The following is a 57671-nucleotide window of genomic DNA, read 5'->3' on the forward strand; positions in this document are numbered from 1 at the left end:
GTTTTTCGTGCCATAAGGCAGATCAAAAAGTTATTGGTCCAAGTGTGGTGGAAATTGCAAAGATATACAAAGAGAAAAATGCCGATATGGTTCAGTTTCTTAAAGGCGAAGGCGAACCTTTAGTTGACCCGGAACAATATGAAGTGATGAAAACGAATTTTGTTATCACCAGGAATTTCACCGATGAAGAATTAAAAGGACTTGAAGATTATTTTTACAGCCACCTTGCTAAGTAATTCTTTTTGCCACGAATCCTACAAATCTCACTAATTTAATTTGTGGTAATTTGTAGCTTTTTTATATACTGAACACTGAACACTGAACACTGAACACTGAACACTGAACACTGAACACTGAACACTGAACACTGAACACTGAACACTGAACACTGAACACTGAACACTGAACACTGAACACTGAACACTGAACTAAGGTGCTACAAGCTTAAAACCAATCCTCGGAATATTTTCTATGCGAATACTTTCGTCTTCTTTAAATATTTTTCGAAGTCGGGAGATAAAAACATCCATACTGCGCCCCATAAAATAATCATCAGTGCCCCAAAGGGCTGTAAGAATGTTTTCGCGTTTAAGTATGGTATTTTTATTATCTATAAAAAGTTTTAGCAGTGCCGATTCCCTTTCGGTAAGGCTGGTACGTTCATCACCTTTTATTACAACGTAATTTTCAGGATCAAAAGTAAAAGAGCCTATAGTGCAGGTTGTATCTTTAACGGGAGCAACCTTATGGCTTCGTTGCAGGAAAACTTCAATTTTAAGTATTAGTTCTTCTATACTGTAAGGCTTAACAAGATAATCATCAGCACCAAGCTTAAGTCCTTTTATGCGGTCTTCTTTAAGTGTTTTGGCAGAAAGAAAAATAATAGGCACAGACACATCACGCTCGCGTATAGCTGAAGCCAGTTCAAAACCATCCATTTCGGGCAGCATGACATCGAGTATGCAAAGATCGAAATTCTCTTTTTTAAAAGCTTCAAACGCATCACGCCCGTTAGCAAAATGAATTACTTCATAATGCTGCTCGAGGTTATCGGCGGTTAAAAATGCCAGTGTGTTGTCGTCTTCTACATACAATATTCTCTTTCGGCTCATACAATGCTGCTTTTCGGAATATAAATGGTTATTGTTATACCACTACCCTCGTTATTTTGAATGTTTATCTTCCAACCGTGAAGTTCGCATATCTTTTTCACATAAAAAAGTCCAATACCAAATCCTTCAATTTCCGACTTGTCCTGACGCGGTACCCTGTAAAAACGATCGAACACATAATCTATATGGTCAGGATGAATACCGGGTCCATCATCGGCAAAACGTATGGCAAGCCCTTTACCATTTTCGGCTATATCAATACTTACATTGGGAGTTGCCTGTCCGTATTTTATAGCATTCTCTACAATATTATAAGTAATATTATAAAAATGGAATTCATCGGCCTTTATAAGATACAACGGTTTTGGGCTGTGGAGTGCCACATTTGCCTTCTCAAACTTTAACGAGGCATTATCTTTAACAAGTTCAAGGGTTTCTACAACATTAAATTCTTTCTTTTCCAGTGATACAACACCCGATTCTGTTTTAGCGACTGAAAGAATACGTTCTATATGCTGGTTAAGCTTATTACTCTGTTCTATAATAATGGTAAGGTAGCGGCTAAGTTTAGGGTTGGTTCCTATAGCCTCCTGTTTAATGGCATAGTTTGAGGCTATCAATATAGAGGACAACGGCGTTTTAAACTCATGCGTCATATTATTAATAAAGTCTTTTTGCAGCTCTGTATATTTCTTTTGTTTCAGCAATAATATAACAGAGTATACATAGATAACTAAAACAAGAAAAAGCACGCCGGTATATATCCAGTATTGTTGTAGTGAGGTTATATAGCTATAGCGAAGCTGTGGAAAACGTACCGCAAAATAATACACCAGTCCTTCCCGTTTAGTAAAGCACTTTTCGCATTTAAGTTTATCTGCTTTCGGCTTTCCATTTGCACTGATGTACTCCCCATATACCATTTCATCCGATCCGCAATTGTAAATGGCATATTCATAATCCAGATCAAGTTTTACCTTCTGAAATTCTGCCTGAAGATAGTATTCCAATACAGGGGCTTCAAACACGTCGTCTACGTTCACTACATAATAATCTTCAGATACTTTTTTTATGGGTGTTGTACCCGGCAGCTCATTATTATTATCGCGGTAGATTTTATTTACTACATCCTGCAAAGCAAAATGTATCTTCTCGCCCATTTCTTTTTTTTCGAAGGTATAGGCCTGGTTTAGCATGACCAGCTGCATCGTCAAAACACCCACTATTGCAAGCAGGCCGATTAAAACTATAATATTTAACGTGTTGAATTTCAATTTTGGAATGTTATTTGTAAAGATGGTATCCGGCTATTGAATTTACATCAATTTATACCGCCAAAAATAGAATAAACTGTAGCACGATATAAAAATAGTATGCTCAAATTATAAAAATCGCTAATATACAGCCCGTTAACATGTCGTTAACAATACTTTGAAAGCGATTAACAAATATGTGGAGAGAACTAGATATATTTGTGTAACACAAACTGAAAAAAATTTATTATTAATATTAATTGTTTACCATTATGAAAACGCTTAAACTTTCTGCTCTTGCTCTTGTAGGTGCTTTTTTCTTTGTATCTCAGGGTGCATCTGCACAACAGGCTGCTGCTAAAAAACCTGTTGCTGCTAAAGCTGCAACTGCCGCTGCTGCAACAGAAGCGCCAAAAAACATGACTCCATCTGCAATTACGTGGAAAGAAGATACTCACAACTTTGGTGATATTGAAAAAGGAAAACCGGTTTCTCACGAATTCTCTTTCAAAAACACTTCTAAGCAAACAGTTCTTATCACTAATGTAAAAGCATCTTGTGGATGTACAGCTACAAACTACACAAAAACTCCGGTTAAACCAGGAGAAAGTGCTACTGTAACTGCTACTTATAATGCTGCTAACCCAGGAAGCTTCTCTAAAAACGTAACTGTTACTACAAATGACAGTGACGTGAACAAAGTACTTACTATTAAAGGTAAAGTATTAGCTCCTGCAACTGAAGCTACACCTGCTTCAAACCAGTAATTTACGGTAAACATCTCACTATATAGTTAAAGCCATCGCAATGCGGTGGCTTTTTTTTATGCCTGTATTTTTATCATCTCGAAGTATAAAGAATATTTTGTTTTACAAAATGTAAAGTTTATTTGTCATATTGGAAATTTTATTTTACATTCGTTTCAACATTAAAACTAACCAATCATGAAAACGAATTATTTATTTCCGTACAAATGGAAAACAATTAGTGGCATTCTCTTTACGATAAGCTTTTTTTGTCTCTCAATGGTATTTTGCTTCGACAAGTCCATTTTCGAGATCAGGTCACTTGTATTTGCAATGGTAGGCGACAATATGCTGGACTATATTTTTTTCAGCGTAATAGAAGATAGTATAACCGATGAACTGCTTATGATAGTTGTAATTCCGGCCGGATTAATATATGCATTTTCTAAAGAGAAGTATGAAGACGAGATGGTGGCATCGATACGGCTGCACAGCCTGGTGTGGGCAACTATAGTAAATTATAGTATTATTTTTGTTTGCTATATCTTTATTTACGGAATGTTTTTTCTGGATGTAATGATGGTCGCGATGTTATCGCAACTGCTTATCTTTATCGCACTTTTTCGTTTTAAGATGTACCGTTTCAAAAATTCAAGGCAGGATGAAGAATAACATAAAAGTGCAGCGTGCTATTTTTAGCCTTACCCAACAGGATCTGGCTGAGCGTATCGGTGTGAGCCGCCAGACCATAAATGCCCTCGAAGCGGGAAAATATGTACCATCTACCGTTTTAGCTTTAAAATTGTCAAAGCTGTTTGATAAACCGGTAAACGAAATTTTTGAACTGGAAGACGAAGATTAATTTTTACTATATACAGCCATCGCATTGCGGTGGCTTTTTTATTTCTAAATAAACCTCTGTATCTTTACCTTATGGAACAGGCGCATATAAAAACACCGCTCGGCATTACCCTTATTGAGGGCAATGAAAATGGTATTGCCAAAATATGGGTACTAAATGATGACGTGCCTGTAAGCAATTCAATTCCTGATGTACTGCAAAATGCCGTAAAGCAGATGGAAGAATATTTTGAAGGGAAACGCAACACCTTTGATTTTCCGCTTAACCCGCAGGGAACCGATTTTCAAAAGAAAGTATGGAAAGCGTTATTAGAAATTCCTTTTGGCAAGACCACTTCCTACCAGGAACTATCAATACAACTGGGCGATGTAAAAGCCATTCGTGCAGTAGCATCTGCTAATGGTAAAAACCCACTATGGATTGTTGTGCCCTGCCACAGGGTTATAGGATCTGACGGATCGCTTACCGGATATGCCGGCGGACTATGGCGCAAAAAATGGCTGCTGGAACACGAAACCCCTCCAATACAGCAAAGTTTGTTTTAATTTTTGCCTGAATTAGAACGGTCACTAACAAACAAATTGGAAAAATTGTGTAATTCGTGGCAAACAAAATACTTCCCGCCATAAAACATTTTTTATGTAAATTCGTCATACCAAGACCTAATCTTTCCGTATGAAAAAATTCCTGCTCTGGCTTGTAGGCCTGCTTACTGCCATCGTTTTATTGCTATATATTTTTGATGTAGATTATCTTTTAAAAGCAGTTCGCGTGGTATACCTGCACGGCAAAACTACCGCATACTTAGACGACTATACCCATTTTGATAACCGTACTGTTAAGAAAGGAACGGGTCAGCCATGGGCTACACACAAAAATTACAATAAAGTAAAGGCTTCCCAAAGGCTGGAAGACACCCATAAAGAACTGGGTACTGTCGCCTATCTTATTATAAAAAACGACAGTATCTGGCATGAAAGCTACTACGATGGCTACGGAAAAGATTCAAAATCAAATTCCTTTTCTATGGCAAAAACCATAGTTACCGCCGCTATGTTTAAAGCTATCGAAGAAGGAAAAATTAAAAGCCTCAATCAAAAAGTGGGCGATTACTTTCCGGAATTCAGCAAGGGGCTTGCTGCAAAATTAACGGTGGGAGACCTATCATCTATGAGTACCGGACTGGACTGGGGCGAACAATACAGCAGTGCCTTCTCTATAACTACGCGTGCTTATTTTGGCGACCATTTGGAAGAAACAATGCTTAAAGTTCCGGTTATCCGCGAGCCGGGCAAAGAGTTTGAATATGTAAGCGGCGCTACAGAACTCCTTGCAATGGTGATCACCAAAGCTACCGGAGAAACTTTATCTGATTATGTTGCTGAAAAATTCTGGCAGCCTATGGGTGCAGAAAACGATGCGCTTTGGCAATTAGACCATGAAAACGGAATTGAAAAAGCCTATTGCTGTTTTGCCAGCAACGCCCGTGATTTTGCCCGTTTCGGAAAATTATTTAAACACAATGGCAAATGGAATAACCAACAATTGTTAGACAGCACTGCTGTAGCAACAATGGTAACACCTAAGTTTGCCGATTCTCCACAATATGGCTATGGTACGTGGTTAAATACATATTTAGGCAGGAAAATGTACTACCTGCGCGGTCATTTGGGTCAGTTTGTAATTGTGATACCCGAAGACAATATTATAATTGTAAGGCTGGGCCACACAAAAGGTTTACAAACCGATACCGACCCGCATAGCAACGACTTTTATGTGTATGTAGATGAAGCCTATAAAATGATGGGACTTTTAAAACCGAATGAAGGCAAAGGCAACGGACTTGCACTTACCAAAGAAGAGGCAGAAGCACAGGGAACGAAAAAGTAATCTACTTACAGTCATTGAGAAGAAGGACGGATCAATCCAAAGATTGCCACGCCACATTTTTTCACACTCGCAATGACAGAATCTATATGCATTTATGCTTGAAAGAATACAACTGGAAAATATACTTTTCCTTGATATAGAAACGGTTCCCGAGCAGCCGCACTTTGGGCTTTGCGATGAGGAAACAAAACAGCTTTACGACCTTAAAACCCAATACCAGCGTAAGGATGGGCAGTCGCCCGAAGAATTTTACGAACGTGCCGGGATATGGGCAGAGTTTGGTAAAATTATATGCCTGTCAGTTGGGTATTTTACGTTCAAGGGAGATATCCGTCATTTTAGGGTTACCTCATTTCATGGCGAAGAACCTAAAATACTTAAAGACTTTAATAACTTATTGAACAACCATTTTAGCCAGCCCCAGCATATTATGTGCGGACACAATGCTAAGGAATTCGACTTTCCGTTTATTGCCCGCCGTATGATTATCAATAGCATTGCCATTCCGCCAAAGCTGAACCTTTTTGGTAAAAAACCGTGGGAAGTACCTCATCTTGATACCATGGAATTATGGAAATTTGGCGACTATAAAAGTTTTACCTCGTTAAAGCTGCTCACCAAAATACTGGGTGTTCCGTCACCAAAAGGCGATATCGACGGCAGCCAGGTAGGACATGTGTTTCATGTTGAAAAAGACATTGACCGTATTGTTACCTACTGTGAAAAAGATGTTATTGCAGTAGCACAGGTATTGCTGCGTTTCAGGCACGAAGAACTTTTAATTGATGACGAAATTATTCACGTGTAAATTGGGGTAGAAAGTCGGTACATCCAAGCCTGAAAACTCCTCAATTAAAATCCGTACTTTTACCGCATGAAAGACTTTCCAAATTTATATGTAGCGCAAACAGACAATAAAGTAGTTGTTTTTGGCTCCAACCTAAAAGATTTTGTAATCTCACTAAACAGCGTAGTACAAAACCTTAAACCCTATATGTTTTACTACAGGCTTTTTAAAAAAGTAGATTACATTGAACACGTAGCAGCCGATGGCCGCAAATTTTATTTACAGAAAGTACTTTAATTTATTCGCTACACACCCCACACCCCTCTCAAGAGGGGAGCAAGCTTTACTCTTCCCTGCAAGAGGGGCGGGTTTGAGTGTTCCCCTCTTGAGAGGGGTGGGGGTGTGTCTGTTTCAACTGTGCGGCTGAGACTGAAAACTCAAAAATTTGTATTTTTATCCTCATGAACAATTCCCTGCTACATATAGACCACGTTACCATTTCTGCCCGCAAAGAGGGTCAATGGATACCTATTGTAAAAAACAGTTCGTTTACGCTCAATCAAAATGAGATATTGGGAATTGTGGGCGAATCGGGATCGGGTAAATCGGTTACGTCGTTAGCAGTAATGGGATTGCTCCCTAAAGGCATCCTTGAAATTACCGAAGGCAGGATTGAGTTTGATGGCAAGGATATATCGGCCATGAGCCAGAGGGAACTTCGTATTCTTCGTGGTAATGATATTGCAATGATATTCCAGGAGCCAATGAGTTCTTTAAATCCGTCATTAAAATGCGGTTTTCAGGTAGAAGAAATACTTGCAGAACACACACAACTTTCCCAAAAAGAAATAAAGGCAACGGTGCTTTCCCTATTCGAAAAGGTAAAGCTGCCCAATCCGGAAAAAATATACAACCGCTATCCACACGAGATATCGGGTGGGCAAAAGCAGCGCGTAATGATAGCCATGGCTATTGCCTGCAAACCCAAAATACTTATTGCCGATGAACCTACTACAGCATTGGATGTTACGGTTCAGAAGGAAATAATACTGCTGCTAAAAGAACTGCAGCAGGAAACAAAAATGAGCATCCTGTTTATTTCGCACGACCTTTCATTAGTATCCGAAATTGCCAACAGGGTATTGGTAATGTTCCGGGGTGAAATTGTAGAACAGGGCGAATCGGCCGGGATATTTAACAACCCAACCCATACCTACACAAAAGCACTTATCAGTTCACGCCCATCATTAGATGTCCGCCTGAAAAGATTACCTACTATTCAGGATTATCTTGAAAACACAGTCAATCCTGAAGAAGTTACACCCGCACAGCGCGAACAACGCCTTCAAAAATTATACAGCCAGACACCACTGCTTGAGGTAAAGAATGTAGAGAAAGAATATGTTTCTTCCGCAGGTATATTGGGCAAGGATGTGAAATTTAAAGCCGTAGACGATGTTAGTTTTAAAATATATGAAGGCGAAACGTTAGGTCTCGTTGGCGAATCAGGCTGTGGGAAATCTACACTTGGCAATGCTATTTTACAACTCGATAAGGCTACTGCCGGAAGCATACTATACCGCGGCGTAGATCTTACCAGGTTATCTTCAAAAGATATACGCGCGTTGCGAAAAGAGATACAGATCATCTTCCAGGACCCGTATTCATCTCTAAACCCCCGTATTACAGTTGGCAAAGCTATTATGGAACCGATGCAGGTGCATAAGCTTTATAAAAATGATACCGAACGCCGGGAAAAGACCATAGAAATACTAAACCGCGTCGGCTTGGGAGAAGAACACTTTAACCGATACCCCCACGAGTTCTCAGGAGGCCAAAGACAGCGTATTGGCATTGCACGAACCATTGCACTGCAACCTAAACTTATTGTTTGTGACGAGTCGGTTTCGGCACTGGATATTTCGGTTCAGGCGCAGGTACTGAACCTGCTTAACGAGCTAAAAGAGAACTTTGGGTTTACCTATATATTTATTTCGCACGACCTTGCCGTTGTAAAATACATGAGCGATCAGGTATTGGTAATGAACAAGGGTAAAATTGAAGAAATGAACGAAGCTGACGCTTTATACGAGTATCCGCAGAAAGAATACACGAAGAAATTGATTGCGGCTATACCAAAGTCTTAGTTTTGAATCATCGCTTGCCATTGCGAGCGTAATGCAATATAAAAAGATTGCTTTGTCGTTCCTCCTCGCAATGACCAGTTAACAATCTTTTCGATTACCCATAAAAAAAGCCCCTTCTTTCGAAAGGGCGTCATAAAAATATTATTTTGAATTAATCAATTATCATCTCAGGGATATCACCGTCAATAATAAGATTACCTTCTGTAGCTTTTTTAATATCTTCTACCGTAACACCCGGAGCACGCTCTAATAATTTAAAGCCTTCCGGTACTACTTCCAGAACAGCAAGTTCGGTGACAATCTTTTTAACGCAGCCTACACCTGTTAGCGGCAATGAGCAACGTTTTAAAAGTTTAGACTCACCTGCTTTGTTTACATGCATCATGGCAACGATAATGTTCTCGGCAGAAGCTACAAGATCCATAGCCCCCCCCATACCTTTTACCATTTTCCCAGGAATTTTCCAGTTTGCAATATCTCCATTCTCAGATACTTCCATAGCACCAAGAATAGTAAGGTCTACTTTTTGAGCCCTTATCATTCCGAAACTCATAGCCGAATCAAAAAACGATGCACCTTTAAGTGTAGTGATCGTCTGTTTCCCAGCATTAATGATATCGGCGTCTTCCTCTCCTTCAAACGGAAACGGACCCATACCCAGCACACCGTTCTCACTCTGAAATTCCACCGATATATCTTCTCTTACGTAATTGGCAACAAGGGTTGGTATACCAATACCAAGGTTAACAAAGTAACCGTCTTTTACTTCTTTTGCTATCCTTTTTGCTATCTCTTCTTTTCCTAACATATTTGATGATTTGAAAATTTGATGATTTGAAAATTACTTCGCCTTGCTGGAAGAAATGATTTTCGTAATAATCAAAATTATTGAATTTAAATCTGAAAATAATCTATCATCAGGATTTGGATAAAACTCTGATGCTTTGCACAATGTCAACCAGTAATGGACTTCATCAGCTTCTTTAGCTGAAATCTTAAACTTGTGAATGAAGTCTGCCTTACTTTCTGCATTTTGTGCTTCTCTAATATTTGCTCCTATTGAAGTTCCGCTCCTAAAAATTTGCGAGGCCATTTCAAATTTCTTTGTCAACTTTATTTCTTCAGAATATGCAATAATATTTAATGCAAAGCCGAAGGTTAAATCAACAATCAAGTTTGGTTTATCGTTCCTCATTTTCAAATTTTCAAATCAGCTAATCTTCAAATTATCGCTTGCGAACTGTTCGTTGTTCAATTCTCTTTTCATACTTCTCGCCTTGGAAAATTCGCTGAACAAAAATTCCCGGAATATGAATCTGGTTAGGGTCAAGCGTTCCTGCAGGAACAAGCTCTTCAACCTCAGCAATTGTTGTTTTTGCAGCACCCGCCATAGCCGCATTAAAGTTTCTTGCCGTTCCTTTAAAAATAAGGTTACCGGCTTCGTCACCTTTCCATGCTTTAACGATTGCGAAATCGGCCTTGTAAGCTTCTTCCATAATGTGCATCTTACCATTAAATTCACGTGCTTCTTTACCTTCTGCAACTTCGGTTCCGTAACCCGCCGGAGTATAGAACGCAGGAATACCAGCTTGGGCAGCACGGCATTTTTCAGCCAGCGTGCCTTGCGGTGTAAGTTCAACCTCAAGTTCTCCGCTAAGCATCTGCCTTTCAAATTCGGCATTCTCGCCAACATAAGAAGAGATCATTTTTTTAATCTGTTTCTTGTGAAGCAACAGTCCAAGTCCAAAATCATCCACACCCGCGTTATTAGAAATACAGGTAAGATCTGTAGTACCTTTTTTAACCAGTTCGGCAATACTGTTCTCAGGAATACCGCAAAGGCCAAAGCCTCCCAGCATTATAGTCACGCCGTCTTTTATATCGTTAAGCGCTTCGCCAACATTTTGCACTTTTTTATTAATCATACAATAGATTTTAGTTTTCGCGCATAAATATATAAAAAAACGCCTTCATAAGAAGGCGTTCTGTATTAAAATTCAAATTCGTCTGTACTGAGGCTATCTACCTTAGTTGTATCTTTTACCGGAGCCCGTCCGCAATCTACTTTGATGGAAAGATTGGCCGGCCTCTCAAATGGTTTCTCCGAGATTTTGTAGGTCATGCTATCATCGGCATAACACTTTTTCATGAATAAGCCCCATATTGGCAATGCCATAGTAGCACCTTGTCCATACACCAAACTCTTAAAGTGTGCCGAGCGGTCTTCGTTACCAACCCACACCCCTGTAGCAAGGTTAGGCACCATACCCATAAACCAACCGTCTGACTGGTTCTGCGTAGTTCCTGTTTTACCTGCAACCGGATTAATGATCTTATACGGATAACCGGTCATACGGTTATAACCCGTACCTCCTGCACCACCCCATTTAAGCCTTGCACCACTACCTGTTTCGGTAACACCTTCAAGTAGTTTTATAACTGCATAAGCAATATCCTTGCTCATAACATCTTTGGTTACTGTTTCTGTTTGATCCAGTATAACTCCGCTTTTATCTTCAATTTTGGTAATAACCATCGGTTTGATGTATACACCCTGATTAGCAAACGTACTGTACGCAGCTACCATATCGCTAACTGTAATTTCTACCGCACCAAGTGCAATTGCAGGCTGTTCAGGAATTTTGCTGGTTACTCCTAATTTATGCGTCATATCCACAACAGCTTTAGGCCCAACCCTGTCTATAAGTTTAGCCGATACTGTATTAATAGAATAAGCAAGTGCTTTTTTAAGCGTTACCATTCCCTGGAACTGACCGTTAGAGTTTTGCGGGTGCCAGTCGGCATCAATACCATATTTCCCTTTAGGCATGCTGAAAGGCTCATCTACAATAGAATCACAAGGTGAAACGTGTAACTGTTCGATAGCTGTTGCATATACAAATGGCTTAAACGTAGACCCTACCTGCCTTGCTCCCTGCTGAACGTGGTCGTACTGGAAGTGTTTGTAATTGATACCCCCAACCCACGCCTTAACGTGTCCGTCCTGTGGATTCATAGACATTAAACCTGTCTGAAGGAAGTGTTTGTAATAACGTATAGAATCTATAGGTGTCATTACCGTATCTTTCTCACCTTTCCAGGTAAATACAGTCATATCAGTCTTAACCTTAAACGAAGCTTTAATATCATCTTCATCTTTACCCTGATCGCTCATTATTCTCCAACGCTCAGAATTTTTCATGGCCCTTTCAATTATCTTGTCGGTTTCCGCTTTAGATATATTGATGAAAGGAGCATTCGTGTTTTTCTTCTGCTGAATAAAGAATTCTTCCTGAAGGTTCGCTAAATGTTCGTCTACAGCCTCTTCAGCATATTTCTGCATTTTAGAGTCAATAGTAGTATATATTTTAAGTCCGTCACGGTAAATGTCATACTCTCCACCGTCAGGCTTTGGATGATCTTTCACCCATTTTTTCATGTAGTCTCTAAGGTATTCCCTAAAATAAGTAGCAACACCTTCGTTATGGCTTTCCGGATTGTAATCTGTTTTTACAGGAACTTTAGCTAGTTTCTCTTTAACATTTTCATCAAGCTTACCATATTTAACCATCTGGCTCATTACCGTATTTCTCCTGTTGAAAACCATTTCTTTTCTGCTTTCCCTCATTGGGTTATACAGCGAAGGATTTTTAAGCATGCCTACAATTACCGCAGCCTCTTCAATCTTAAGGTCTTTCGGTTCTTTACCAAAATATACTTTTGATGCCGAACGTATACCTACCGCATTGTTTACAAAATCCACCGTATTAAGGTACATGGCAATAATCTCTTCTTTAGTATACTGCCTTTCCAGCTTTGTAGCTATTATCCACTCTTTAGCTTTTTGTATAATCCTCATTACAATATTCTTCGAGCCTTCTCCGTGAAAAAGGTTCTTAGCCAGCTGCTGTGTAATGGTACTCGCACCACCACTGCCTCCAAGGGTTACAATTGCCCTTAAAGTACCTCGGGTATCTATACCTGAGTGATCGAAAAAACGCTCATCTTCGGTAGAAATCAATGCATCTACCAGTGGTTTTGGCAGGTCGGCATATTTTACCGGAGTACGGTTTTCAAGGTAAAATTTACCTATAGTTTCACCATCTGAAGATATAATTTCGGTTGCTACGTTAGAATCCGGATTTTCAAGTTGCTCGAAGTCCGGCATTTTGCCGAATACACCCCATGAAGCCAAAAGGAAAAACAGGAATACCGACAGTAAGCCGATACCAAATATCTTCCAAAACTTTTTCACATAATATGCAGAATCGTGCTGTACAGCTTTCTTGCTATTATTCTTTTTTATTGCCATTGCTAAATATTATTCTGTTGACTCTATCCTGAAACCTACATCTGTTACACCATCAAGCTCTTCCACTCCCGGCACTTCGCCCGACTTTCTTACAGCCTGCTGAATGCTTACGGTGTACTTGCCTACCTTAGGGAATTTTACATTCTCCTTGTACCAAAGCTTGCTTTCCTTAATATCGGTAAACCCGTCACCTAAAAGGCTACCATCGGGATTAGCCATTTGGTATTCAAGCGTATCTACCTTGGTAAGCTGAGTGCCCGGTTGCTGCAACTGAACGATAAGAAACATATTGTTATACGGATAACTATTGTTGTTTCTAACGTTAATAAACAAATTATATTTTGACACAGTATCCTTCTGGTCAAAGCTAAAAGAGACAATACTGTCTTTTTTCCAGCTGCCATTTATAGCTTTATATTCGTCAAACACCCTTTTTTTGTCGCAGGAAACCAGCAGCAAAACAAGGCTCAGTGCTGCAATGCTATTCCGCACTGCCGCCGCCGGCATTATTTCCGCCATCCCCTTTGTCGTTAGGATTCTTTTTATTGCCATTCCTATTGTTATGGTTTCGGTTCTTATTATGTTGTCTTTCGTTAGGCTTGCTTTCTCCGGCAGGCTTCTCGTTAGTATTATTACGCTCGTTATTGTTTGTTCTCGGGTTCGGTTTTCTCTCGCCTACCTGCCTGTTTTCATTAGGCTTTCTTTCCCCCTGAGGTTTATTCTCATTCGGTTTCCTTTCGCCCTGAGGCCTGTTGTTACCTCTTTCGTTAGGTTTTCTTTCCGGCCTTTCACTGTTATTTGTCCTGTCGGGCCTGTTCTCACGTACAGGTCGTTCAATAGCAGGTTTTCTGTCGGTAGCAGGTGTACGGTCTCCCGCAGGCCTGTCGCCTTTTTTCTCGATAACGTGTTTTTTGTTATCCTTGTTAGGTCTTTTCTTTTTCTTAGGCACATCAAAACGGGTAAGGCTGTCCTGGCCCATAGCATTCTGGAATGTTTTTTCAACTTCCGGAGCTGCCTCTTCCACAGCATAATCCTCTAACGAGGCAACACGCTGTTTTAGTTTGTTAAGCTCAACCATTTCCTTAACCTGTTCTGCTTTAATAACATGCCAGTGTGCCATGTTATTAGTGTAAGCAAACCACATAAGCCCTTTAAAGATGTCAACCTTCTGGCAGAAAGCATCCCCTTTTTCGGTGTATATTTTAGTATCCATATCCGGCAGGCCTTTAAGCGCATCCAGATAGGTATCCAATTCGTAGTTAAGACAGCATTTAAGCTTACCGCACTGGCCTGCCAGTTTTTGCGGGTTAAGCGACAATTGCTGGTAACGTGCCGCAGAAGTATTTACACTTCTAAAGTCGGTTAGCCATGTAGAGCAGCAAAGCTCACGCCCGCATGACCCAATACCACCAAGACGGGAAGCTTCCTGACGGAAACCAACCTGTTTCATCTCGATACGGGTACTAAATTCGCGTGCAAAATCCTTAATTAGCTGACGGAAATCGACCCTGTCATTAGCAGTGTAATAGAACGTAGCTTTAGATCCGTCACCCTGAAATTCGATATCCGATATCTTCATTTCCAGTGCCAGTCGTATCGCTATTTCCCTTGCTACTACCTTCATCGGTTCTTCCTTAGCACGTGCTTCACTCCAGATGTCTATATCTTTCTGGGATGCTTTCCTGTAAATCTTGGCAACCTCAGCATTATTCTTTGTATTCTTTTTCTTCATTTGTACCTTAACCAGTTCCCCGGTTAGGGTAACAATACCGATATCATGGCCCGGTGAAGCCTCAGTAGCAACAATGTCGCCTATGCTTAGCGTAAGTTTCTCGCTATTACGGTAAAATTCTTTTCTTCCGTTTTTAAAGCGCACCTCAACACAGTCAAAAGGCGCTTCGCCTCCAGGGAGGCTCATATTTGATAACCAGTCGAAAACAGTTAGTTTATTACAACTGTCCGTCCCGCAGGTCCCGTTATTTTTACATCCCTTGGGTTGTCCGTCTTTGGAGCCCGTAGAACAGCTTGTACATGCCATAGTTCGTGTTTATATATAGATCGCGGCCTAACCGCTACTTGTTCGTAAAAATGTTTTGCGGGTAAAGATAGTATTTTTTTGGCGGAAACATGTTAAACCGCAGGATTGCGATATTGCAATGGAGAATAGGACTGATTTACAACTCCTCACCCCCCCGACCCCTTACAAAACGGGAGGGGGAGCAATTGCTGACTCACCTCGAGTCTTCCCCTTCTTTGGAGGAGTGGCTGAAAGCCGGGCTGGTTCTATCGGGAACAAAAAACCATTTCTAAAGGATTTTTAAGAATGAAGGGCAGGGGGTGAAAACAAAAGACGTAGCAATGCTACGTCTCTACAGAAGATTGGAAACAAAAAAACCTGCATTTTCATGCAGGCTTTTAAAAATATATTTTCAGGTGTTAGCCTATAACTTTAAATAATTTATCGGAAAGACGTATCCTGAACGGAACGCTAAACGTAACCTTATCGCCTTTTACCGCTACAGTACCTTCCTGGCCGTTAACACGCATGGCTTCTAGTACAAGCTGCTGTTCGCCGGTACTCGGGCCCGATATAAGGATAGTGTCGCCAATAGTTAATTCCTGGTTTTCGACGATAAACTGACCCACGCCTGCTTTAGGGAAGTAGTGCTCACCTTTACCGATAAGCGTCTTTTTAATTCTTGGCCTTGCGGCAGATTTAGTCTTCGGAGCCGATGCCAATGCAATGTCTGATACTTCTTCACCTGATTTTTTGAATTTCAAACGGTCTGACTTTCCTTTTTTAAAGATCATGTTACCGTTCATAATACCACGGCGCAGTGCTTTTTGCTCTTCTTCCGGCATGCGGAAAATATCCTGGCAGGCTTCAGAACAACAGTTATCAGAAGCAGTTTTACACTCATCACACTGAATGAAAAGTAAGTGACACGCCTCGTTAGCACAGTTGGTGTGGTTGTCGCACGGTTTACCACACTGGTGGCATTGTGAAACAATATCGTCTGTAATACGCTCACCCAGCCTGTGGTCGAACACAAAGTTCTTACCGATGAATTTACTCTCTAAACCTTCCGCTTTTACCTGGCGTGTATATTCTATAATACCGCCTTCAAGCTGGTACACATTTTTAAAGCCTTTGTGCTTAAAGAATGCCGAAGCTTTTTCGCAACGGATTCCACCTGTACAATACATCAACAGGTTTTTGTCGTCTTTATGGTCGGCAAGCTGATCTTCGATAATTGGTAGTGATTCCCTGAATGTATCCACATCGGGTGTGATAGCATTGCGGAAATGCCCTATCTCGCTTTCGTAGTGGTTACGCATATCTACCACAATAGTGTTCGGGTCTTCAAGCATTTTGTTGAAGTCGTTAGCACCGAGGTGTGTACCGCCGTTCATAACGTCGAAGGTATCGTCGTTAAGTCCGTCAGCCACGATTTTTTCGCGCACTTTAATCGTCAGTTTCAGGAACGAAAGGTCGTCATGTTCCACAGCAACGTTAAGGCGGATATCTTTAAGGAAAGGAATTGTATCTAAATGATCTTTGAATTCGTAGAAATGATCTGCCGGAAGCGAAAGCTGGGCATTAATACCCTCTTTGGCAACATATATCCTTCCTAAAACCTCCAGTGGGTTCCAGGCAAGGAAAAGCGAATCGCGAAATTGTTTTGGATCAGAAATGTGAGCGTAGGCGTAGAAAGACAGCGTAAGGCGCTGTTTGCCGCTTTCCTCAATAAGGGCGGTTCTCTCTTCTGCGCTTAAAGTGTTGAACAGTTGCATGCTATACAATTTTAAGTGAGATATTCAGTATGTACCGGTTCACAATGGCGGAACCGGCTGCAAAGGTAGGAAATTTTGGGATTTGGGCAAGAACTGCTCATCTAATCCTTGAATTTTATATTGTTTTTTATGTATCTTTTTGTTTTCTTAAAATATTTTCTATAATTGATGATAATGACTGTACTAATGAGGTCTCATTTTTTAATAATTCAATCTTTTCTGTAGTTTTACCTTTATCGATTAAACTATTTTTTTCAGTTTTAGAGAACTGCAAAATAATATTATTTATCGTATCCACGTCATTACGATCTAATGCTACTTTTAAAGCCATAATTTTAAAAGTACAGTTTGTAATTTCGTTTTCAAAATATTTGATATCTATAAGACACTCTTTATATAACTTCAAAAAGAAGAAAGAAAATATTTGTATAAACAATACGACTGTTAAACGAGGTAAAAAAAAAGCAAAAACATCTATTGTAGCTTTACTATCAAAATTATATAATGAAATAAACAAAAGTAAAATCCCCAAGCTATTAATTATAATTCCAATTATTAAATTTAAATTAGAATTATATGTCAATCTTTTTATTTGTCGCTTTGTATTATATTCGATTTCATCTAAAGCTTCAAGATAGGTAAAGCTTCCATAATTCAAAGCCAAATTAGCTAAATATGCTTCCTCAAATTTTTCAATAAATTTCTCCCTAAATTTCTCCAACCTTTTTTCATCTAAAAGGTCAAATAAAATATCGCTAGCAGATTCTCTATTATCATCCTCTTTATCTTTATTTTTAGACTTATCAAAGTAATGTTTAGGAAATCTAGAATCTAACTCTGACAACTTTAGGTACGCTCTTAAAATTAAAAATAGCGACATAATAAATAAGAGAAACGAAACAAAAAGAGTTGTCTGATATGGCAAAATTAGAAGATCCTCATTGGTTAGCGAATATATCCCGACTATGCTCAATAAAAAAATTATCGCACAGAAATATATTTGGTAAATGAATAAACGTTTTAACCTGTTCATATATTTATATTTTAAACCAAACCTACAAATTTTTCCTAACAAATAATTTTATTGTAAGAATTTATTCAATTCTACTTTTCAAAAATAAACTTATCCACAACCCTCACCCTCACATTGCCACACCAAAAAAAAGAACTATTTTTACGCTCAAATCTATACAAAAAATGAGCGGAGATAAAGAAGCAAAATTAAAGGCATTACAGCTTACGCTGGATAAACTTGACAAGGCTTATGGCAAAGGAACGGTAATGAAACTGGGCGACCGGGCCGTGGAAGAAGTAGAGGCAATCCCTTCGGGATCGCTTGGCGTAGACCTTGCCCTTGGCGTTAACGGCTACCCTCGCGGAAGAATAATAGAAATATACGGACCTGAATCATCAGGTAAAACAACCCTTACGCTTCACGCTATCGCGGAAGCACAAAAAGCCGGCGGTATCGCTGCTTTTATCGATGCGGAACACGCGTTTGACCGTGGCTATGCTGAAAAATTAGGCGTTGATATAGAAAACCTTATTATATCGCAGCCGGACAATGGTGAACAGGCGCTTGAAATCGCCGAAAACCTTATCCGTTCCGGCGCTATTGATATTGTGGTAATTGACTCGGTTGCGGCACTTACGCCAAAAAGCGAGATCGAAGGCGAAATGGGAGATTCTAAAATGGGTCTTCATGCACGTTTAATGTCGCAGGCATTACGTAAGCTTACAGCTACTATCAGCAAAACCAACTGTACGGTATTCTTTATCAACCAGCTTCGTGAAAAGATCGGTGTTATGTTTGGTAACCCTGAAACAACTACGGGTGGTAACGCTCTTAAATTCTACGCTTCGGTAAGGATAGATATTCGCCGTGCGGCACAGATCAAAGATGGTGAGAATGTAATTGGTAACCGTACCAAAGTTAAGATCGTTAAGAACAAAGTGGCTCCACCTTTTAAAACTGCCGAATTTGACATCATGTATGGCGAAGGTGTTTCTAAAACAGGTGAGATCCTTGACCTTGCTGTTGAGTTTGAGATCATCAAGAAATCGGGCTCATGGTTTAGCTACGGCGATACCAAATTAGGCCAGGGCCGTGATGCTGTTAAGGCACTGATTAAAGATAATCCGGAACTTTCTGAAGAGCTGGAACTCAAAATAAAAGACATGATAAAGGAGCAAGCTTCTTAAATACTATTGAAACCCGAATTTTTCGGGTTTTTTTATTGCTATTACGCAACCTTTTGCTTTTTTTGTATCTATCTATAAATGAGATTACGCGGAAACGATTTATGAAAAAGATTTTACTACTTCTTGCAGCACTATTCTTACTTAATGCCTGCTCGCTTGACGAAGACCCAAAGCAGGATTTCTTCGTGGAATTTTTACCCATGGAAATTGTACACACCCCTGAGTATGTTAGCCTGGGAAAACCCTGCGAAATAAAAATAAAATACCAAAAACCAAATGGCTGTTACCTTTTTGAACGCTTTCATATTGAAAAAGAAGGTAGCGCCTATCTTATTGCAGTGCAGACTGTTGTAAGGCCGAATGCAGAATGCTTAAAAGTTACAGACATTACACCCGAGGAACGTTCGTTTACATTTAAACCCAGCGATACGTATTCATCGGGCTCTTACATTTTAAAGTTTTATAAAGGATTAGACGTTAACGGAAACAGAACCTATACGCAGGTAAATATACCGGTGCAATAAATAAAAGGACTATTGGGTTTAGATCAGCTCATACAGGAATGCCAGCAAAACAGCATAAGGGCGCAGGAACAGCTATACAAGCTTCTTGCACCTAAGATGTTTGCGGCCTGTTTAAAGTATTCGCGCAACAGGGCGGATGCCGAGGACAACCTGCAGGATGGTTTTTTGCTGATCTTCCAGAAAATTGGGCAGTTCCAGTTTAAAGGGTCTTTTGAAGGCTGGGCCAAAAGGGTAATGATAAATAATGTTTTGCAAAAATACCGGTCTGAAGGCGTCTTTGAGCTGGTAAGCGAAAACATGCCCGATGTGGCCGATGTTGAAATTGAACACGATACCATTTCTATGGAATACCTGGTGGGTATTATTCAGGAACTTCCCGACAGGTACAGGATGGTTTTTAACCTGTATGTTATAGATGGTTATTCGCACAAAGAAATTGCAGAGATGCTTAATATTACAGACGGCACCTCTAAATCGAACCTTGCACGCGCAAGGATGATATTAAAAGAAAAAATTGAAGCCCTGCAGGGCAATAGTATACCTTCGGCAAAATGAATGAGAAAAAGGATTTAGACAGGTTATTCCAGGAAAAGTTCAAGGACTTTGAAGTAGCCCCTCCTGAGTTTGTATGGGAAAACATACGGGAGGCGCTCCAGGAAAAAAAGAAACGCAGGGTTATACCTATATGGTTTAAACTCTCGGGTGTGGCTGCACTGCTTGTTTTAGGCGGGTTGCTGGCTACGCTGTTTTTTAACGACTCCGATAACCCGGTTAATGCTAACCCCGTGGTTATAGATAATAATACGGTATCTCCTGCCGATGCGATTAAAGCATCGCCGGATGCTGTACCTGCTAATGCCGCCCCATCGGCTGCAGGAACAGAAAATACTGTAACTACCACCCCAACAACTACAGGTAGTAACACCACTACTGCTGTAGCTACAGCTGATGATGCCAATTTCGGCACAGTAAAAGCACCGGCTAACGGCAACAACACTAACCCAACCAAAATCAACAGAACATTACCTATTGTAAACAACAATGCCGTTGCTAATCAAGGTAAAAACACAACAAACAAAACCAACAACAATAAAAAAGCAATAAGCAATAGCACACAACCTGCTACTGCTGTAGTTTACGAAAAAGCACAAAATACACTTAATGGTTCTGCTGTCCCAACAGCAAATACTGCTGCTAATGAGAACAGCATTATAAAAACAACTGCTACAGAAGAAGCCCTGGCTGCTGCCAAGCTTAAAGCTGACGCGAGGAATTTTGCAAACAACCCTAACGACACTCAAAACAAAGCTAACAGAAACAATGCTGTAGCTACGCTTCCTGCAAACGAAGGTGTTGCTGCTACAATTACTGATAGGGCGAATAAAACTTCTACAACTGTTTCAGACAAAATAACTGTTGATGAACCTGCCGCTGCAAGAAATAATGTTTCGGAAGGTATTGCTGCAAACGGATCTGTAAATACGCAGAATTCAAATCAGGCGAATGCCGAAAGTGATGCTGTCCAAAAAGGCACTATCATAATCGACAAAAATATTCCGCTAACCGAAGCAGTTGCTCAAACGGAAGTTGATACTACTGCAACTGCTGTACCCGAGAATGAACTGGAAAAATTACTGAAAGAGAAATTGAACGGCGAAAAAGAGGAAGAGAAAGCCGTAGTAGAAAATAAACCTAAAGAAAGATGGGTACTTAAGCCACAGGTTGCCCCTGTGTTTTATAACTCACTTTCATCGGGGTCACCAATCAACGAACAGTTTGCGGCGAACAGCAAATCGTATGATAATGACCTGAGCTTTGGTGTAGGTGTTAACTATGCCGTTACCGACAACATTACCATACGTTCGGGTATTAACTCTGTAAACCTTAGCTATGCCACAAACGATATTGCTTTTTATGCTTCATTAAACGGTATAACAACTAACATCATGGGGTCTAAAACAGCTAATATCGTAGTTCAGAATGGTAACGATGTTCCTGACACCGTAATGATAGACGGACAACCTGCACAGGCTGTAAGCGGCTCTATGCTTCAAAAAACAGGGTATATTGAGATTCCGCTGGAGATGAGTTATTCATTAGTGAACAAGAAATTTGGTATTGATGTAATCGGAGGGGTAAGTTCGTTATTCCTTAACCAGAATAATGTGAGTGTGGTTTCTAACACAGGAATGAGCACCCAGGTAGGTGAAGCCCAAAACTTAAACAACCTTCACTTTAGTACCAACGTAGGCCTTGGGTTTAAATACCACTTCTGGGATTCCTTTCAGGTAAACTTTGAACCAATGTTTAAATACCAGGTGAATGCCTACAGCAGGGATGCCGGTAACTTTAAACCCTACTTCATCGGGTTATACTCCGGTGTAAGCTTTAGCTTCTAAACTATTTTATCTATTTTTATACAACGCAGAAGCGCTCATAAGTTGAGCGCTTCTGTTATTTCTGGCTAACCTTAAGAAGGTCATTGTAAATTATCTGTCGTACTTTATCTTTTAATTCTTTTAGGTCAGATTTATCCTCCATTGTCAATCCGTCGGTAGTTACGAAGCGATGTACTTTCGCCCTTAGCAGCCCGGGCACTCCGCTAAAGAAACGGAAAGAAAATCGTTTCTTATTATCGTAAAAACTCATGGGTACAATTGGTATCTGGTGTTCTATCGCAAGGCGGAAAGCACCATCCTTAAATTCATCCAGCAAAATAGATTCATCTTCAGGAACTCCGCCTTCAGGAAAGATACAAATGCTCAATCCCTGACTTAGTCTTTTTTGAGCACGCTGAAAAACTTCAAAGCGGCTTTTAGAACTGTTCCTGTCTACCAGTATACAGGTACGCTTATAAAAGAATCCAAAAATCGGAATTTTAACCAGCTCTTTTTTTCCCACAAATACAAACGGATTTTTAGAGACAACCAGCATCAGCATAATATCTGTCATAGAAGTATGGTTGGCAACAAGCATATAACTCTTGCCTTTTTCCATTTGCTGTTCGCGCGTTATGCGGTACGGTAATCCCATACCAAATAATATAATCTTAGCCCACAGCCTTGCCATAATAAAAAACTGCGGATACGTTTTCTCAGATAATATAGACAGTATCAGCAATGGCGACAATATAATAATAGGCACACCCATAACGATGTAAAACCAAATGCGCCAAAGCGTCCATAAAATATACTTAACTGCTTTCATATTTTCCAAATGTAAGAATTCAATCCTTTATTTTACTGCCAAATCGTGTACCTTTGTAAAAATTTCAATTTTTGTAAAATGGCAAGAATATTAACCGGGGTACAAAGTACCGGTACACCACATCTAGGCAACCTTCTGGGCGCTATACTCCCAGCTGTGGAAATGGCTAACAAACCAGAGAATGATTCATTTTTATTTATCGCCGACCTGCATTCTATAACGCAGATCAAGGATGGCGAAACACTGCGCGCTAATACTTACAGCGTAGCAGCAACCTGGCTTGCGTGTGGTCTTGATATTAACAAAGTTGTTTTTTACCGCCAGAGTGATGTTCCGCAAACAGCAGAGCTATCATGGTACCTTAGCTGTTTCTTCCCGTTTCAGCGACTTACCCTGGCACACTCATTTAAAGATAAAGCCGACAGGCTGGAAGATGTAAACGCAGGCTTGTTTACGTATCCTATGCTTATGGCTGCCGATATATTATTGTATGATGCTGAATTTGTACCTGTAGGTAAAGACCAGCTTCAGCATATAGAAATTACACGCGATGTTGCTTCACGTTTTAACCACCAGATGGGTGAAACATTTGTTTTGCCGGAAGCTGTAAGTGCCGATGATACAAAAATTATTCCCGGTACTGATGGTCATAAAATGAGTAAGTCGAGAAATAACTTCATTAATATTTTCCAGGAAGACAAACCGCTTCGCAAGCAGGTGATGAGCATTGAGACCGACAGCACACCACTGGAAGAACCTAAAAATCCTGATACCTGTAACGTATTTGCTTTGTACAAACTTTTAGGCACACCCGAACAGGTTGATGCTATGAGGGCAAACTACCTTGGAGGTAATTACGGTTATGGTCATGCAAAACAGGCGCTATATGAACTTATAGTAGAAAAATTTGCAACCGTAAGAGAAAAATATACTTACTACATGGCTAACCTTAATGAGGTTGATGCTTTATTAAAAGCAGGTGCAGAAAAAGCAGGCGTTGTTGCTAATGGTGTACTACAAAAAGTAAGAACCAAACTGGGATACGAATAGTTTAATAAACAGTATTCAGTAAAAGTTTATAGTAGCCACGAATTACACAAATTATCACAAATCAAATTGGTGAAATTAGTGTGATTCGTGGCTGTTTTTATAACATTAAACCTCTAAATAGCTTCAAACAATTTTCCAGGTAATGGCCTGATTACACCTTTTAACTCCATATTGAGTAGAAGCGACGATATTTTAAAGATCGGCATGTCGCATTCAAGTGCAATGATATCCATAAGTTCTTTTCCCTTTTTCTGAAGGTAATCGTATACTTTTTGTTCGTCGTTATCGAGCACCACGAATAGTTGTTTCTGCACAGGCTTTTTCTTTTCCTCCTCCAATTGCCAGTTTAGTATATATACAAGGTCGGCGGCATCCGTAAGCACGTTGGCACGCTGACTCTTTATAAGGTTATTGCAGCCCATACTGTATTTATCGGTAATACGACCGGGCACTGCAAATACATCGCGATTATAATCGTTAGCAATATTCGCCGTAATAAGCGATCCGCCTTTATCGGCACTTTCTATAATTATAGTTGCCTCACTAATACCGGCAACGATACGGTTACGCTTTACAAAGTTCTCCTTATCCGGATTCGACGTACTCCAAAACTCGGTCATAAAACCACCGTTCTCTTCCATCTTCGCCACATACTTTTTATGCACTTTAGGATACACCTGATTCAGTCCGTGAGCTACAACACCGACAGTCTGTAATCCCTGCTCCATTGCTATAATGTGTGCATGAATATCTACACCATAGGCAAATCCGCTAATAATAACCGGATTTAACGGTGCCAAATCTTCAATCAGCTTTTTACAGAAATCACCCCCATAAGATGTCATCTGGCGTGTACCCACAATGCTTATGGTTTTGCGCCCTTCCAGATTTATATTGCCCGATGTAAATAAAACAACCGGCCCATCTATACAGTGCTTAAGTCGGTCGGGGTAATTGGCATCAAGGTAAAATAACGGCTTAATATTATTCTCCCTTACAAATTTAACCTCGGCTTCGGCCAGTTTAAAAACCGATGTGTTTTTAAGGTTGTTGTAAATGATGTCGCCTATACCCTCTATAGCTGTAATTTGCGATTTTTTAGCTTTAAAAACTGCTTCTGCAGAACCAAGATGATTTATAAGCCGTTTCGCCACAATGTCCCCCACTAAATCTACACGCATCAGCGCCAGCACATTAAGTAATTCTAAATCAGTCATCAGTAGGTTTTATATGCCGTTTATCGGATTCTTTTGGATTGTTAATAAAAATTGTGAATAACATTTTGCAATAACTGTTGAATTGTTAATTTTGTTGCTATGATGATAGAAAAACATATATCGGCTTTATTGTATCGCTACCAGTGCGTTAGCGTTCCCGGCTTCGGCGCGTTTCTTACCGAAACTCAGCCGGCGCAGTTAAACAATGACACCTTTACTTTCTACCCTCCAAAAAAACTCCTGTCATTCAACGCGAATTTAAAAAATAATGACGGGCTTTTAGCCAATCATATCGCATTACAGGAAAAAATTTCTTACGATCAGGCTGTAGCTAATATAAGCCAGACTGTTGAGCAGTGGTTTGATAAATTACAAAACAGAGAGAACCTTACACTGAAAAACCTTGGCTCAATTTCTTACAACTTTGAAGGCAGCCTTGTATTTACTCCCGACACCCCGGTAAACTATCTTACCGATGCTTTCGGACTTAGCATGATTATCTCTCCTTCTGTAAAAAGAGAAGAGCTTAAAGCTGTTGCCCAAAAAGTAGAAGAAATTGCTCCGGTTGTATTTACACCAGAGAGAAAGAAAGATTACTCGTATCTTAAATATGCTGCTGTATTTGTTATTATGGCATGTGCAGGCGGTACAGGCTTTAAGTTTTACCGTGACAACGAGATAGCTACACAAACATTACTTGTAGAACAATCGGTTCAGGAAAAGGTACACGACAAAATACAGCAGGCTACATTTTTTATAGATATCCCTATGCCGGCGGTTAAGCTTGCCCTAAAGGAAGAAAACCAGGTAATGCCATACCATGTGGTTGCAGGCGCATTTTCTACCGAAACTAATGCACAGAAGGCAGTAAACCAACTTACAGCCAAAGGCTTTAAAGCAAGGCAGCTTGGTAAAAACCGTGGACTGTATGGTGTTGCTTATGGAAGTTACGCTACCTACGCTGAAGCACAGGAAAATATGAGAAAAATACACAAAACAGAAAACAGGGATGCCTGGCTTCTGGTAAAAGAATTATAAAAGAATCTCCCATCCGGGAGATTTTTTTTGCTTTGTATTATCTTTGCCAAAAAAACGCATGCAGCCAAAATCTCCATCTGACTCTATTTGCATTATGACCGACCTGGTTTTACCGGGTGAAACCAATCCTCTTAACAACCTGTTTGGTGGCGAACTCCTTGCCCGTATGGACCGTGCTGCAAGTATTGCCGCAAGAAGGCATTCCCGCAGGATAGTAGTTACGGCATCGGTAAACCATGTGGCTTTTAACCGCGCTATTCCGCTAGGCAGCGTAGTTACGGTAGAAGCCAAAGTATCACGTACTTTTAAAACGTCACTGGAGATATTTATAGACGTATGGACAGAAGACCGCGAAAGCGGCATAAAAGCAAAAGCCAACGAAGCTATTTACACTTTTGTTGCAGTAGATGAAACAGGGAGGCCTGTAGAAGTACCTGCTGTAGTTCCTGAAACAGAACTTGAAAAACAGCGTTACGACGCAGCATTACGACGCAAACAGCTTAGCCTTGTACTGGCCGGAAAAATGAATCCGCATGACGCAACAGAGCTTAAAGCTTTATTTATATAAAACAAAGAATCCCGCAATTGCGGGATTTTTTATGCTCTTTATTTTGCTATCCAACCTTCCGGATTAAGGAACGATGTGTTCTGGGTAACGTAAAACTTCATTATTGTTTTACCGGATCCCGGATAAGTATGTATTATACCGATGTTTTGTTTTGTAGAAACCTTATCTCCTACACCAACACTAAGCGAGCTAAGGTTGTTGTACAAGGTTACGTAATCACCGTGCTTAATATATACGGTTTTTGTACCCGAGATAATTTCTATCCTGATAACCTCACCATCAAACACCGCCCTGGCAGCAGCTCCCTGATGGGCTGTAATCTCAATACCATTGTTATCTACTACAATATTTTTATCGATAGGGCTTGCCTGTCTTCCAAATCGTGATGATACAAAACCTTCTGCAACCGGCCATGGCAGCCTGCCTTTGTTCGCTTTAAAGTTACTTGCAACCAATTTCTCTTCTTTGGTCATTACGATCTTAGTCGGAGAAGCTTTGGCAGCATCTGTAATCTCTTTCTTCTCGGCAGCAGTGGCAGCTTTAGCAGCAGCCCTTCTATTGGCAGCAGCAATTGCTTCTTCAAGCAGTCGCTTAATTTTGCGCTCAATCTCGTTCGCTTCCTGCTGTTTTTTCTTTATTTCAGAGGCATATTTTTTCTTATCCCTCTGTATAGCCTTGATTAGTTTTTCCTGTTCGGTCTTATCTTTTTCAAGGGTTTTCTTTTCATCCTGGCTTTCGGCAAGTAATTGCTCCTTCGATTTTTTCTGAGATTCCAACGTTACCACAAGCTCTTCCAGTTTTGTCATTTTAGAGCGTATCTCTTCGCCCTGCACTTTCCTGAAACTGGCATACTGTTTCATATACTGCATGCGCTTGTATGCCTGAAGAAAATTTTCTGAAGATAATATAAACATAATACGACTTTGTTCAGAACGGCTTTTATACGCCCTAACTACCATATTTGCATAATCTTCCTTAAGTACCTTAAGCTCCCTGTTCAGTTTATTTATCTGAAGCTGGTTGGTATAAATACCATCGCTAAGCAAACGCGTCTGCCTGCTGGTATTGCTTATAAGCTTTTCGCTAAGCTTTATCTTGGTGGTGTTTTCTTCAATTTTTCCAAGTACCGACTTTCCTTTAGATTCCTGACTACTTACAAGGTTTTTAAGCGCACTGATTTCTTTCTGAATCTGTGCACGTCGTTTTTCCAGCTTTTTCTGTTCGGCGGTTTGTTGTCCCCAACCTAACATGGTAAAGCTAATAAAGAAAATAGTAAGGAATAATCTGGTCATATTATGTGTCAGGGTTTTTAATCTTCAATAAAAATCTGTTGAAATCCATCGGGAACCTCATACGGAAATGTAAGATTTTCGTCAAAGGTAACAGTATTATATTCAATGCCTATGTTCACAATATCTTTTTGTTCAGCTTCAATCTTAATTTGTGCCGGCAAAATGCCTTTTGGATATTCTTTGTACGCAGGATACTGAATATTTAAAGTACGTGGCTCCTGCCCTGCCTGGGCAATAACTTCTTTCTTTAAAAAATAGTTCGCTCCTTCAAATAGAAATGTTTTACTAATTGCCGACCTATCCATAGACTGCAATTTGTGCTGACCGTTCTCTAACGACGCAGCATATTTACCCTTACTAAGATCGTATATGGCATCGCCTAAAAGCATGTTCTGCACTTTAGTAAAATCAAGCTCTGTGCCAAGCCATTTACTAAGCGCCGCATAATTACCATCAAAGTAAGTTCCGTTTATTTTCTCGTAGTAGCTAACCGTGGTAGGCGTAATAATAGCCTTAGCCATAGTAATACCTAGAAAACGTACGCTTACCAATATAGTTTCATCTTTTTTGATACGTATATCTGCACTAACGCTTTGCTTCGTTTTTTTGTCTTTATAATCAACAGATGCTTTTACAGCAAGCGTTTTAAAATTCTTTACATTTTTATAATGCCCGTCTATAATTTCTTTTAAGGCTTTCTCTTCTTCTGCATTACCTTCGGCAACTACAGCTTTCTGAGCTGTTTTGCACGATGCAAGCGATAAAAATAAAACTAGTATGGCTATGCTCTTTTTCATTAATTACTTTTAGGTTTTTCAAGTTTTGCCTGCTTCTGCAGCATAAGGTCCTTCTTTTTAGTGTCGCCAAGGCCGGTGTATGTTTCGGCCAGTTGTTTGCTTATCTTCAATTCAAGATCCGGGTCTTCAACAACAAAGTCTATGCCTGTTTCCAGATAATCTTTTGCTTTGGCAAATTGCTTAGCCTTATTAGCTGCCAGCCCGGCAAAATAATACAACCTTGCATGCGTAGGATACACATCTATATATTCCGTCGCTTTTTTCTGAAGCGCATCATAGTGTGCCGCTTCGGTATAGGTATATAACAGAAGCTCTATTGTTTCTATATCATCCGGTTTGCCTGCCAATGCTTTTTCAAAATAGTGTGTAGCTTCAGGATATCGCGCTTTGCTGAAATAAAATTTACCGATTTCTTTCGGCACATTTACCTGCTTGTCATCTTCAAAATAGCCTACTGCTTTTTCAAGATCACCTGCAAATTGCGGATTGTTGCTGGCATAAATAAGAAACTCGTTAAGCACTCTGTGTTTTATCTTACGGTCTATCTTTTTACTTTCCAATACCCTGAACATTGATTCTGCTGCTTTCTTGCCGTTGTTATCATTCAGGTTGAATTTAAAAAGGCTTACCTGTGCCCAGTCAGAAGATGGAATTTCCTTTTCCAGCTTTTTGGCTACCTCTTCGGCTTTAGCTTCCTGGTTGCTTTCACTGTACAGGTAAATAAGCTCCAGATAGTTAGACTCCTCCTTAGGATTTTTCTTTATTGCTTCTTCCAGTGTTTCCTTTTGTGGCTTTTTGTATTTGCTATCGCTTAAAATCTGAAGTTTATACATTTCACGCTTTTCAGATTTCCCCACAGTCTGTTCCATCTCGTTAATAAGCGCCAGTGCTTTATCAAACTGCTGGGTGTACATATATAACGAAACAAGATCTTCCTGAAAGAATTCTTTACGCCATTCGGTAAGCTTTTGCACTATGGGAATAGATTTATTAAAATCTTTCGTTTCATAATACACATCATAAAGGCTTTGCCAGTACCAGCGGTTAGCCGGCTCAAGGTCTCTTGCCTTAATAAATGCTTTTTCTGCTTCGGGATAATTTTTAAGCGAAAGGTAATTTTTACCCAGTTCGTGATAAAGCACCGGATTAGAAGGCTCTTTTACGAGGCACTTTTCTAATGACTTTATAGCCTTATCATAATTCTCGATCCCTTTTTGCTTGAGTGCTTCAAAAAAGTTATTTTCAAACTCATTATTCGCCAAAGCAACCTGGTCGGGTTCCTTAGCGTCCTGGGCATATAAACCGTCAGGCACCAATAAAGAGCCCGACAGCATCATCCCGCAAAAAAGGATTTTAAATTTCATGTTCTATTATTCTATAACTGAATAGTCGCCAATGCTTATGCTGGTAAACTTACCGTTAAACGATGCATGGTTACCAATCATACCATTATCTAAAATAGCATTGGTAATAGTAGCGTTGGTTTGCACAAGGCTGTTTTTAATAATTGTATTTTCTACCGATGTATTATCGCCTAATGATACATACGGCCCAACAGTAGAATTTTTAAGCACTACATTCTCTCCAATAAAACACGGAGGTATAATTGTACTGTTTTCTAAATGCACCGATTCCGATACCAGGTTTACACCATCGCCTTTAAGAAAGCCCAGCATACGCGAGTTGGTTTCTACCGTAACGTTTTTGTTTCCGCAGTCCATCCACTCATCTACTTTACCCGGAACAAATTTCATGCCTTTCTCTTTCATGTTCTCCAAACCATCGGTAAGCTGGTACTCGCCGCCTTTGGTAACATTATTATCTAAAAGGTATTGAAGTTCTTCACGAAGTGTTTCGCCACTCTTAAAGTAATAAATACCAATGATGGCAAGATCTGAAACGAAATCTTTTGGTTTTTCAACAAAATCAACGATCTCGTTTTTATCATTAAGCTTCACAACACCAAATGCACTTGGGTCTTCCACCTGTTTTACCCATATAACACTGTCGGCTGAAGTATCTAACGTAAAGTCGGCCCTGAAAAGTGTATCGGCATACGCAACAACTATTGGCCCACTCATAGATTCTTTAGCACTCATAATAGCGTGAGCCGTTCCCAGAGGTTTTTCCTGGTAGTATATAGTGCCTTTAGCACCAAGTTTTTCGGCAATAGCCACAAGGTCTGTTTCTACCTGTGTGCCAAAATCCCTGCTAACAATAAAAGCAATTTCTTCAATTTTCTGATTTAGTACCCCTGCAATATCTTCAACCAGCCTGTGAACGATTGGTTTTCCTGCAATTGGTATAAGAGGTTTTGGTACAGTTAATGTATGTGGGCGAAGGCGCGATCCGCGGCCTGCCATAGGAACTATTATTCTCATCTTAGGTTTGTATACGTATTGATTTGTTCGTTTGTATTTCTATATGTCAAACGACTACATAAAATGCAGCCCCCCGATTACATCTTAATTTCTATATTATTATTTTTTGCTGCCAGTTTAAAAACATCTTCTTTACCGCTTTGTTTCAGTTCGGCATAAAACGTTTCAATCATTTTGGCAGCATCGCTTACATACGGCGATTTTACATCTTTATATAATTTATACGCCTTAAGCATATTATCTACCCCTTTGTAATGGTCTCCGGCAAGAAAATAGGTTTTCCCGGCACCAAAATAACCTTCAGGGTCTTTTGGATGGTTGGCAATAAGAATTTCATAGGCCTTTGACGCAGCCTTATAATCTTCTAAAAAGGTGTAGGCAACCCCCATATTCATTACCGATGTCGTGCCCATTGGCTGAAGCTTATACGACTTTTCGTAACAGTTTATGGCCTCTTTATATTTCCCGAGCTTGCGATAGCAAAGTCCCATATTATCCCACGCAAAAGCAAATTTATCATCAACCTTTAACGCTTTTTTATAACTTTCAATAGCTTTCTCAAACTGTTCGTGCCTGGTAAAATCTTTTCCGGCGTTATAATACTGCAACGCCCTGACATCTTCCGACATCGAATAATCCCTTTTCACGGCATCAGTACTCATGAGTGTTGCAACACGGGAACAGTTTTCCTGCATGTATTGCTGTACCGCATCAAAATCTTTATCCGCTTTTACAGCTTCACTAATACAGCTATTTATCTGACCGATTATAGCATCTTTAGGCTGGCTGGCACTTATATTCCTCGTACATTCACAGGCTTTATCAGCAATTATTTTTATGGCAGCATTCGCTGATGCAGATGTATCCTGTGCCGAAGTGCCGGTAGAAAACAACACCGCCACTGCAGAATACAATCCTAAGAAATAACTTTGCTTCATACAAGCCTGCTAATTGATTATTTTACTCCGGTGCTACCAAAGCCTCCTTCTCCACGTGAAGTCTCCGTAAGCACTTCTACTTCCAGCCATTCAGCACGCTCGTGTTTGGCGATAACCAGCTGTGCAATCCTTTCACCGTTTTCTACAGTAAAAGGCTCATTTGATAAATTTACTAAAATTACACCAATTTCACCCCTGTAATCTGCATCAACTGTACCCGGGCTGTTAAGTACGGTAACTCCTTTTTTAATTGCCAGTCCGCTTCTTGGGCGTACCTGGGCTTCATATCCTATTGGTAACTCTATAAACAATCCTGTTTTTACCAATGCCCTGCCCAGTGGAGCCAATACAACAGGCTCCTCTATGTTAGCCCTAAGGTCCATTCCGGCAGAAGCTATAGTTTCGTAATTAGGTAATGCGTGTCCCGATTTGTTTATAATGCTTATTGTCATTTTATAAAATAATTATTTTCTTTTTAATATCCTTTGCAATGTTTCTTTCTCTCCTTTATACAGTATTACCATAAATACAATTAGCGATACTATACCAAAAATATAGGTCTCCCTAAATATTGGTATGTAGAACGACAGGCAGGAAAGCGTGATAGACAGCCCAAGATACAGGCATATCTTTTTCATGTCATACGGTATAGGGTAATATTTGTTTCCGAGGTAATATGATATAACCATCATAGTACCGTATGCTGCAACTGTAGCAATCGCCGAACCAACATAACTAATATGCGGTATCAGTATAAAGTTTAGCGCTATGGTTATTACTGCCCCAACTATAGAGATGTTTGCACCAATCTTGGTTTTGTCTGATAGTTTATACCATACCGATAGGTTACTGTAAATACCCAGGAAAAAGTTTGCCAGTATTATCAGCGGCACTACCCTCATACCTTCCCAGTACACTTCATTTCTAAGCATAAGGTGTTTTAGCACATCGGCAAAAACAACAACACCTAACAAAATAACCGATCCGAATATTACAAAGTATTTGGTAATGGTAGCATAGGTTTGCGGTGCATTTTCATTTTTAGAATGGCTAAAGAAAAATGGCTCTATACCCAGCCTGAAGGCTGTAGCAAAAAGCGTCATGAATACGGCCAGTTTATAGCAGGCAGAATATATACCAATCTCAGACTTTGCGATTTTTTCAGGAAGCAGGTGTTCAAGAAAAAAACGGTCAAAGGTTTCATTAATTACAAACGCCATACCTGCTATAAGTACAGGAACACTGTACTTCATCATTCTTTTCCAAAGTTCCTTATCAAAATGCCAGTCGGTTTTTATGTAGTGTGGCAGTAATACCAAAAAGGTAAGGAGGCTGGCAATAAGGCTGGCAATAAAGATATAACCTACAGCAAAGTCTTCTACATATATAAGCTTCCAGAAACTATCCGGAAATTTTAGTGCAAGGTCTTTTAGAAACAGCAGGAAAAACACATTAAGCAATAGATTAACACCCACGTTTCCTATCTTAATTACAGCATAAAGCATCGGCCTGCCCTCTGCCCTTAGTTTTGAAAACGGAATAATTACCAATGCATCCAGTGCCAGTGTCCATATGGTGTATGTTACAAATTCGGGATCAATTTTACCGGCTTCGGCAAGATAGTTTCGCCCAAGCAAAGCAATTACTAAAAATGCTATAGACGACCAGAACAACGATATTGTAGTAGTACTTACAACACTCTTTTTATTGTCAGAATTATAAAACCTGAAAAATGCCGTTTCCATTCCGTAAGCCAGTATAACATTAAAAAATGCCATACCTGCAAATACTAACGACGTCTCACCATACTCTTTATCGGGAAGCACATCTGTATAAAGCGGAGTTAACAGGAAACTGAATATCCTTGGCACAACGGTAGCTATGCCGTATACAGCAGTTTGCTTAAAAAGATTTTTATAAAGGCTCAAAAGAGGTTGGTGTTAATTTAATTAAAACAAAAGTAATTATATTTTATACGATTATAAAGTCATGGCACAATAAACAACAATTTTAGGATGCCCATAATGATTAATATCATTTGCCATTATATTTGCACCTACTAATTCCTACAAAACTATTAGTTATGAAACGTTTATACACTAAATACATTGTACTGTTAGTTTGTTTTTATAGCCCTTTTATTACCCGCAACCGCTTACTCACAAAAAGCACGGTGACTATATCTCAATACCAAACGACACCGTACTATTCAGTAGTATGCTTTTATCAACTGCCTATCATCAGGAAATATGCCCCAGGCCAGCTTTTATCGACAATTGGAAAAAGCGTATTAACGAACGCGGTTTTGTCTGGAAAAATTACCTTGATGAAAATGCCGTATTCCTAAATTCAGAAAAGATCTACTCATTCCCAACTAACTTTTTATTGGATAAAAATGGGACAGTGATCCAAAAAAATATATCTCACGAAGAGATGAAGCAATTGCTTGACGCAATATAAAAAAGGCTACCCGTAAAGGTAGCCTCTTAAAAATATGCTTGTTTTGTATTCTTAGTTGTTCAATGCTTCTGCACCACCCACGATTTCTAAGATTTCGTTTGTAATAGCAGCCTGACGCGCTTTGTTATAAGTCAGCTTAAGCTGATTCCTTAAATCTGTTGCGTTATCAGTTGCTTTGTGCATCGCAGTCATACGTGCACCGTGCTCTGAAGCGAAAGAATCACGTACTGCTTTATACAGCTGCGTTTTTAACGAAAGCGGCACAAGGCTAAGTACAATTTCTTCTTTTGTAGGCTCGAAAATATAGTCAGTTGTTGTGTTAACTGCTTTTTCATCAACCGGAGCTGGCTCAAGTGGAAGGAATTGCTCAGTTAAAACAAGCTGAGTAGCCGCATTTTTAAAGTGGTTATATACCAACTCTATTTTGTCATACTCACCCGCTGCAAACTGATCCATAAGGATTTGTGCTGCATCGGCTACATTTTCAAACGTAAGGGTATCAAAAATTTCGCTTTTGTTACCTACAACATTGCAGGTTTTCTTAAGCACGTCGTTACCTTTTTTACCAATTGCTAAAACATCAACCTGTTTGCCTGCGTAAGAAGACTGAAGGTTTTTAATTTGTTTTATCACGTTAGCGTTAAAAGCACCGCATAATCCCCTGTTTGAGGTAATGGCAACAATAAGCACTTTATTTACCGGGCGCTGCTCAGCAAATACCCCGCCATTGTCGCTGTCAAGGGTAGCGCTAAGATTTTGCAGTAGCTCAGTAAGCTTTTCAGAATAAGGCCTCATGGCCGTAATAGCATCCTGTGCTTTTTTAAGCTTGGCTGCAGAAACCATTTTCATCGCACTTGTAATTTGCATCGTGGATGAAACGGAAGTAATCCTGTTACGTATTTCCTTTAAGTTTGCCATTTTATAATTTGAAAATTAGGCGATTTGAAAATTTGAAAATGATATTACGCATCTTCAAATCTTCAAATCATCAAATTAATTTTTAGTATTTAGCTGAGATCTCTGCTGCTGCTTTTTCAAGCACGTCTGTAATCTCGTCTGTAAATTTACCTGCTTTAAGACCATCAAGTGTTGGTCTGTGTTTAGCATTAAGGTATTCGATAAAGTCTTTTTCAAACTCTTTCACCTTGTTTACAGGTACAGTTTTCAGAAGGTTTTTAGAACCTACATAAATAATTGCAACCTGATCTTCTACAGTATAAGGATCGTTAACAGCCTGTTTAAGGATCTCAACGTTTCTTCTACCTTTTTCAATAACGTTTAGGGTTACAGCATCAAGGTCAGAACCAAATTTAGCAAATGCTTCAAGCTCACGGAACTGTGCTTGGTCAAGCTTAAGTGTACCCGCTACTTTTTTCATTGATTTGATCTGTGCGTTACCACCTACACGTGATACAGAGATACCAACGTTGATTGCCGGACGTACACCTGAGTTGAATAGATCTGACTCAAGGAATATCTGACCATCTGTAATTGAAATTACGTTTGTCGGGATATATGCAGAAACGTCACCAGCCTGAGTTTCGATGATTGGAAGCGCAGTAAGCGATCCGCCACCTTTAACGATTGGCCTTAGAGATTCCGGAAGGTCGTTCATGTTTTTAGCGATATCATCATCAGCGATAACTTTCGCAGCACGCTCAAGAAGCCTAGAGTGAAGATAGAATACGTCACCTGGGTAAGCCTCACGTCCCGGTGGTCTTCTTAGTAGAAGGGAAACCTCACGGTAAGCAACCGCCTGTTTAGACAAATCATCATAGATGATAAGTGCAGGACGACCAGTATCACGGAAGTACTCACCAATTGCAGCACCTGCAAACGGAGCGTATACCTGCATTGCAGCAGGGTCAGAAGCATTAGCAGCAACAATAACTGTGTAAGCCATTGCGCCTTTTTCTTCTAATGTTTTAGCGATACCTGCAACAGTTGAAGCTTTTTGCCCAACAGCTACATATATACAGAATACTGGTTTACCAGCATCATAAAATTCTTTCTGGTTAAGGATCGTATCGATACAAACAGTTGTTTTACCAGTCTGACGGTCACCGATAACAAGCTCACGCTGTCCACGGCCTACCGGGATCATAGCATCAACCGCTTTGATACCTGTTTGTAATGGTTCAGTTACCGGCTGACGGAAGATAACTCCAGGAGCTTTACGCTCTAGAGGCATCTCGTATAGATCGCCACCGATTGGACCTTTACCATCAATTGGGTTACCAAGTGTGTCTACCACACGGCCTACCATTTGCTCACCTACTCTAAGTGATGCGATACGCTGTGTTCTTTTTACTGTAGAACCTTCCCTGATACCTGTTGAAGTACCAAACAATACTACGCCCACATTGTCTTCTTCAAGATTCAGGACCATAGCTTCTAACCCATTCTCAAACTGAACTAACTCACCATACTGTGCGTTAGATAGTCCGTGAATACGGGCAATACCATCTCCCACATTAAGAACTGTTCCCACTTCTTCCAATGTAGCACCCGATTCAAAACCGGACAATTGTTTCTTTAATATTGCTGAAATTTCAGCAGCTTTAATTTCTGCCATGTTACTTTATAGTTTAAACACGTTGTGTGATAAAATACTTAATTACTCAATTCTCTTTTTAATGTCGTAAGCCTGTTGGCTACAGAAGCATTAAATTGTTTATCGCCTATTCTTAGGATAAATCCTCCGATGATAGCCGGGTCAACGATATTTTTTATGGTAATGTTTTTGTTTGAAAACTCTTTTATCTTAGCCATTACCTTGGCTTCAAGTTCTTCGGTAAGAGGTATTGCAGTAGTTACTGTTGCTTCCTCAACACCATTAAGCACATCAAACTGGGTTTTATATTCCTTAGCGATAAGCGGCAGGATGTCGAACCTTTTATTTTCATGCAGCAGGTGAAAAAGTCCCTGTGTGATATTTTGCGAACGTGCAAAAATTTCTTTCAGGGCAGCTTCTTTAGCCTCTGCCTTCACCACCGGGCTGTGAACGAATTCGCTAAGCTCGGCATTATCTTTAATAGTAGATGCTATAAGGGCCATGTCTTCATTTACCTGCCCTGCAGCTCCTGAAGCCTGCGCCATATCCAGGATAGCCTTTGCATATCGTATTGCAGCTCTTGAACCTGTCATATAGCTATTAGTTTAATTTTACGTCTTCAAGCATTCTCTCAACTAAAGCGTTTTGAGAGTCCTTGTTAGACAATTCGTTTTTAAGAATTTTTTCAGCGATCTCAACAGAGAAACCAGAAACCTGATTTTTAAGTTCAGCCATAGCAGCGTTTTTCTCGCTAACAATTGCAGCCTTAGCCTGCTCGATCATTTTATCTCCCTGTGCAACAGCCTCAGCTTTTGCATCAGCGATCATTTTTTCTTTAATTTCTCTTGCGTCTTTAATCATAGCATCCCTTTCAGCACGAGCCTCGTTAAGGATTCTTTGGTTATCAGCCTGCAAGTTTTGCATTTCTTTACGTGCAGCCTCAGCAGATGCTAAAGCAGCAGCAATACCAGCTTCTCTCTCAGTGATAGAAGTCATAATAGGCCTCCATGCAAACTTAACAAGCAACAGTATTAAAACAACAAGTATAACTGCCTGCCAGAAAAATAAACCTAATGAAAAATCATTTACTAACTTATCCATTTTTGTTTTTTATATATTGTTTTTAAGTCAATTTCTTAGTTAAAACAACACCTGTAGCCAACCGCTACAGGTATTGTTATAATTTCTCTCTTTATTATTTTCCTAGGATTAAAGCAGCGAATGCTAAACCTTCTAATAAAGCAGCGATGATGATCATCGCAGTCTGGATTTTTCCAGCAGCTTCTGGCTGACGAGCAATAGCGTCCATTGCAGAACCACCGATTTTTCCTAAACCTAAACCTGCACCGATTACAACTAAACCTGCACCGATTAAATTAAGAGTTCCTTCCATGAGTATATATAAATAAAATTAAACTTCTAAATTAGATAATAATTGGTTCTTCATCTGTGTGGTGATCATGATCCTCTTCGTGGTGATGATCCTGTACTGCCATACCGATAAATAGCGATGACAGCATTGTAAAGATAAACGCCTGTAGAAAAGCAACAAGTAATTCTATTACAGAGATAAATAATGTAAGACCTATAGATATTGGCATATCTGCCGCAAGGTTTTTGCCCACAAACATCATAGCAATTAAACTCATGATTACTACGTGACCTGCTGTAATATTAGCAAACAAACGTATTAAAAGAGCGAATGGCTTTGTAAGCGTACCTAAAATTTCAATCGGCATCAAGATTATTTTCATTGGTACCGGTACATCCGGCATCCAGAAAATGTGTTTCCAATAATCTTTATTTGCACTAAACTGAGTAATAAAGTATGTAAATAATGCAAGACATACAGTTATAGATATATTACCTGTAACGTTTACTCCTAGCGGAGTCATACCTAGCAAATTAAGAATCCAGATAAAGAAAAATACAGTAAGCAGGAAGCCCATATATTTTCTGTATTTTTTTGCACCAATATTTGGTATAGCAACCTCTTCTCTGATAAAAATAATAAGCGGTTCAAGAACTCTACCAAAACCTGTTGGCAATGGACCTTTCTTATACGACTTAGCAAGGCCAACAAACATGAAGAACATCAACGCAGCTACAAATAACATTGTCACAACATTTTTAGTTATAGACAAGTCAAATGGTTTTACGTTTTTATCTGTAGGGTGGCCATGAGTATCTAAATCAAGATTACCCTGTACATCGGTTTTATAAATTTTACCATGGAACTGTTTGTAATAGTTACCATCAACCTCTGCTACTTTTTCACCATGATGAAATTTAGAAGAAGAAAAAACTTTTAATCCGTTATCTACTAAGATTACAGGAAGAGGAAAACCATAATGTTTACCTTCAGCCTCATCAGAGAAAAATGTAAAATCGTGTGTATCCTGAAGGTGATGCTGAATATATGCATCTACCGCATCCTTTTTGCTTTCAGGAGCATGTCCACCTGCGTGGTTTGCTGCATCAGTATGTACTTCAGCAGTTGCAGCATGTTGAACATGAGACTGTACTGTATCGTTTGCAGGATTTGCAAATGAAACTAAGGAAACTACAGCAAAAACTGCTGTTAATGTATTTTTGACTATTCTTCCGGGTAACACCATCTTATTAAATATCTTAATTTTACGGTCCTAAAATTTTGTGCAAAGGTACATTTTAAATTAATATTCCAATATGCCTGCCGTAATTTTTTTTGGTTAATTTCAGATAATTCTATGCTTTATTGCTTATTGTTCAATAAACGAGCAGTATAATATGCTTCGATTGCTAAAAACAAAATGAAAATCACAAAAAAATTAACTTTTTCTGTAGGATTTTGACCTGTATTAGCCAATATTGGACGTATAAAAACATAGCTCCCTGCCATCTTAATAGTGGTAAGCAATAAAAACGCGAAGCCTACTTGTGTATGGCTTATCGTACTTACTTTTATAAGAATACCCAGTATAATTAAAGAGAATATTAGAAAAAAAGCATAGACTAATGCGAGTGGATACTGAAAACCCTGTATCTCATATTCCATCCCGGGAATTTGATAAACAAGAAAATTTACGATGAAAAACACTACTGCCAGACCGGCAGTCCTGATAAAAACGCTAGTGTAATTTTTATCCATTAATTATATTTATTGAGTTGATTAACCTGACGTATTACATTATATAGTGCAATAAAAACACCAAGAAGTGTAAAAATCATTTGATTGGTATTGGATGTATTTCCATACTTTTCGTCCAGCCAGTTGCCAAACCATGAGAACAAGAATATTACTACACCCATTTGAACAGGTATATTAATAAGTGCTATCCACTTGTTTCTTTTTTTCTTATCCTGGTTGCTGTTGCTGGTCATTTGGTTTTTGTGATGGCTTTGCGGGCGTTCTCATTATACACGATGCGCTAAATTCGGCACCCGGCTCTACAGAGAGCCTGCTCGTTATAACTTCTCCAAGTATGTGTGCCTTAGATTTTACATTAAGCATTTCGGCAACTTCTATCTTGCCGTTAAACCTGCCTTCTATATCGGCATTCTTGCATTTAATATCGCCTGTAACACTGCCGGCAGGCCCAATAACGATTTTACCTTTGGTAGTAAAATTACCGGTAAGTTCGCCGTCCAGCCTAAAGTCGGCGTGCGAAATAATATCTCCTTTTATAATTGTGCCTTCTACTATCCTGTTGGTTTTACCAAGCAGGTCGGTATACGACTTTTGTTGTTTTTCAAACATCCTTATTCTATCGCTAAAAATTCGGTAAAATTCTTTTTTATCTGTACTACCTTGTAATCTTCGGTAGAAATGATAACCGGCGTTTCAGCCACTTTATATGTTTTATAATCTTTAAGCACAGATACTGCATCTTCGGCAGCAAGCTTGCTTATAAGGCCGTGAATAACCAGCATGTTTTCATTTAACGTATACACGTCGTTAGAAAGCGTTATGTTGTTATTAAGCCCTTCTTTTATAAATTTCAATATTTTGTCCGAAAGTGGTTTTATCCTTGGATCGTTAGGGTTATCAAACTTAAATACAATTTTCCAGCTTGCTGTTGGCTGACCCAATGTCAGTTTTTCAAGATTCGGAATATCCGACTTAAGCATAACTTCAGCTTTCTTGCCCTCTTCACTATTAGGGTAATTAAGTGCCACAAAGTTTAAACCTTTTTTGTATTCTTCCAGACCTAAAAGCCTTGCTGCAACATTAACCTTAAGCAATTCGAATTTAGAAACGATTTCTTCTCCTGTATAGTTGTCTATATATTCATCAACCTCTGCATATACCTCACGCGCTTTGCCTTCATTGTATTTTTTAAACAATGTAGCATAAGCTGCTTCGGGAGATAAATTTTTAGCTGCATCAGATGTTGGATTCTTGATGATTTCCGCATAGCGGCTTTCAGGATATTGCGACAATATCTGCTGCTTGTAGTTTTCGGCTTTCGCCGGATCTATAATCTGATATATTTTATAAAGGTTATATTTTGACGGAAGCACAAGCCTTTCTTCAGGATTGTTTTTAAGTAACGTCTCCAGCTTATCTGCCGCAAGTTTATATTCTTTAAATTTCTCCTTATATATAGAACCTAACTGATAGTACGCAAAGTTACGTTCTTTCGCAAGGCTGTCTAAAACAACCGTAGATGTTGGTAATTGCGATATATAAAAATCAGGATCGTATTTAGGCTCTAACTTAACATCTTTACTGTTACCTGTTCCGCTGTCAGCTACAATCTCTTCATCGGTAGTAGCTCCCGGACTATTTTTCTGTTCTGAAGACCATCTCCAGTTATCGCTAAGTACCCTGTTACCCCAGCGCTTTTTAAATTCCTGCTGACCGTAAGAAACAGTTGCCGGCGTGTAGAAATAAAATTTACCTCCCGGTGCTCCTGTAAAACCGGAAGCCGAAGCCTGATCGTTTGCCGCTGCACTTTTTGCTGCGCTTCTTGCAAAAGGAGAACTTTCAGCAAAAGTAGATCCACCACCCGAAGAAGCAGATGCAAGGTTTTCTTGTCTTATTGCCTCTTTTTCAAGTCGGATTCTTTCAATCTCTTCTTTCCTTTTAAGCTCCGCAATATAACCCTGGTAATATGATTTTCTGCCTCGCTCATCTAAAGATGCTACATGCAGTATACTATCGTTAACCTGAGCTATTGCTTCATATTTTATTACATCTGCAAGGTTGTCCCTTTTCTTTTTAATAGCCCTGAATTCTCTCGACCTGTTGTCAAGCGAAACCATAGTGCTATCGTAGTAATTACCTGCGACAGGATATTTTGCTTCTTTAAATTTAATTTCGGCGATATTCCTGTAGTTAGAAGCTATTAGATATTTATCCTGAGAATTAGCCCTAAGCGATTTATTGTAATATGTTACTGCTTTGGTATCGTCGTTTTGCTTATCATAAAATAACCCTACCTGATGGTTTATGATATCAAGATACGGCCTGTTCTCCCTATCTTTAAGCAACTTCCTGTATTTTTCCATAAACACAAGGGTGTCGCCTTTTGTATGGTCAAATTGTCCTGCCTGCATAGCATGTGCCTGTATTACATAACGCCTTGGTGATTTTCTCTTCATATCAATCACCCTTTGGTATTCTGTATATGCACTATCCGGCATTTTTTCTTTACTATACAGCTGACCCAGTATAAAATGATATCTTGCTTTCTCGTCGTTAATTCGTGAAAATTGAGCCGCATTTCTAAGTACAGTTATAGCACTGTCGTTAGCCTGAGTTCTCAGATATCCTTCGGCAAGTATGGCATTGGCATCGGCAAAAGTCTGCTCATCCATCGCATCTCTTTTTTTCTCTATAAGCTCTTTCAAGTTTCTTATAGCAATACCTTCGTTTTCAAGCTGGATATTTGTTTTTTCACGCCAAATTTTAGCCTGGTCTATTTTATCACTGCCGGGATATTTTAAAAGAATATAATTGAAAGCTTCTAACGCCGGTACAAAACGGTTTTCATAGTACCTTGCTTTTCCTAATAAAAGGTGTGCTTCATCTATTTGCGGGTTCTTTTCACTGCCCGCTATATTCATAGAATGTTTTTGTATCGCCTTTGTCGCTTTTTCTTCCGCTCTTTTAAAATTTCCTGTTTGCCCGGGCAATGCTGTATTCGCTGGAGATGCTGCACCTGGCACTCCTACCGTTCCGGCACCCATACCTTTTGGGGTCGCCATATCGGTAGCTCCCATAGCCATTTTACCACTTTTCGCAAAAGATGACGGCACTCCTGCTATTGACCCTGCTCCCGCCGCTCCTTTTGCAGGCGAAGCCGGTAAGGCACCAACAACCGGTGCAGAAGGGTCTGTTTTAATAACATCCTCTTTCAAAACAATAGGCTGCATCCTTTCTATGGGTAAAACCTCCCAAAAATTATCCTGATAGGTACCTGCAACCTCTAAGAGGCCGGCATCAAGGGCAAGGTTACCATTATACAAAACATTGTATTGGGTGTTAACCGCATGATAGTTGCGATTTATAAACGAATCTTTTTTAGTAGAACACGCGATTGCGAAACCTACCGTACCAAAAAGAATAAAATATTTAGAAGTACTGGTTTTCAATGTAAAAGCTTTTTTATCCTTTAACTTTCAAAATCTCACTTTAGTATAAAAGAGGGTAAAAATACGCTTCTTTTTGTTATATGTATGTTTTTTGATAAAAAAAATCCCCCTTTAACGAGGGGGACTTTAAATAGCTAAACCGCAAAAAATTCTTCTAGTTCTTTCAGCGTTTGTTCAGATGTTTTTATGTCTTTTACAATTTCACCTTTGTGCATGGCTACAATACGGTCGCTAACCTCTGTAGTGTGTGCCAGGTCATGGCTGGACACCAATACCGTTACATTTTTATCATCTGCCAATTCCTTAATTATTTTTTTTAGCCTAAACTGCGTTGTAGGGTCAAGATTTGCAAAAGGCTCATCCAGAATAATCACCTCAGGATTACCAATAAGAGTAGCTATAATACCTACCTTCTTCTGGTTACCTTTACTAAGGTCACGCAGGTACTTTTTCTTATTAAGTATCTCTCCGTTAAAAAAGTCTTCATGCTTTTTAAGTAACGCATCTACGTCGGCTTTATTTTGTCCACGCAATTCGCCTATAAAATAAAAATACTCTTCAGGCGTAAGGTATCCAATTAAAAAGGTTTCATCAAGAAATGCTGCCGTAAACGGTTTCCATGCTTCACTTTCGTTTACCTGTATGTTTTTAGATTTCACCGAACCTGTTGTAGGCTCAATAAGATCCAGCAATAGGCTAAACAGCGTAGTCTTTCCTGCCCCGTTATTACCCACAAGGCCAAAACTCTCACCCTGCTGAATTTCTAAATTTCCTATATTAAGTACGGTTACCCCGTTATATGTTTTTCTAAGATTGTTTATTTGTATCATGATAAAGTACTATTGGTTGGATGTTAGTTTTTTTGTTTGTAAGCTGCAAGGGTTTTGTACTTCTCTATTTTATATACTTTTTCGATCATAGAGAATACCCAGTTTCTAAAAGCAAAGCCAAGTACACCAAATGCTACTACTATTATCATTCCTGCTTCCGGACTCATAAAATAGTAACCTATTGCATACAACGCTACAGGCAGTAGTATTTTAGGTACAGACAGTAATAATGTTTTAACGTTAAATGCTTTTTTGTCGCCAAAGGCCTGCTTACTACTTGCTAAATCTATGGGTGTTTTTATATAAGCACCGCCTAAAAGTACCAAGTGTGAGTTTACACCTATATTATATATTGCACCGGCAAGTATCATCAGATACGTTTCAACTCCAAAATAAAGGTAGAACGCTGCTACCACTGCACTGATAACAGTACCTATAACTACCAGCCACCATTTAGAAGATATGTATTCTTTATACTGAATGTTCTGGCTCATCATTAGCGGATAATAGGCACTATCCCAACTTGGTACAAACTGACCAAAAGTGAACATAAAGCCTCCAGATACAAAGATACCCGCAAACATTTTCCAAAAAGGCCCGTCGTAAATTTCTATAGCACTTGTAAAAAACAGTAATCCGTAAAAAATAAAGGCAACGCTCATTATAAGGGTAGTTTTAGAACGCTTATTTCTTCGTAAAAGTTTTATATCATTTTTAAGGAAGGTACCCAGCGTTCCAAACTTATTAAGCCATGTATAATCCTGTGTTTCCGCAATTTCATGTTTGCCTTTAAGACCTGTATCCAGATATAATTCTTTAGAGAAAAGCTTAAAACAGGTAATCCATAAAAAGGCAAGCACTACAATAGGTATAAGGAACACATAATACGTTGAATACATCCCCTGATAGAAAACAGATGTAACAATTGTAATATCAAAGAAACTGTAATACTGAACAATTCCCACGGCAGCAAGTATAACAGCAATCGTCCAGAACAACCAATCCTTATCGTAAATAAGCAGGTTAAGGAAATTGTTTGCGTATATTAACGCAATAATGCCTAAATGCCATAAAATTACATTTACAACATCGTAACCATTTATAATTAGCATTACAGAAAAAGGGATAAAGAAAAAGCAATGCAGAATATTAAAAAAAGACAATGCCGTTTTACCTAAGGCGAAATTTACAATCGTACTTCGTTTAATAGGCAGCGTAAGTAATGGCCTGATGTTAATTACAGGGACCTTTTGAAGAAAGAAACGGATCAACAGATCTAAAACCAGATAGTATATAATGAACTTGTTTACTACCACTAAAGGATCCTGTCCCATTTGTTCTTTAATAATATGATAAGATGCTAATCCCATTATAAGAAATAGTACCCCAAAATAAATGGCTCCAAGTATCATAAATACTTTTAGCGCCATGTTGCCTGCAAAAGATGATGCCCTTGTGAATGATTTCCATTCGAGCCGGATAAATTGTCTGAACATTGTAATTTGGTTGATGGTTTAGTTAATAGGTAAGTAAAGTTTGTAAAACGTTACAAACTTTTTTAAAAAATTACATATTATATTCCGGATAGGTTTTTAATAAGTGCTCTTCCGCCTTAGAAGGGATAAGATATAAAGTAATATAGGTGTATAGAGTGAATATAATAAAGAGCGCAGACATGATCCACATTAACAACGCCGACGGATTTTCTCTATAAACATGATACAAAATCTGATAGGGTGCAACCATAAAACCTGTAGACCTCATTATGAGTGTCTCATAAAGCCATTTCTTACCCGTTTTCTTTACTTTTCTCCTATATTTCACATTAAGAATGATGAGCTTAACAATGCCCAGCATTACAACTCCCGATAGTAAAACAGAGTAAGCTATCATATTAAATCTGCCAAGTTTATAGGCCAATACAACAAGAAGTAGGGTCAATAGAATTTTTGGAAGCCTCAAATATTCTTTAAGATAAGCCCATGTAAGATTTCCATATTTTTTAGTTAAAACGCCCTGTCTTTGCTCTACAATTCCTGTAAAGCCGAAGATACCAAACTTTTTAAATTCAAAATGCAATGCTTCGTTGAAACCCAGGTCGGGCTGCATTTGCCAGCGTTCCTCGATTGCGTTGGCAAGGTGGTCAACCAGCTCGCACTGCACATCATAATATTCTACGTAATGCTTGCGTGTAAACTCAAACAACATATCCATTTGTTCTGCCGAAACTTTTTTAGTTTGATGCGATGCGAGATTAACCATGATACTTTAATTTTATCTGACCTTTAAAACTTTTCATAGTGTAGCCGAGCGCTAGTGAAACTGAAATTAAAGCCGTAAAATATAGTAATACCCCTATATCTGTTAGCCAGTCACTTAAGAAGTTAGCGGCTATTATCCCTGGAAAGAATACCAAGAGGTTTGCTATACCCAGTCCCTCTCCTGTAGAATACATATCTCTATTTTTAAAAACGGGAATGAGAGAACGAATTGAAAACGAAGCATTTGTAATACAGAAGCTCAAAAACAAAACTGGCATCAGCGTGTCCAGGTCTACATAAAGGTAGAGGCTTAACAGAAAAATGAATATGCTGCCAACAATTCCCACAAATCTAAATGTGAAAAGATTGTGTACTAATGTTTTCCACGAGTCTAACCATGCAACCATAACCGATTTTGTACTCTGCTTTCTTAATTGTTTTTTATGACAAGTTATATAGCTTTCAAAATTCTCATCAAAATCGCCGTCAATACACTCTAGTTCAGAAGCAATATGGTCTGTCATTTCCAGGCGGATATCAACATACATAATCCCGATTGTTAAAAGGGCTGCATCAATTTGTTTTATCTGTTGTAATGTAAGTTTAGGCATATTTATTCCTTTGTAAAATAGGGGTCGATTTATACGTTAAATAATATCCTGTTAGCCCAATACTTAAAGCAACTATTTTGCATATATGGATAAAATTTGTTTCATCTGTAAAACGGTGTACCTGTGTAAGTATCAAGAATGGCAACAGGTAATAAAACTGCGATATATCTACAAGCCTTTTAAAAAAAGGATATTTGCTATTCAGCCATTTTTGCCCAAATAATATAAACAGCATTAACAACATCATTGTCCCTTCAATAAAACGATATGCCCATATATTTAATGTTGACAGGAATGCTACTCCAAAAACTGTTATAAAAAATACAACTCCGCGAAGGCTAAAAAACTGCTTAAGTACAAACTTTCTGTTTTGTTTATCCCTCATCTCTTCCTGATGTCTGGCAGCAGTTAGCAATTTTACTTTGTGATGAGAATTCATATAGTTTGCAAGAACTAGATTGAAATTATCATTTTCATTCAATTCAGCTTCCAGCGTGGCTGCAATATGGTCAACCATCTCTGCTTTTATATCAACATAAAATATCCTGTCCTTATTAAGATATCTTTCAATCATTATAATTTGTTCAGAAGTAAGTTTCATAATTTTAAAATTGCAGGTCGGGTTTAGGCGATGGGTTCACTAAGTTTTGCATGTTACGTATAAACTCTTCCAGTTCGGCAAGACGGTTTACGGTTTCTTTCTCACCGCTTTCGGTAAGTTTATAGTATTTACGCAGCCTGTTGTCTACTTTTTCTACTTCAACATCCAGAAAGCCGTCGGCTTCCAGTTTGTGCAGTGCCGGATACAGCGCGCCCTCTGTAATGTTAAGTTCTCCGGCGGTTATTCCTTTTACTTTTTGGGTGATCTCATAACCATACATCCTTCCGTTTTCTTCCAAAAGCTTCATTATTATGGTATTAAGGCTCCCTTTATATAATTGTGAGTTCTTCATTATAGTTAATTCGTTGAGCCAAATATATACATAATATTCTTATGCATAACAATTCTATGTATTATTTTACATCACGTTATTTTATTTACCTGTTTGGATTGCTTATTTTTGCGGTAAATTACAAACATGTCAACATTTCATCCACTTAAAATAAAAGATGTCAGGAGAGAGACCCCTCAGGCTGTTTCTATTGCTTTTGACATTCCGGAAAACCTTCGCGAAGACTACAATTTCGTTGCAGGCCAGTACATTAATATAAAAACAAACTTTGAAGGACAGGATATCCGCAAGGCATACTCTATATGTTCTGCACCGGGCAGCAACGAGCTACGTGTAGCTATTAAAGCTGTAAAAAACGGGGGCTTCTCTGTTTTTGCTAACGAAAAGCTTTCTATAGGCGATACTATGGAAGTGGGCACACCCGAAGGTAAATTTACTTTTGAGCCTAAACCGGACCGTCAGCGCAATTACGCAGCCTTTTCTGCAGGTAGTGGTATAACACCCGTGCTATCTATTATACAGTCTGTCCTACAGGGTGAGCCGGAAAGTACTTTTGTGCTTGTATATGGTAATAAAACGCCCGAAGACACTATATTTCACCAATTTCTTCACGACTTACAACAAGAATATGTAGGCCGTTTCTTTGTACATTTTGTTTACAGCCAGGCAAAAGCTGATGAAGCTTTGTTTGGACGAATTGAAAAAGCTGCTGTAAACTTTGTAATTAAGAACAAACACAAGGAGAAAGAATTCGAGAAATTCTACCTGTGCGGGCCGGAGCAAATGATACTTACTGTAAACGAGGTATTAAGGGAAAACAACATCCCCGAAAAGAATATTAAGTTTGAACTATTCTCTACACCGATAGCTGAAAAGAAAATAGAAGAGAACCTTGACGGACAGACTAAAATTACGGTGTTAGTTGACGATGAAGAAGTTACTTTTGTAATGTCGCAACAAATGACCATTCTTGATGCTGCACTTAAACAGGGTGTAGATGCACCTTACTCATGTCAGGGCGGTATCTGCAGCAGCTGTATGGCCAAGGTATCTAAAGGTACCGCAGAGATGAAAAAGAACGCAATTCTTACCGATGGCGAAATTGCCGAAGGACTGATACTTACCTGCCAGGCGCACCCAACATCTGCAGAAATTTTTGTAGATTTTGATGACGTTTAATCCCGTCTTACTGATATGAAAAAACCCGCAATTGCGGGTTTTTGTTTTTATATAATCTATTGGTTCTTAACTTAAAACAGTACTGATCTTATCTACAACTGTTTCCGGCTTAATCGTTCGCATGGCATCTTCATAACCTTCAACAATTTTATTGCCGTAAATAGATGTTGGCAACAACGGATATTGTTCCCTATTAGCAGTAATGGCATAATCTGCCGGCTGATTAAACGGTGCAAAGCCTGCATACGGATGGGTTGCTCCCCAAAAGGTAATTACTTTAACACCAAGCATGGCGGCCATGTGCGCATTACCACTATCCATACTCAGCATAAGGTCAAGATTACTTATAAGGTTAAGCTCCTGATCCAGTTTTAATCTTCCCGCGGTAACAACTATATTGTTTTTTCCCTGAGCAAACTTTTCCAGTTGTACAGTTTCTTCTTTTCCTCCGCCGAACAGAAATAACGTATATTCTGTGTTATCGGCGAGTTTATCTATAACCTCCTGCATTAAATCTGTTGGATATACCTTACCCCGATGTTGAGCAAATGGTGCAATACCAATCCACTTACCCGATTTTTCTCCGGAAATAGCTTTTACTTCTAAGGTTAACGGCTGCTTTTCAGGAAATGTTATAGATGTTATATCAATAGGATAGCCCAGCTTTTCAAAAGTTTTCGCATGCCTTTCCACGATAGGTGTAAGCTGCCTGAAAACCTTGTTTACTGCCCGTGTAAGCGCTTTTTTCTCATAGCGTGCTTTATCTGTTGTAGCGGTAGGTTTCCCCATAAGAGAGAAGAGCTTAGCAACTACTTTAGACCTTAACACATTATGCAAATCGGCTACAGCATCAACTTTTAGTGCTTTAAGTTCCCTGAATAAACGTAATAACCCCAAAAAACCTTTATGCCTTCCATTTACATCGGCTGCAAAAAAGGTTACACGCTCAATATCATCAAAAAAAGGCTTAAAAAAGGCTCTGGAAAGAATGGTAACTTTTACGTCCGGGTACTTAGCAATTAAGGCTCTCAGCAATGGAACTGTCATGGCGACATCTCCCATTGCCGAAAGCCTTATCACCAGTATATTTTTTGTTCCTGGCATTATAACGATCGGGTATTATTTTTTGTTTTGGTACAACACAGGGTTAAGTTCCTCATCATTATACATTTTCATTTGCTTGTACACTTTCATGAATTTGTCGCCATTTTCAATATCTGTAAGCAAATCATCAATAGCAGTAGAAAGATCTGTTCTCTGCTCTAAAAGCACGTTAAGCTTTTCGTTGCACTTAGCCCTGTGTTCAGGAGAAGCATCCTCACGGGTAGCTTCTTCGTTCATGTGGTATATTTTAAGCGCAAGTATAGATAACCTGTCTAATGCCCATGCCGGACTTTCAGAGTTAATTTTAGCGCCGTCTTTTACAGTGACATCTTTGTATTCCTGTAAAAAATAGCTGTCTATAAATTCTACCATATCGGTACGCACCTGGTTAGATGAATCAATCCTTCTTTTAAGTGCAAGTGCTTCTACAGGGTTAATTTCCGGATTACGGATGATGTCTTCAAGATGCCATTGTACGGTATCTATCCAGTTTTTTGCATATAGCAGATGCTCTATTTTATCCTTACGGAAAGGATTGTTAATAGGCTGGTCTACGTTATCATATTGATGATAATCGTTTATGCTCTGCTCAAATATTGGGAAGGCAATCTTAGAAAACATAGTATTATTATTTATTGTGTTATGCAAATATAGGTTTATTACTTGTAAACTGCTAACAGGCGCTGTAGCGCAGATTATAACTGCGATGCGAATATAAATAGTGCAATAAGCACTATAATGCCCAGCATTACTTCTTTAAACCATTTATTTTCCTGACTTTCAAAATAATTGGCTCCCATAATAGCCATAGGCGCAAAGGTAAAGGCAAGTATACTGTTGTTTTTATGTGCCGAGAGTACATATATTGCCACACCTATTAAAAAGGAATAAATAATTTTTTTATGTGAAGATTGCAGATTAAGCGGTTTGCTTGTTATTGAAAATGCATACGGAAAAGCAAACAACGCCGCTATAGACGAAAATACCGCAAGAGCAATATTCTGATAGATATTCTCAAAATACGTAAAGTCAAAACTGATACCAATGCTATCTGCCATGGTTTCAAAAAAGCCTTCACCCATTACAAAACCTGCCATTAAATACAATACTGTTACCGCAAAAAAAGCAATAAACGGTATAAGCCAGTTTCTGTAATCACGCGATACGTGAAACACTATGGATATGAAAACCAGCACTATGTATATAATACACCAGAAATGGAATATGGCAGCAGCAAATATCCAGAACGATGCATCAAATATCTTTTCCTTAGGCGTAATTAATGACTGAAGGGAAATAAGCCTTCGCAAAGCCAAAAGCAAAAAGAAGTTGGATATAATGATGTTGATGTTTACCAGCGTAGTGGGAAACAATATTAAAAAAACCATGAAAAGAAACATGGCGTAAGTGTTTGCCTTGCTAAGATTATTACGTCGTGTAATAAAGTTAGTAAGGAAAAGTGCTCCTGCCAATAAAAGCAGGAGACCAACCTTTTGTGCTATTAAAATATACTGCTTTGTCCAGTCTGTGTCTCCAAACAGATACAAAAAGTACGTTAAAACCAGGACGCAGCCTATTAAAATGTAATTTACCGGTCTTGATTTATTAAAAACACTTGCTAACATGTGAATATTTTATACTTTTGTGACTGTAAATATAATACTTGTTTAAAAATGAAAGCATTTTTCGAAGCGATAGGCTACCTGTTTACAGATATCCTTTTCATCCCTCTAAACTTTTTCCGCAGCCTTGAGCTAGAAAACTGGTGGCTGGCAAACATTATAACATGGGTTTTTATCCTTATTTGTATTGCTGCTAATATCTATTGGCTAAAACAGCTTAAAATATTTAAGCAAAACAACGAAGACGAACAGGATACTACGGCTCACTCTTTCTTATCATAAGTCAAAGCCGATATCTTTTCTAAAATACATCTTATCAAAATTTAGCTTGTCTATATTTTGGTAAGATTTTTTTATGGCCTCTGTAAAGTCATTTCCATATGATGTTACTGCTATTACACGCCCACCGCTGGTTACAACGTTTCCGTTATCCAGTTTTGTACCTGCATGAAATGCAATAGATCCTTCTACGTTTTCAAGTCCGGTTATTACAATCCCTTTTCCGTAATCTTCAGGATATCCGCCTGAGACTACCATGATTGTAGCTGCAGTACGCTCATCAAGTTCAAGCTCTACAGTATCAAGCTCTTGTTTAGCTACTGCCTGAAACAATGCTACAAGGTCTGATTTAAGCCTCGGAATAACTACTTCGGTCTCAGGATCACCCATTCTCACGTTATATTCAATAACAAACGGATCATCACCTACTTTTATTAGCCCGATGAATACAAATCCTTTATAATCAATATTATCATTTTTAAGTCCCTGTATCGTTGGCTTAACAACACGGGTCTCTATTTTCTCCATAAATTCGGCATCAGCAAACGGTACCGGTGAAACGGCGCCCATACCACCTGTATTAAGACCTGTATCTCCTTCGCCTATTCTTTTGTAATCTTTTGCCGTAGGAAGTAGCTTGTAGCTCTTACCATCGGTTAGTACGAAGCAGCTAAGCTCTATACCATCAAGAAACTCTTCAATTACAACCTTAGTGCTCGCCTGGCCAAATTTCTCACCTACGAGCATGTTTCTAAGCTCTTCCTGCGCCTCTCCAAGATCCTGGATAATAAGTACTCCTTTACCTGCCGCAAGTCCATCTGCCTTTAATACATAAGGTGCTTTAAGCGTAGCTAAAAATTCGCAGCCCTGCTCTACAGTTTCTTTTGTAAAACTATCGTAAGCCGCAGTCGGAATATTGTTTTTTACAAGGAACTGCTTAGCAAATTCTTTACTTCCTTCTAGCTGTGCTCCAACTTTAGACGGCCCTATAACAGGAATATGTTTAAGCGCGTCGTCTTTTTTAAAATAATCGTAAATACCTTTTACCAACGGATCTTCGGGGCCTACAACCACCATAGTAACATTTTCCTGCTGTACAAAAGTTTTGATAGACTCAAAATCCAGCGGGTTAATGTCTACATTTTCAGCGATTCCTGCCGTACCGGCATTACCGGGTGCTACAAAAAGTTTATCGCAAAGCGGGCTTTGCAGCATTTTCCAGGCCAGTGCATGTTCTCTTCCTCCTGATCCAAGTAATAAAATTTTCATGATGCTAAGTATTTCTGGTGGGTGGCATTAATAGGCTTTTTCATCGCCAAACATACCCACAATTGTTTGTAAAATTATCTTTATATCGAGTAATATAGACCAGTTTTCTATGTAAAACACATCATACTTAATGCGGTTTATCATGTCTTCATCACTGGTAATTTCTCCTCTGAAGCCTCTTACCTGTGCTAAACCGGTTATTCCCGGCTTAACGGTATGCCTTGCTCCGTATTTTTTTATTTTAACACTATACCTGTGGTTTATAGAATAAATGTGCGGCCTTGGCCCTACGACCGACATATCGCCCAGTAACACATTTAAAAACTGAGGCAGTTCGTCTATACTTGTTTTCCTTATGAATTTGCCAACTTTCGTAACCCTGGGGTCATTTTTTACCGCCAGCTGATCCATCTGGTTATTAATCTGCATAGACCTGAATTTAAAGCAAAAAAACTGCTCTTCATTCATTCCGGCCCTTATCTGTCTGTAAAACACCGGCCCTTTAGATTCCAGCTTAATAAGTAAAGCCATAATCGGGGTGAGCCATGATAATACCAGCAGTATAACCAAAAATGCAAAAACAATATCAAATACCCTTTTTGCAATAGTTGCTATTGGTTCATGAAGTGGCGTTTTGCGTAATGACAATACCGGAAAAAATTCATAATAGTCTACCGTAAGGTTTCTGGAAAAAATCTCTTTGGTATCCGGTATAAATTTAATTACCTTGTTGTTAGCATCACAAAAAGCGACCAGTTCCCTTAACCTCAAGTTGCTTATTTCATTTAGCGAACAATAAATATCGTCTATTTTATTTTCGAGTGCAAAACTTTCAATGTCAGCTACCCTGCCTGTTATAAGGTCGCCTTGCTTTTTATCCGAAAAAAAACCTTTAAACCTATAGCCGTATTCTGCTTTGGTCTCAAACAGGTTTTTAAGGTTAACTGTTTGCTGTGTATGTCCGATAATTATTGCGTTGCGGGTATTACTGCCCGCAATTCTGTATTTTTTAAGATAAAAAAACAGCAGCAATTTAAACAGTGTAACGGTACATAATACAACAATGCTGTACAAAAGTATGGCTTCGCTATTAAAAACCGTCTCTTTTGCAAAAGGAAAGAACGCTATAACCGTTAATAAGAAAATTACACATTGTGTTATTAACTTAGAGAAAATCTTTAGGATTGATGTATATCTGTAAACATCATAGAATCCTGAAAAATAAGCTATAAACGACCATGAAACTATTTGATACACACAAAAGTGAAGATAGTTTACGCCTTGTTCCTTAAATAAAAAAAAGGGTAGCAAGGTAATAACCAGCAAATCTATGGATATGCTGATTGGCCTTAAATATTTTGAATATCTTCCCCGTGCAGATAAAATCATTTTTATCGAATAAAATCTGAAAAATCTTTATGCTCTTCTTTTAAAAGCTCTTCTTTTGATAGTGTCCTGAAATAATCATACGTTATCTTCATGCCCTCTGCTCTTCCCACTTTAGCTTCCCAACCAAGCAGTTCTTTTGCCCTTGTGGTATCGGGTTGCCTTTGTAACGGGTCGTTTACAGGCAGCGGTTTGTATACCACTTTTTGTTGTGTACCTGTAAGTTTAATTATTTCTTCGGCAAAGTCTTTAATGGTTATCTCGTCCGGGTTACCAATATTTACAGGATAAGCATAATCTGAATGCAACAGCCTGAAAATACCTTCTACCTGATCGTCTACGTAACAAAAAGAGCGGGTTTGCATACCATCACCAAAAATGGTAAGGTCTTCACCTCTTAGTGCCTGACCGATAAACGCAGGTATAACCCTTCCGTCGTTTAACCTCATGCGGGGTCCGTAGGTATTAAATATCCTTACAATTCTGGTTTCTACGCCATGAAAAGTATGATATGCCATTGTTATAGATTCCTGGAAACGTTTGGCTTCATCATACACTCCCCTGGGTCCTATAGTGTTTACATTACCATAATAGTCTTCGGTTTGTGGGTGTACGAGAGGGTCTCCGTATACTTCAGATGTAGATGCTATAAGTATCCTGGCTTTTTTAACCCTGGCTAATCCTAAAAGATTATGCGTACCCAAAGAGCCTACTTTAAGGGTTTGAATAGGTATTTTAAGGTAGTCGATAGGACTGGCCGGCGATGCAAAGTGCAGTATATAATCCAGCTGGCCCGGTATATTTACAAACTTGGTTACATCGTGGTGGTAAAACTCAAAATTTTCAAGCTTAAAAAGGTGTTCGATATTTTTAAGGTCTCCTGTTATAAGGTTATCCATACCTATAACAAAATAGCCTTCTTTTATAAATCTGTCACAAAGATGCGATCCCAGAAAACCTGCCGCCCCGGTTATTAGTATTCTTTTCATATTTTTCTTTATCAGCTTGTAGAGGAATACCGTTAAAAAGACAATAGAAGACAGTAAAAAATACTACTCCTCTTTGCCTCCATAAAAAAGATTCGGTCAAAAGTAACGCTATCATAAGAATTGCAAAAGCAATATGCATAAAATCTTTTGACAGAATGGCATTTTTAAAATTAAGAACCAAGATTAACAATAGTAGTATAAAGCCAACGATTCCTAAATCTGCAAATGCTTCAACATACTGATTATGAAAATTTTGCCTGCTGTACCTATGGTTTAAAACGCCTCCTTCAAACACGTTATGTTCTTTTGCTTTCTCTTCAATTTTATCTATAGATGCACTAATTCCGTACCCGGTAAAAAACACTTTATCTTCCTCAAGCATCTCTGTAAATATGCGCACCTGATAGGTTCTGAATGCTGTTCCGTTAAAATAGTCGTTCTCACTAAAAACAGGTTTAGACCAAGCTTCTTTAAGCGTTACATTGTGCAGCGGTAACCCTTCTACTGCCAGCGCCTGAATTTCGGGAGTGTTAGATATGTATTCTGCCGGGAAAGCTCCTTTTGTTCTTGCATAATAGGCAAATAACGCAGTTAGCGTTATAAATGCAATTCCAGAAACTATTTTAAGTGATTTACTCAACTTAGAGTAAAATAAAATATACGCTACAGCTAATATTACATCGGTAATAATTATAACCTTGTTTAGCAATAAACCGATGATACAAGCAACAAATACAAAACCTGCATAATCTAAAAACTTTTTATTTTTTACAGATAAAAAGTAAAAAAGAGCCATGGAAAACAACGCCGAAAGATACACAGGTGTTATTACGCATGTTGATAGTTCCGCAGATAAAAAAACATCTGTATCATCGGTTTGTAAATATCTAAAAACTGCCCTGCCCAAAAAGTAAACACCAAAAAAGCACATGCCTACGCTTAGGTTTTTAAGTATTTTTCTAACACCCATGCGTATAAGCTGTTTGTTAAAGAAAAACGCAAGGGGAATAAAAAACAATGCAGCTTCTTTGCTTAGAGCCCTTATACTGCTCTGAAAATCTATAGACCATGTTAGCGATAATACCATTAAGGTAAATAGCAACATTGGCAATAAAAGCGATGTGCTGAATGAAAAATCCTTTTGCCTAGCCGAAAGGAAAGAATAAAGCACAAATAAAATTATACAAACACTGTTGTAAGCATAGCCAAAGGGTATGGTAACAAGTACCGCAGATACAAGAAAAACCATAAGTTTTTTGCTAGGAGATAATCCTATCCTCTTAAGCAAATCACTTCTGGATGAATTGTAATTATTTGTCATTACTTTTCAGATTAAGCTGCCCTTTTAAAGTGCACACTACTTATTAGCCTACAGTTGGTTATTTTTTACTTTTGTATAAATGTCTTCAATTTTTCTGATGTTTTTATTTACATCAAAATTCTCATCAAAGAATACTTTTGCATTAAACGAGAATTT

General features: G+C 38.9%; 61 protein-coding genes and 1 pseudogene (2 of these 62 running past the window's edge). 19 read left to right on the forward strand and 43 right to left on the reverse strand.

From position 1 onward, the window contains the following. Positions 1-236 carry the 3' portion of a cytochrome C552 gene (locus tag ALW18_09755; protein AOE52768.1) on the forward strand. 169 nt of this gene lie to the left of the window's left edge, so the window shows 236 of its 405 coding nt (coding positions 170-405); its start codon lies off the left edge, out of view; the stop codon is at positions 234-236. A gap of 192 nt (positions 237-428) precedes the next feature. Here the strand turns inward: ALW18_09755 and ALW18_09760 are convergent, their stop codons facing one another. Both ALW18_09760 and ALW18_09765 read right to left on the reverse strand, forming a co-directional pair. Next, positions 429-1112, reverse strand: coding sequence for a transcriptional regulator (locus ALW18_09760; protein AOE52769.1), 684 nt, complete (start codon positions 1110-1112; stop codon positions 429-431). Continuing rightward, positions 1109-2386: a histidine kinase gene (locus ALW18_09765; GenBank protein ID AOE52770.1), complete on the reverse strand. Its 1278-nt coding sequence runs from the start codon at positions 2384-2386 to the stop codon at positions 1109-1111. The genes ALW18_09760 and ALW18_09765 overlap by 4 nt, the downstream gene beginning before the upstream one ends. Positions 2387-2637: 251 nt before the next feature. Between ALW18_09765 and ALW18_09770 the strand changes: the two genes are divergently transcribed. From ALW18_09770 to ALW18_09805, 8 genes are all read left to right on the forward strand, one after another. Beyond that, a complete protein-coding gene (locus ALW18_09770) occupies positions 2638-3132 on the forward strand; it encodes a hypothetical protein (protein AOE52771.1) in 495 nt (164 codons plus the stop codon). A gap of 258 nt (positions 3133-3390) precedes the next feature. Then, a complete protein-coding gene (locus ALW18_09775) occupies positions 3391-3783 on the forward strand; it encodes a hypothetical protein (GenBank protein ID AOE52772.1) in 393 nt (130 codons plus the stop codon). Beyond that, entirely contained in the window at positions 3773-3973 is a 201-nt protein-coding gene (locus tag ALW18_09780) for an XRE family transcriptional regulator (protein AOE52773.1), read from the forward strand. The genes ALW18_09775 and ALW18_09780 overlap by 11 nt, the downstream gene beginning before the upstream one ends. Before the next feature lie 71 nt (positions 3974-4044). Continuing rightward, positions 4045-4518, forward strand: coding sequence for a cysteine methyltransferase (locus ALW18_09785; GenBank protein ID AOE52774.1), 474 nt, complete (start codon positions 4045-4047; stop codon positions 4516-4518). 130 nt (positions 4519-4648) lie between these two features. Then, the gene (locus tag ALW18_09790; protein AOE52775.1) at positions 4649-5863 is read left to right on the forward strand and encodes a beta-lactamase; all 1215 of its coding nucleotides are present in this window, start codon (positions 4649-4651) and stop codon (positions 5861-5863) included. 94 nt (positions 5864-5957) lie between these two features. Further along, positions 5958-6671, forward strand: coding sequence for a 3'-5' exonuclease (locus tag ALW18_09795; GenBank protein AOE52776.1), 714 nt, complete (start codon positions 5958-5960; stop codon positions 6669-6671). 66 nt (positions 6672-6737) lie between these two features. Continuing rightward, positions 6738-6947: a hypothetical protein gene (locus ALW18_09800; protein ID AOE52777.1), complete on the forward strand. Its 210-nt coding sequence runs from the start codon at positions 6738-6740 to the stop codon at positions 6945-6947. A gap of 164 nt (positions 6948-7111) precedes the next feature. Next, positions 7112-8797, forward strand: a complete 1686-nt coding sequence (locus ALW18_09805; GenBank protein ID AOE52778.1) for an ABC transporter ATP-binding protein — start codon at positions 7112-7114, stop codon at positions 8795-8797. 151 nt (positions 8798-8948) lie between these two features. Here ALW18_09805 and ALW18_09810 read toward each other — a convergent pair whose 3' ends face one another. From ALW18_09810 to ALW18_09845, 8 genes and pseudogenes are all read right to left on the reverse strand, one after another. After that, complete coding sequence (locus tag ALW18_09810) at positions 8949-9605, reverse strand: succinyl-CoA:3-ketoacid-CoA transferase (GenBank protein ID AOE52779.1); 657 nt, start codon at positions 9603-9605, stop codon at positions 8949-8951. A gap of 33 nt (positions 9606-9638) precedes the next feature. Further along, positions 9639-9992 carry a 30S ribosomal S23 gene (locus ALW18_09815; GenBank protein ID AOE52780.1) on the reverse strand — a complete coding sequence of 118 codons (354 nt, stop codon included), beginning with the start codon at positions 9990-9992 and terminating at the stop codon, positions 9639-9641. A 31-nt stretch (positions 9993-10023) separates the two neighbouring features. Then, a complete protein-coding gene (locus tag ALW18_09820) occupies positions 10024-10722 on the reverse strand; it encodes a succinyl-CoA:3-ketoacid-CoA transferase (GenBank protein AOE52781.1) in 699 nt (232 codons plus the stop codon). A gap of 65 nt (positions 10723-10787) precedes the next feature. Beyond that, positions 10788-13109 (reverse strand): penicillin-binding protein, encoded by a 2322-nt coding sequence (locus ALW18_09825; GenBank protein AOE52782.1) that lies wholly within the window; start codon positions 13107-13109, stop codon positions 10788-10790. Between the two features lie 9 nt (positions 13110-13118). Then, positions 13119-13616, reverse strand: a complete 498-nt coding sequence (locus ALW18_09830; protein AOE54373.1) for a gliding motility protein GldH — start codon at positions 13614-13616, stop codon at positions 13119-13121. Between the two features lie 412 nt (positions 13617-14028). Continuing rightward, positions 14029-15147, reverse strand: a pseudogene (locus ALW18_09835) (hypothetical protein). A gap of 398 nt (positions 15148-15545) precedes the next feature. After that, positions 15546-16904: a sulfurtransferase gene (locus ALW18_09840; protein AOE52783.1), complete on the reverse strand. Its 1359-nt coding sequence runs from the start codon at positions 16902-16904 to the stop codon at positions 15546-15548. 127 nt (positions 16905-17031) lie between these two features. Further along, positions 17032-17937, reverse strand: coding sequence for a hypothetical protein (locus ALW18_09845; protein AOE52784.1), 906 nt, complete (start codon positions 17935-17937; stop codon positions 17032-17034). Positions 17938-18101: 164 nt separating this feature from the next. On the opposite strand from ALW18_09845, the gene ALW18_09850 reads away from it, so the two are divergent. From ALW18_09850 to ALW18_09865, 4 genes are all read left to right on the forward strand, one after another. After that, positions 18102-19106, forward strand: coding sequence for a recombinase RecA (locus tag ALW18_09850; protein ID AOE52785.1), 1005 nt, complete (start codon positions 18102-18104; stop codon positions 19104-19106). Positions 19107-19207: 101 nt separating this feature from the next. Then, positions 19208-19630, forward strand: a complete 423-nt coding sequence (locus ALW18_09855; protein AOE52786.1) for a hypothetical protein — start codon at positions 19208-19210, stop codon at positions 19628-19630. Between the two features lie 12 nt (positions 19631-19642). Next, entirely contained in the window at positions 19643-20185 is a 543-nt protein-coding gene (locus ALW18_09860) for an RNA polymerase subunit sigma-70 (protein ID AOE52787.1), read from the forward strand. Beyond that, positions 20182-22029 (forward strand): hypothetical protein, encoded by a 1848-nt coding sequence (locus ALW18_09865; protein AOE52788.1) that lies wholly within the window; start codon positions 20182-20184, stop codon positions 22027-22029. The genes ALW18_09860 and ALW18_09865 overlap by 4 nt, the downstream gene beginning before the upstream one ends. 55 nt (positions 22030-22084) lie before the next feature. Here the strand turns inward: ALW18_09865 and ALW18_09870 are convergent, their stop codons facing one another. Further along, positions 22085-22837 (reverse strand): acyl-phosphate glycerol 3-phosphate acyltransferase, encoded by a 753-nt coding sequence (locus ALW18_09870; GenBank protein AOE52789.1) that lies wholly within the window; start codon positions 22835-22837, stop codon positions 22085-22087. 78 nt (positions 22838-22915) lie between these two features. Here ALW18_09870 and ALW18_09875 point away from each other — a divergent pair, with 78 nt between their 5' ends. Further along, the gene (locus tag ALW18_09875; GenBank protein ID AOE52790.1) at positions 22916-23887 is read left to right on the forward strand and encodes a tryptophanyl-tRNA synthetase; all 972 of its coding nucleotides are present in this window, start codon (positions 22916-22918) and stop codon (positions 23885-23887) included. 113 nt (positions 23888-24000) lie between these two features. Here ALW18_09875 and ALW18_09880 read toward each other — a convergent pair whose 3' ends face one another. Further along, positions 24001-25104, reverse strand: coding sequence for a DNA processing protein DprA (locus tag ALW18_09880; GenBank protein ID AOE52791.1), 1104 nt, complete (start codon positions 25102-25104; stop codon positions 24001-24003). 99 nt (positions 25105-25203) lie between these two features. Here ALW18_09880 and ALW18_09885 point away from each other — a divergent pair, with 99 nt between their 5' ends. Together ALW18_09885 and ALW18_09890 are read left to right on the forward strand one after the other, a co-directional pair. Continuing rightward, on the forward strand, positions 25204-26142 hold the full coding sequence (locus ALW18_09885; protein ID AOE52792.1) for a sporulation protein: 939 nt from the start codon (positions 25204-25206) through the stop codon (positions 26140-26142). A gap of 58 nt (positions 26143-26200) precedes the next feature. Then, the gene (locus tag ALW18_09890) at positions 26201-26710 is read left to right on the forward strand and encodes a thioesterase (protein ID AOE52793.1); all 510 of its coding nucleotides are present in this window, start codon (positions 26201-26203) and stop codon (positions 26708-26710) included. A gap of 38 nt (positions 26711-26748) precedes the next feature. Here ALW18_09890 and ALW18_09895 read toward each other — a convergent pair whose 3' ends face one another. The 7 genes from ALW18_09895 to ALW18_09925 all read right to left on the reverse strand — a co-directional run bounded on the left by ALW18_09895 (position 26749) and on the right by ALW18_09925 (position 34046). After that, a complete protein-coding gene (locus tag ALW18_09895) occupies positions 26749-28002 on the reverse strand; it encodes a peptidase M23 (GenBank protein AOE52794.1) in 1254 nt (417 codons plus the stop codon). Between the two features lie 17 nt (positions 28003-28019). After that, positions 28020-28799: a hypothetical protein gene (locus ALW18_09900; GenBank protein ID AOE52795.1), complete on the reverse strand. Its 780-nt coding sequence runs from the start codon at positions 28797-28799 to the stop codon at positions 28020-28022. Next, entirely contained in the window at positions 28799-30163 is a 1365-nt protein-coding gene (locus ALW18_09905; protein ID AOE52796.1) for a cytochrome C biosynthesis protein, read from the reverse strand. Before ALW18_09905 ends, ALW18_09900 begins: the two co-directional genes overlap by 1 nt. A gap of 6 nt (positions 30164-30169) precedes the next feature. Next, positions 30170-31180 (reverse strand): nucleotidyltransferase, encoded by a 1011-nt coding sequence (locus tag ALW18_09910; GenBank protein ID AOE52797.1) that lies wholly within the window; start codon positions 31178-31180, stop codon positions 30170-30172. A gap of 77 nt (positions 31181-31257) precedes the next feature. Beyond that, entirely contained in the window at positions 31258-32118 is an 861-nt protein-coding gene (locus ALW18_09915; GenBank protein AOE52798.1) for a hypothetical protein, read from the reverse strand. A gap of 17 nt (positions 32119-32135) precedes the next feature. Further along, the gene (locus tag ALW18_09920; GenBank protein ID AOE52799.1) at positions 32136-32570 is read right to left on the reverse strand and encodes a deoxyuridine 5'-triphosphate nucleotidohydrolase; all 435 of its coding nucleotides are present in this window, start codon (positions 32568-32570) and stop codon (positions 32136-32138) included. A 12-nt stretch (positions 32571-32582) separates the two neighbouring features. Beyond that, the gene (locus ALW18_09925; GenBank protein ID AOE52800.1) at positions 32583-34046 is read right to left on the reverse strand and encodes a polysaccharide biosynthesis protein; all 1464 of its coding nucleotides are present in this window, start codon (positions 34044-34046) and stop codon (positions 32583-32585) included. A 289-nt stretch (positions 34047-34335) separates the two neighbouring features. Here ALW18_09925 and ALW18_09930 point away from each other — a divergent pair, with 289 nt between their 5' ends. Further along, positions 34336-34578 (forward strand): hypothetical protein, encoded by a 243-nt coding sequence (locus tag ALW18_09930; protein AOE52801.1) that lies wholly within the window; start codon positions 34336-34338, stop codon positions 34576-34578. Positions 34579-34629: 51 nt separating this feature from the next. On the opposite strand, the gene ALW18_09935 is transcribed toward ALW18_09930, so the two are convergent. From ALW18_09935 to ALW18_10010, 16 genes are all read right to left on the reverse strand, one after another. Beyond that, positions 34630-35496 carry an ATP F0F1 synthase subunit gamma gene (locus ALW18_09935; GenBank protein ID AOE52802.1) on the reverse strand — a complete coding sequence of 289 codons (867 nt, stop codon included), beginning with the start codon at positions 35494-35496 and terminating at the stop codon, positions 34630-34632. A gap of 82 nt (positions 35497-35578) precedes the next feature. Next, the gene (locus ALW18_09940) at positions 35579-37153 is read right to left on the reverse strand and encodes an ATP F0F1 synthase subunit alpha (GenBank protein AOE52803.1); all 1575 of its coding nucleotides are present in this window, start codon (positions 37151-37153) and stop codon (positions 35579-35581) included. A gap of 38 nt (positions 37154-37191) precedes the next feature. Continuing rightward, a complete protein-coding gene (locus tag ALW18_09945; protein AOE52804.1) occupies positions 37192-37725 on the reverse strand; it encodes an ATP synthase subunit delta in 534 nt (177 codons plus the stop codon). A gap of 7 nt (positions 37726-37732) precedes the next feature. Continuing rightward, positions 37733-38233 carry an ATP F0F1 synthase subunit B gene (locus ALW18_09950; protein ID AOE52805.1) on the reverse strand — a complete coding sequence of 167 codons (501 nt, stop codon included), beginning with the start codon at positions 38231-38233 and terminating at the stop codon, positions 37733-37735. Between the two features lie 94 nt (positions 38234-38327). Further along, entirely contained in the window at positions 38328-38525 is a 198-nt protein-coding gene (locus ALW18_09955; protein ID AOE52806.1) for an ATP synthase subunit C, read from the reverse strand. A gap of 31 nt (positions 38526-38556) precedes the next feature. Next, the gene (locus ALW18_09960) at positions 38557-39750 is read right to left on the reverse strand and encodes an ATP synthase F0 subunit A (GenBank protein ID AOE52807.1); all 1194 of its coding nucleotides are present in this window, start codon (positions 39748-39750) and stop codon (positions 38557-38559) included. Positions 39751-39866: 116 nt separating this feature from the next. Further along, on the reverse strand, positions 39867-40220 hold the full coding sequence (locus ALW18_09965) for a hypothetical protein (GenBank protein ID AOE54374.1): 354 nt from the start codon (positions 40218-40220) through the stop codon (positions 39867-39869). Between the two features lie 41 nt (positions 40221-40261). Beyond that, on the reverse strand, positions 40262-40495 hold the full coding sequence (locus ALW18_09970) for a F0F1-ATPase subunit (GenBank protein ID AOE52808.1): 234 nt from the start codon (positions 40493-40495) through the stop codon (positions 40262-40264). Beyond that, a complete protein-coding gene (locus tag ALW18_09975; protein AOE52809.1) occupies positions 40470-40871 on the reverse strand; it encodes a hypothetical protein in 402 nt (133 codons plus the stop codon). The genes ALW18_09970 and ALW18_09975 overlap by 26 nt, the downstream gene beginning before the upstream one ends. Positions 40872-40873: 2 nt before the next feature. After that, entirely contained in the window at positions 40874-43306 is a 2433-nt protein-coding gene (locus ALW18_09980; protein AOE54375.1) for a gliding motility protein, read from the reverse strand. Positions 43307-43845: 539 nt separating this feature from the next. After that, positions 43846-44541, reverse strand: coding sequence for an ATP-binding protein (locus ALW18_09985; GenBank protein ID AOE52810.1), 696 nt, complete (start codon positions 44539-44541; stop codon positions 43846-43848). Positions 44542-44564: 23 nt separating this feature from the next. After that, positions 44565-46037: a hypothetical protein gene (locus ALW18_09990; protein AOE52811.1), complete on the reverse strand. Its 1473-nt coding sequence runs from the start codon at positions 46035-46037 to the stop codon at positions 44565-44567. A 70-nt stretch (positions 46038-46107) separates the two neighbouring features. Beyond that, on the reverse strand, positions 46108-46803 hold the full coding sequence (locus tag ALW18_09995; protein ID AOE52812.1) for a hypothetical protein: 696 nt from the start codon (positions 46801-46803) through the stop codon (positions 46108-46110). Next, entirely contained in the window at positions 46796-47413 is a 618-nt protein-coding gene (locus tag ALW18_10000; protein ID AOE52813.1) for a hypothetical protein, read from the reverse strand. The genes ALW18_09995 and ALW18_10000 overlap by 8 nt, the downstream gene beginning before the upstream one ends. Further along, positions 47406-48014 (reverse strand): hypothetical protein, encoded by a 609-nt coding sequence (locus ALW18_10005; protein AOE52814.1) that lies wholly within the window; start codon positions 48012-48014, stop codon positions 47406-47408. The genes ALW18_10000 and ALW18_10005 overlap by 8 nt, the downstream gene beginning before the upstream one ends. Positions 48015-48018: 4 nt before the next feature. Further along, positions 48019-48369, reverse strand: a complete 351-nt coding sequence (locus tag ALW18_10010; protein ID AOE52815.1) for a PadR family transcriptional regulator — start codon at positions 48367-48369, stop codon at positions 48019-48021. Between the two features lie 123 nt (positions 48370-48492). Between ALW18_10010 and ALW18_10015 the strand changes: the two genes are divergently transcribed. Continuing rightward, the gene (locus tag ALW18_10015; protein AOE52816.1) at positions 48493-49545 is read left to right on the forward strand and encodes a flavodoxin reductase; all 1053 of its coding nucleotides are present in this window, start codon (positions 48493-48495) and stop codon (positions 49543-49545) included. A gap of 66 nt (positions 49546-49611) precedes the next feature. On the opposite strand, the gene ALW18_10020 is transcribed toward ALW18_10015, so the two are convergent. From ALW18_10020 to ALW18_10030, 3 genes are all read right to left on the reverse strand, one after another. Then, on the reverse strand, positions 49612-50649 hold the full coding sequence (locus ALW18_10020; protein ID AOE52817.1) for a heptosyltransferase: 1038 nt from the start codon (positions 50647-50649) through the stop codon (positions 49612-49614). Between the two features lie 15 nt (positions 50650-50664). Continuing rightward, a complete protein-coding gene (locus ALW18_10025) occupies positions 50665-51270 on the reverse strand; it encodes a hypothetical protein (GenBank protein AOE52818.1) in 606 nt (201 codons plus the stop codon). A gap of 74 nt (positions 51271-51344) precedes the next feature. Continuing rightward, positions 51345-52274 (reverse strand): hypothetical protein, encoded by a 930-nt coding sequence (locus ALW18_10030; protein AOE52819.1) that lies wholly within the window; start codon positions 52272-52274, stop codon positions 51345-51347. A 48-nt stretch (positions 52275-52322) separates the two neighbouring features. Here ALW18_10030 and ALW18_10035 point away from each other — a divergent pair, with 48 nt between their 5' ends. After that, a complete protein-coding gene (locus ALW18_10035) occupies positions 52323-52553 on the forward strand; it encodes a uracil phosphoribosyltransferase (protein ID AOE52820.1) in 231 nt (76 codons plus the stop codon). Here the strand turns inward: ALW18_10035 and ALW18_10040 are convergent. The 5 genes in view from ALW18_10040 to ALW18_10060 are tightly spaced (at most 48 nt apart) and all read right to left on the reverse strand, a layout consistent with a single transcriptional unit that may run on beyond the window. After that, positions 52548-53819 (reverse strand): phosphoribosylamine--glycine ligase, encoded by a 1272-nt coding sequence (locus ALW18_10040; GenBank protein ID AOE52821.1) that lies wholly within the window; start codon positions 53817-53819, stop codon positions 52548-52550. The genes ALW18_10035 and ALW18_10040 overlap by 6 nt on opposite strands. Before the next feature lie 27 nt (positions 53820-53846). Next, positions 53847-55205, reverse strand: coding sequence for a sugar transferase (locus tag ALW18_10045; protein ID AOE54376.1), 1359 nt, complete (start codon positions 55203-55205; stop codon positions 53847-53849). 5 nt (positions 55206-55210) lie between these two features. Next, positions 55211-56194: an NAD-dependent dehydratase gene (locus tag ALW18_10050; GenBank protein AOE52822.1), complete on the reverse strand. Its 984-nt coding sequence runs from the start codon at positions 56192-56194 to the stop codon at positions 55211-55213. Next, complete coding sequence (locus ALW18_10055; GenBank protein ID AOE52823.1) at positions 56139-57515, reverse strand: hypothetical protein; 1377 nt, start codon at positions 57513-57515, stop codon at positions 56139-56141. Before ALW18_10055 ends, ALW18_10050 begins: the two co-directional genes overlap by 56 nt. 48 nt (positions 57516-57563) lie before the next feature. Further along, positions 57564-57671: the 3' end of an exopolysaccharide biosynthesis protein gene (locus ALW18_10060; GenBank protein ID AOE52824.1), read on the reverse strand. Its footprint extends 1026 nt past the window's final position; 108 of the gene's 1134 nt are visible here — the last part of the coding sequence; its start codon lies beyond the right edge, outside the window — the gene reads right to left on this strand; the stop codon is at positions 57564-57566.

Source organism: Flavobacterium psychrophilum, from assembly GCA_001708385.1.
Classification (GTDB): domain Bacteria; phylum Bacteroidota; class Bacteroidia; order Flavobacteriales; family Flavobacteriaceae; genus Flavobacterium; species Flavobacterium psychrophilum_A.

Bases quoted from the DNA above. Each gene is read 5' to 3' on its own strand.
- ALW18_09890 (AOE52793.1), top strand. From the start codon at position 26,201: ATGCAGCCAAAATCTCCATCTGACTCTATTTGCATTATGACCGACCTG.
- ALW18_09800 (AOE52777.1), top strand. From the start codon at position 6,738: ATGAAAGACTTTCCAAATTTATATGTAGCGCAAACAGACAATAAAGTA.
- ALW18_10050 (AOE52822.1), bottom strand. From the start codon at position 56,194: ATGAAAAGAATACTAATAACCGGGGCGGCAGGTTTTCTGGGATCGCAT.
- ALW18_09985 (AOE52810.1), bottom strand. From the start codon at position 44,541: ATGATACAAATAAACAATCTTAGAAAAACATATAACGGGGTAACCGTA.
- ALW18_10030 (AOE52819.1), bottom strand. From the start codon at position 52,274: ATGTTAGCAAGTGTTTTTAATAAATCAAGACCGGTAAATTACATTTTA.
- ALW18_09775 (AOE52772.1), top strand. From the start codon at position 3,391: ATGGTATTTTGCTTCGACAAGTCCATTTTCGAGATCAGGTCACTTGTA.
- ALW18_09905 (AOE52796.1), bottom strand. From the start codon at position 30,163: ATGAAATTTAAAATCCTTTTTTGCGGGATGATGCTGTCGGGCTCTTTA.
- ALW18_10005 (AOE52814.1), bottom strand. From the start codon at position 48,014: ATGAAACTTACTTCTGAACAAATTATAATGATTGAAAGATATCTTAAT.
- ALW18_10000 (AOE52813.1), bottom strand. From the start codon at position 47,413: ATGCCTAAACTTACATTACAACAGATAAAACAAATTGATGCAGCCCTT.
- ALW18_09840 (AOE52783.1), bottom strand. From the start codon at position 16,904: ATGCAACTGTTCAACACTTTAAGCGCAGAAGAGAGAACCGCCCTTATT.
- ALW18_09920 (AOE52799.1), bottom strand. From the start codon at position 32,570: ATGACAATAAGCATTATAAACAAATCGGGACACGCATTACCTAATTAC.
- ALW18_10035 (AOE52820.1), top strand. From the start codon at position 52,323: ATGAAAGCATTTTTCGAAGCGATAGGCTACCTGTTTACAGATATCCTT.
- ALW18_09870 (AOE52789.1), bottom strand. From the start codon at position 22,837: ATGAAAGCAGTTAAGTATATTTTATGGACGCTTTGGCGCATTTGGTTT.
- ALW18_09950 (AOE52805.1), bottom strand. From the start codon at position 38,233: ATGGATAAGTTAGTAAATGATTTTTCATTAGGTTTATTTTTCTGGCAG.
- ALW18_09900 (AOE52795.1), bottom strand. From the start codon at position 28,799: ATGAAAAAGAGCATAGCCATACTAGTTTTATTTTTATCGCTTGCATCG.
- ALW18_09915 (AOE52798.1), bottom strand. From the start codon at position 32,118: ATGAAGCAAAGTTATTTCTTAGGATTGTATTCTGCAGTGGCGGTGTTG.
- ALW18_09855 (AOE52786.1), top strand. From the start codon at position 19,208: ATGAAAAAGATTTTACTACTTCTTGCAGCACTATTCTTACTTAATGCC.
- ALW18_10040 (AOE52821.1), bottom strand. From the start codon at position 53,819: ATGAAAATTTTATTACTTGGATCAGGAGGAAGAGAACATGCACTGGCC.
- ALW18_10025 (AOE52818.1), bottom strand. From the start codon at position 51,270: ATGTTTTCTAAGATTGCCTTCCCAATATTTGAGCAGAGCATAAACGAT.
- ALW18_09880 (AOE52791.1), bottom strand. From the start codon at position 25,104: ATGACTGATTTAGAATTACTTAATGTGCTGGCGCTGATGCGTGTAGAT.
- ALW18_09935 (AOE52802.1), bottom strand. From the start codon at position 35,496: ATGGCAAACTTAAAGGAAATACGTAACAGGATTACTTCCGTTTCATCC.
- ALW18_09805 (AOE52778.1), top strand. From the start codon at position 7,112: ATGAACAATTCCCTGCTACATATAGACCACGTTACCATTTCTGCCCGC.
- ALW18_09980 (AOE54375.1), bottom strand. From the start codon at position 43,306: ATGGGTGCCGGAACGGTAGGAGTGCCAGGTGCAGCATCTCCAGCGAAT.
- ALW18_10015 (AOE52816.1), top strand. From the start codon at position 48,493: ATGTCAACATTTCATCCACTTAAAATAAAAGATGTCAGGAGAGAGACC.
- ALW18_09945 (AOE52804.1), bottom strand. From the start codon at position 37,725: ATGACAGGTTCAAGAGCTGCAATACGATATGCAAAGGCTATCCTGGAT.
- ALW18_09865 (AOE52788.1), top strand. From the start codon at position 20,182: ATGAATGAGAAAAAGGATTTAGACAGGTTATTCCAGGAAAAGTTCAAG.
- ALW18_09875 (AOE52790.1), top strand. From the start codon at position 22,916: ATGGCAAGAATATTAACCGGGGTACAAAGTACCGGTACACCACATCTA.
- ALW18_09895 (AOE52794.1), bottom strand. From the start codon at position 28,002: ATGACCAGATTATTCCTTACTATTTTCTTTATTAGCTTTACCATGTTA.
- ALW18_09760 (AOE52769.1), bottom strand. From the start codon at position 1,112: ATGAGCCGAAAGAGAATATTGTATGTAGAAGACGACAACACACTGGCA.
- ALW18_09810 (AOE52779.1), bottom strand. From the start codon at position 9,605: ATGTTAGGAAAAGAAGAGATAGCAAAAAGGATAGCAAAAGAAGTAAAA.
- ALW18_09845 (AOE52784.1), bottom strand. From the start codon at position 17,937: ATGAACAGGTTAAAACGTTTATTCATTTACCAAATATATTTCTGTGCG.
- ALW18_09940 (AOE52803.1), bottom strand. From the start codon at position 37,153: ATGGCAGAAATTAAAGCTGCTGAAATTTCAGCAATATTAAAGAAACAA.
- ALW18_09885 (AOE52792.1), top strand. From the start codon at position 25,204: ATGATGATAGAAAAACATATATCGGCTTTATTGTATCGCTACCAGTGC.
- ALW18_09795 (AOE52776.1), top strand. From the start codon at position 5,958: ATGCTTGAAAGAATACAACTGGAAAATATACTTTTCCTTGATATAGAA.
- ALW18_09770 (AOE52771.1), top strand. From the start codon at position 2,638: ATGAAAACGCTTAAACTTTCTGCTCTTGCTCTTGTAGGTGCTTTTTTC.
- ALW18_09825 (AOE52782.1), bottom strand. From the start codon at position 13,109: ATGGCAATAAAAAAGAATAATAGCAAGAAAGCTGTACAGCACGATTCT.
- ALW18_09910 (AOE52797.1), bottom strand. From the start codon at position 31,180: ATGAGAATAATAGTTCCTATGGCAGGCCGCGGATCGCGCCTTCGCCCA.
- ALW18_09930 (AOE52801.1), top strand. From the start codon at position 34,336: ATGCTTTTATCAACTGCCTATCATCAGGAAATATGCCCCAGGCCAGCT.
- ALW18_09960 (AOE52807.1), bottom strand. From the start codon at position 39,750: ATGGTGTTACCCGGAAGAATAGTCAAAAATACATTAACAGCAGTTTTT.
- ALW18_09830 (AOE54373.1), bottom strand. From the start codon at position 13,616: ATGCCGGCGGCGGCAGTGCGGAATAGCATTGCAGCACTGAGCCTTGTT.
- ALW18_09820 (AOE52781.1), bottom strand. From the start codon at position 10,722: ATGATTAATAAAAAAGTGCAAAATGTTGGCGAAGCGCTTAACGATATA.
- ALW18_09780 (AOE52773.1), top strand. From the start codon at position 3,773: ATGAAGAATAACATAAAAGTGCAGCGTGCTATTTTTAGCCTTACCCAA.
- ALW18_10020 (AOE52817.1), bottom strand. From the start codon at position 50,649: ATGCCAGGAACAAAAAATATACTGGTGATAAGGCTTTCGGCAATGGGA.
- ALW18_09990 (AOE52811.1), bottom strand. From the start codon at position 46,037: ATGTTCAGACAATTTATCCGGCTCGAATGGAAATCATTCACAAGGGCA.
- ALW18_09995 (AOE52812.1), bottom strand. From the start codon at position 46,803: ATGGTTAATCTCGCATCGCATCAAACTAAAAAAGTTTCGGCAGAACAA.
- ALW18_09850 (AOE52785.1), top strand. From the start codon at position 18,102: ATGAGCGGAGATAAAGAAGCAAAATTAAAGGCATTACAGCTTACGCTG.
- ALW18_09975 (AOE52809.1), bottom strand. From the start codon at position 40,871: ATGTTTGAAAAACAACAAAAGTCGTATACCGACCTGCTTGGTAAAACC.
- ALW18_09790 (AOE52775.1), top strand. From the start codon at position 4,649: ATGAAAAAATTCCTGCTCTGGCTTGTAGGCCTGCTTACTGCCATCGTT.
- ALW18_09815 (AOE52780.1), bottom strand. From the start codon at position 9,992: ATGAGGAACGATAAACCAAACTTGATTGTTGATTTAACCTTCGGCTTT.
- ALW18_09970 (AOE52808.1), bottom strand. From the start codon at position 40,495: ATGACCAGCAACAGCAACCAGGATAAGAAAAAAAGAAACAAGTGGATA.
- ALW18_09785 (AOE52774.1), top strand. From the start codon at position 4,045: ATGGAACAGGCGCATATAAAAACACCGCTCGGCATTACCCTTATTGAG.
- ALW18_09955 (AOE52806.1), bottom strand. From the start codon at position 38,525: ATGGAAGGAACTCTTAATTTAATCGGTGCAGGTTTAGTTGTAATCGGT.
- ALW18_10055 (AOE52823.1), bottom strand. From the start codon at position 57,515: ATGACAAATAATTACAATTCATCCAGAAGTGATTTGCTTAAGAGGATA.